We start from the raw sequence: 49,000 nt of genomic DNA, 5'->3' as shown, positions 1-49,000 counted from the left end.
CGGTGTATTTGTGACAGGGGGAGCCGCGTCCGCCGATGACCCACCGTTCGACGCGGGTGTCGCGCGCGCGTCCGGGTGCCGGCGGGCGCCCTGTGCCGGGGCTGCGGGCGTCTGCCCGGCCGGTCAGGCCTTGCTCGCCCGCGTCGTCTTCTTCGCGGCCGGCTTGGTGGTCTTGGCCGCCTTCGCGGTCTTCGCCGCGGTGGCGCCCACCTTCTTGGTGGCCGTCTTCCTGGCGGTGGACTTGGCCGCCACCGTCTTCGCCGCCTTGCGCGTGGCCTGCGCCGGGATGGCGTCGCTGACCCGGTCGGCGCCGAGGATGTCCCTCAGGAACTTGCCGGTGTGGCTGGCCGGTACGCCGGCGATCTGCTCCGGCGTGCCCTCGGCGACCACCAGGCCGCCGCCCGCGCCGCCCTCGGGGCCCATGTCGACGACCCAGTCGGCGGTCTTGATCACGTCGAGGTTGTGCTCGATGACGATGACCGTGTTGCCCTTCTCGACCAGGCCCGACAGGACCGTCAGCAGCTTGCTGATGTCCTCGAAGTGCAGACCGGTGGTCGGCTCGTCCAGGACGTATACCGTGCGGCCGGTGGAGCGGCGCTGCAGCTCGCTGGCGAGCTTCACGCGCTGTGCCTCACCGCCGGACAGGGTGGTCGCGGACTGGCCGAGCCGGACGTAGCCGAGGCCGACGTCCTTGAGTGTCTTCATGTGCCGGGCGATCGCGGGGACCGCCTCGAAGAAGTCGGTCGCCTCCTCGATCGGCATGTTCAGGACGTCGGCGATGGACTTGCCCTTGTAGTGGACCTCCAGGGTCTCGCGGTTGTACCGGGCACCGTGGCAGACCTCGCACGGGACGTAGACGTCCGGGAGGAAGTTCATCTCGATCTTGATCGTGCCGTCGCCCGCGCAGTTCTCGCAGCGGCCGCCCTTGACGTTGAAGGAGAACCGGCCGGGCATGTAGCCGCGGACCTTCGCCTCGGTCGTCTCGGCGAACAGCTTGCGGATGTGGTCGAAGACGCCGGTGTACGTCGCCGGGTTCGACCGCGGGGTGCGGCCGATGGGCGACTGGTCGACGTGGACGACCTTGTCGACGAGGTCGTCGCCGTCCACGCGCGTGTGCCGTCCGGGCACGCTGCGGGCACCGTTCAGCTCCCGCGCGAGGTGCGTGTAGAGGATGTCGTTGACCAGCGTGGACTTGCCGGAACCGGAGACGCCGGTGACGGCGGTGAACAGGCCGAGCGGGAAGGACACGTCGATGTCCTGCAGGTTGTTCTCCCGGGCCCCGTGCACGGTGAGCCTGCGGGACGGGTCCTGCGGACGCCGGACCTCGGGCAGCGGGATGGCCTTCTTGCCCGACAGGTACAGGCCGGTCTGCGACTCGGCGTTGTCCAGCAACTCCTTCACGGAGCCGCTGTGCACGACCTTGCCGCCGTGCTCACCGGCGCCGGGGCCGATGTCGACGATCCAGTCGGCGACCTTGATGGTGTCCTCGTCGTGCTCGACGACGATCAGCGTGTTGCCCATGTCGCGGAGCCGGACGAGGGTCTCGATCAGCCGGTGGTTGTCGCGCTGGTGCAGGCCGATGGACGGCTCGTCGAGGACGTACAGCACGCCGACGAGGCCGGAGCCGATCTGGGTGGCCAGGCGGATGCGCTGGGCCTCGCCGCCGGAGAGCGTGCCGGCCGCCCGGTTCAGCGACAGGTAGTCCAGGCCGACGTCGACCAGGAAGCGCAGCCGCTCGTTGACCTCCTTCAGCACGCGCTCGGCGATCTTCTTGTCCCGGGCGCTGAGCTTCAGCCGGCCCAGGAAGTCGGCGCAGTCGCTGATGGACATCGCCGCGACCTCGGCGATCGACTTGTCCATGACGGTGACCGCGAGGACGAGCGGCTTGAGGCGGGTGCCCTCACAGGTGGGGCAGGGCACCTCGCGCATGTAGCCCTCGAAGCGCTCGCGGCTGGCGTCGCTCTCGGACTCGCTGTGCCGGCGCTTGACGAAGGGGACGGCACCCTCGAACGCCGTGGTGTACCGGCGCTCGCGCCCGTAGCGGTTGCGGTAGCGGACCTCGACCTGCGTCCTGTGCCCGTGCAGCAGGGCCTTGCGGGCACGCAGCGGCAGCCCGGCGAAGGGGATGTCCGTACGGAATCCCAGTGCGTCCGCGAGGGCCCCGATCAGGCGGGCGAAGTAGTCCTTGGTGTGGCCGTGCGACCAGGGGTGGATGGCGCCCTCGTCCAGGGACTTGTCCGGGTCCGGGACGATCAGCTCGGGGTCGACCTCCATGCGCGTGCCGATGCCCGAGCAGTCGGGGCAGGCGCCGAAGGGCGAGTTGAAGGAGAAGGAGCGGGGCTCCAGCTCCTCGAAGGACAGGTCGTCGTACGGGCAGTACAGGTGCTCCGAGTACATGCGCTCGCGCTCGGGGTCGTCCTCGGGGAGGTCGACGAAGTCGAGCACGACCATGCCGCCCGACAGGCCGAGCGCGGTCTCGACGGAGTCGGTGAGGCGGCGCTTCGCCGAGTCCTTCACCGTGAGGCGGTCGACGACCACCTCGATGGTGTGCTTCTCCTGCTTCTTCAGCGTGGGCGGCTGGGAGAGCTGGACGGTCTCGCCGTCGACACGCGCGCGGGAGTAGCCCTTGGTCTGGAGGTCCGAGAAGAGGTCGACGAACTCGCCCTTGCGCTCGCGCACCAGCGGCGACAGCACCTGGAAGCGGCTGCCCTCGGGCAGCTCCAGCACCTTGTCGACGATGGCCTGCGGCGACTGGCGCGAGATGGGCCGGGAGCACTCGGGACAGTGCGGCTTGCCGATGCGGGCGAAGAGCAGGCGCAGGTAGTCGTAGACCTCGGTGATGGTGCCGACCGTGGAGCGCGGGTTGCGCGAGGTCGACTTCTGGTCGATGGAGACCGCCGGGGAGAGGCCCTCGATGAAGTCGACGTCCGGCTTGTCCATCTGGCCGAGGAACTGCCGGGCGTACGAGGAGAGCGACTCCACGTAGCGCCGCTGGCCCTCGGCGAAGATCGTGTCGAAGGCCAGGGAGGACTTGCCCGACCCGGACAGGCCCGTGAAGACGATGAGCGAGTCGCGAGGCAGGTCGAGCGAGACGTTCTTCAGATTGTGCTCGCGCGCGCCACGGACGATGAGACGGTCGGCCACGCCGGTCCGCACCTTTCTTGAGAGAAGTGACAGGGGCGGGGCCCCCGTCTTTCTCAGACTAGGGGGAGCCACTGACAACGCCGGTCGGATTCACCGGTTGTCAACAAACCCCGACTCCCCAGCATGCCCGACGCCGCACCCGACCATATAGCACGTGCATTCGATTTGCGGGCGTCGTCCGCCGCCTTCACCCGAACGTGTGGTGCCGTCTAGGGTCGACGGCATGATTGATCACGCGCGTGACCTGGCGTCTGTACACGACGCCACCGAGCGGCTGCTGAGCGCGGTCGGCAAACTGGACAACGCGGGCGTGACGGACCAGTCACGGCTACCCGGCTGGACCCGCGGCCATGTCCTCGCCCATCTCGCCCGCAACGCGGACGCCCTCGTGAACGTTCTGGAGGGCCGCCCCATGTACGTCTCCGCCGAGGCCCGCGACGCCGACATCGAACGGGACGCCCCGCGCCCGCTCGACGCCCAGCTCGCCGACGTGCGCGAGAGCGCGGCCCGATTCCAGGAGGCGGGTGCCGTCCCCGCCGACTGGTCGCGCACGGTCGCGCTGCGCAACGGCGTCACGGACTCGGCGTCCCGGGTGCCCTTCCGGCGGTGGGCCGAGGTGGAGCTGCACCATGTGGACCTAGGGATCGGCTACGAGCTGGAGGACCTGCCGGAGGAGTTCACCGAGCGGGAGACCGCCTTCCTGGCCGCCCGCTTCACGGGACACCCGGACGTGCCGTCCACGCGCCTCACGGACGGCACGCGCGCGTGGAGCACGGGCCGCGAGGAGGACGCGCGGACCATCACCGTCACCGGGACCCCCGCCGACCTGCTGGGCTGGCTCGCCGGGCGGCGCGAGGGAACCGCGCTGACCGTGGAGGGGGGCGCGCTGCCCGCGCTGCCGCCAAACCAACAACCAGCCCCCCGCCCCGCCCGCCCCCCCCCCCCGGCGCCGGGGTCCGGCGTTCGGGCCGTGCCGCAGGAGACGGGCGGCGCCTTGCCTCTCCCGCGTCTGCGGCGTGACGCGAACGACAGGCCCTAGGCTGGCGGTCATGACCTACAGCGGAGAGGTGCGGGTCGGCGGCCCCGCCCAGGTGCACGAGCTCAAAGATCTGATGATCACCAAGATCGCGGTCGGCCCGATGGACAACAACGCCTATCTGCTGCGCTGCCGGGCCACCGACGAACAGCTGCTGATCGACGCCGCGAACGACGCGCACACGCTGCTCGGCTCGATCGGTGACGACGGCATCGCCTCCGTCGTCACCACCCACCGCCACGGCGACCACTGGCAGGCGCTGGCCGAGGTCGTCGCGGCCACCGGCGCCCGCACGTACGCGGGCCGGCACGACGCCGAGGGCATTCCCGTGCCCACCGACGTGCCGGTCGACGACGGCGACGTCATCCGGGTGGGCCAGGTGGAGCTCACCGCCCGCCACCTCGTCGGACACACCCCGGGCTCGATCGTCCTCGTCTACGACGACCCGCACGGGCACCCGCACGTGTTCACGGGGGACTGTCTCTTCCCGGGCGGCGTGGGCAACACCTTCAAGGACCCGGAGGCGTTCGCGCGTCTGATCCGCGATGTCGAGACCAAGGTCTTCGACGTCCTCCCGGACGAGACGTGGGTCTACCCGGGGCACGGCGACGACACCTCGCTGGGCGCGGAACGCCCGCACCTGCCGGAGTGGCACGCGCGCGGGTGGTGAACGCCCTCCGTTCGCACCCCGTGTGATCCGTTCACCGGCGCCGCCCCTCCGCGCGCGCTGCCGGACCGGGCGGAGGGGCGGTCGACTGGTGGCAGCCCCGCGCAGGACGACGGCTCCTGGGCGGCGTGGGCCGCCGGTCCCCCCTTTCCCGCCCTCGGCCGGCGGCCCCGGCTCCTCAGGTGTCGGCCCGGCCCGTCCCCGCCAGCGCCGCGATCCGCTCCACACCGAACGCGTACCCCTGCACACCGCACCCGGCGATGACTCCGTCGGCTCGCTGCGACACGTAGGAGTGGTGCCGGAACGGCTCGCGCTGGTGGATGTTGGAGATGTGGACCTCCACCACCGGCAGCCCGTCGCAGGTGTTGAGCGCGTCCAGGATCGCGACGGACGTGTGCGAGTAGGCGGCGGGGTTGATCACGATCCCGCAGTGGTGCAGCCGTGCCTCGTGGATCCAGTCGACCAGTTCGCCCTCGTGGTTGGACTGGCGGAAGTCCACCGTGCCGCCGTGTGCCGCGGCGGCCTTGACGCACAGGGCCTCGACGTCGGCGAGCGTGTCGGAGCCGTAGATCTCCGGCTGGCGCTGGCCGAGCAGGTTCAGGTTGGGCCCGTTGAGGATCATGATCGGGGCGTTGGCCAGGGTGCGGGGCACGGTTCCTCCGGTCCGTTCGAGATGCGGCGGTCCTTGGCCGGCCGCCCGCTGGCCCCCGGTTTATCACGGTGCGCCTCCGCCGCGGCCGGCCCTACCCTCGCCGCATGACGACGATCATGTACCCGCCCAAGCCGTCGCCCGGAGACCGCGTCGCGGTGATATCCCCCGCGTCGGGACTTCCCGGGCTGTTCCCGCTGCCCTACGAGTTGGGACTGGAGCGGCTGCGTACCGAGTACGGCCTGGAACCGGTCGAGTATCCGGCCACCCGCAAGACGGGGGCGACGCCGCGGGAACGGGCCGACGACATCCACGCGGCCTTCGCCGACCCGGACATCAGGGCCGTGTTCGCGTCGATCGGCGGCGACGACCAGATCACCGTCCTGCCGCACCTGGACCGGGAGTTGCTGCGAGCCGACCCGAAGCCGTTCTTCGGGTGGAGCGACAACACGAACCTGCTCGCCTTCCTTCGCAACACGGGCATCGTCGCGTACCACGGCGCGAGCGTGATGTGCGAGCTGGGCCGGTCCGGTGCCATGCATCCGCAGACCGCCGATTCCCTGCGGGCGGCGCTGTTCACCTCGGGGCCCTACGACCTGCGGCCCGCCGAGCGCTGGAACGACGTCGACCGGGACTGGGCCGACCCCGCGGCGCTCGGGACGGAACCGGGGTCCCGGCCCGGTTCCGGCTGGTCGTGGGTCAACGGCGACCGGGTGGTCGAGGGCCGCAGCTGGGGCGGCTGCCTGGAGATCGTCGGCCAGCTGCTGATGGCGGACCGCGAGATCGCGCGCGATCCGGGCGAGTACGACGGGGGCGTGCTGTTCCTGGAGACCTCGGAGGAGCTGCCGAGCGCCGCGGAGGTCTTCCGGACGCTGCGCGCCATGGGCGAGCGCGGCCTGCTCCGGCGATTCTCCGCCCTGCTGATGGGCCGCCCGAAGACGTGGTCCTTCGAGCACCCCAACAGCCCCGGGGAAGGCGCCCGCTACGCGGCGGAGCAGCGGGAGGCCGTGCTGCGGGCGATGCGGACCTACGCCCCCGACGCGACGATCGTGTTCGACGTGGACCTCGGCCACACCGATCCGCAGGTCGTCGTCCCCTACGGCGGACTGGTCCGCGTCGACGGGCCCGCCCGGCAAATCGTCGTCACGTACTGATCCACGTACTGATCCACCTGCTGGTCCGCGTACCGGTCGCGTACGGTCGCGTACCGGCCCGGGCGGCCCGGCGCGGTGCCGGCTACGGGTTGATCGCGAGTTCCAGGTACGCGGCGAACAGCACCAGGTGGACGCCTCCCTGCAGGGGTGTGGCCCGCCCCGGCACGACCGTCAGCGAGGCCACCACCACGGTCAGCGCGAGCAGGATGATGTGGGTGGGACCGAGGCCCAGGACCAGTGGCCCGGAGAGCCAGACGGAGGCCAGGGCGACCGCCGGGATGGTCAGTCCGATGCTGGCCATCGCGGATCCGAGGGCGAGGTTCAGACTGGTCTGCACCCGGTCGCGGCGGGCGGTGCGCAGGGCGGCGATGGTCTCGGGGAGGAGTACCAGCAGGGCGATGATCACGCCGACGACGGCGTGATGGAGTCCCGCGGCCTCCACTCCGTCCTCGATGGTGGGCGAGACCCCTTTCGCCAGTCCGACCACGCCGATCAGCGCCAGGGCCAGCAGCCCCAGGCTGATCAGTGCGGTACGGGCGGACGGCGCGTGGGCGTGGTCCTCGACGGTGATCACCTCGCCCTGCCGGGTGATCGGGAGGAAGTAGTCGCGGTGGCGCACGGTCAGGGTCGTGATGAACAGCCCGTAGAGGACCAGTGAGGAGAGCGCCGCGAAGGTCAGCTGGACGGTGGAGAACTCAGGGCCCTGCGCGCTGGTCGTGAACGTGGGCAGCACCAGGCTGAGGGTGGCCAGGGTCGCCACCGTGGCGAGTGCGGCGCCGGTGCCCTCCGGGTTGAACACCGCCGTGCCGTGGCGCAGGGAGGCGACGAGCAGGCTGAGCCCGACCACACCGTTGCAGGTGATCATCACGGCCGCGAAGACGGTGTCCCTGGCGAGGGTCGCGCTCTTGTCACCGCCGTCCGCCATCAGGGTCACGATGAGGGCGACCTCGATGACGGTGACGGCGATGGCGAGGACGAGGGAGCCGAAGGGCTCACCGACCCGGTGGGCGACCACCTCCGCGTGGTGCACGGCGGCCAGGACGGACAGGGCGAGGACGATGGTCAGCACCGCCACGACCACGCCGGGCAGGCCGCGGCCCCAGGTGAGGATCAGCAGCACGACCGCGATCACGGGCGTGACGGTCGTCCACTGTGCGAGGAGCGCCCTGGGCCGAGTGATCATGCAGCGATCGTCGCAGAGGCGAACGTCCCCCGCACTCCCGGTCACACGGACGAGGACCGCGCTCGGCCGGCAGCGGCGCGCCGGGCGCCTCTCTCACGAGAGGCGCCCGGCGGGCAGTCGTGCGCGGGTCAGGCCTCGACGTCGTGCTTCTCCGCCTCCCGGGCGTCCGCTTCCGCCTGCTTCCGGGAGGCCCGGAGGCTGGTGATCGTGGTGACGATCAGGACCGAGCAGATCACGCCGAGCGAGACCGGGATGCTGATCTCGGGCACGTGGACACCGGACTCGTGCAGGGCGTGCAGCACCAGCTTCACGCCGATGAACCCCAGGATGATCGACAGGCCGTACGAGAGGTGGACCAGCTTCCTCAGCAGACCGCCGATGAGGAAGTACAGCTGACGCAGACCCATCAGGGCGAAGGCGTTGGCCGTGAACACGATGTACGGGTCCTGGGTCAGGCCGAAGATCGCCGGGATGGAGTCGAGCGCGAACAGGACGTCGGTGGTGCCGATCGCGAGCATCACGACCAGCATCGGGGTCATGACGCGCTTGCCGTTCTCCTCGATCCACAGCTTGGTGCCGTGGTACCGGTCGGCGACGCCGAACCTGCGCTCGGCGGCCTTGAGCAGCTTGTTCTCCTCGAACTCCTCGTCCTCCTCCTCGGCCCGGGCCTCCTGGATGAGCTTCCAGGCGGTCCAGATCAGGAAGGCTCCGAAGAGGTAGAAGACCCACGAGAAGCTGGCGAGGATCGCGGCGCCGGCGGCGATGAAGATCGCCCTGAGGACCAGGGCGATGAGGACACCCACGAGGAGCACTCGCTGCTGGTACTGCGAGGGCACCGCGAACTTCGCCATGATCAGGACGAAGACGAACAGGTTGTCGACGCTCAAGGACTTCTCGGTGATGAAGCCCGCGAAGAACTCGCCGGCGGGCTGGCCGCCGCCGAAGACGAGGAGCCCCAGTCCGAAGAGCCCGGCGAGTGCGATCCAGACGACCGTCCAGATCCCGGCTTCCTTGATCGACACGTCGTGCGGCTTGCGGCCGATGAAGAAATCGACCGCGATGAGGGCGGCGAGGCCCACGATGGTCAGGACCCAAAGGGTCACGGAAACTTCCACTTACGCCTCCGGCAGTACGTCACACGGCAGATGTCAGCGTCGTCGCTGCCGGAGGTCTCTTCCACCCCGGGCGTCCGGTGCGCGAGGCGCGTCCGGAGCCCACGGGCCGACGCCCCGGGATCTGGCCTGATCCGTATTGACGGGTACGCCGCAGTTGGCAGGGAGTACTCCCCTCCGTACGGAAAACAGTACCCGAATCACCAAGGAAAGGTAAAGAGGTAGGTAAAGGAACAGCCAAAACACCAGTTCAGGGTGGCTTTACGAGGACTTGGCGCGAGCCTTGGCTCACCGGTTCCACGAGCGACGGGCCGCGGCCACCGCGGTGAGCACCTGCCCAAGGACCTGGCTGCCGGGCGGCACGAGCGAGGGCTCGTACGTCCAGGCGTGGCCCACCCACGGGTCGGCCAGATGGTCGTCGGCCACCGGGGTCAGACGGAGCAGGGAACGCCACAGCGGGTCGAGCAGCGGTCCGTATCCCGCGGACTCCTCACGGTCGGCGACCAGCATCAGGTGCACACCCACGGCCGGGCCCTCGTCCGCGAGGTAGCGCAGCTGGTTCACCGCCCGGTCGTCGAAGCCGTGCGGGAAGTCGTTGACGATCAGGAGCTGCTGGGACGTGTCGAGACCGGGCGGCAGCGCGTCGGCGGCGCCTCCGCGCAGCGCCATCTGCACCAGGTCGACGCGCTGGGTGAGCCGGGCCAGCACGTCCGCCGTCCCCGCGGCGCCCTGGGCCGGCGGGGCGGCGAGCACTCCGCTCTGCACCAGCGGTGCCAGTCCCTGTGCCCCCGCTCCGGCCGGGTCGACGACGTGGACGGTGAACTCGCCCGCCGGGTAGACGGCGAGCAGCCGGGCCGCGTGCGCGACCGCCGACTCCAGCGCCAGGCGTCCCCTCTCGTGGGAGTCGGCGAACGAGCCGTCGAGGGAGCCGCCGGAGCGCCCGCTGTCGATCCACAGGCCTCGTTCGAGCGGCAGCCGGACGAGCATCGGTATGCGTATCCGGTCGGCCTCGGGCAGCCGGAGGTCGCCCAGGCGCACGGCCATGGGGATCTCCATGGGCACGCGGTAGGCGTGCCAGACGGGGTTGTCCCAGCGGGCGTAGGCGGCCGGCAGGGCGGGCTCGACGACCTCGGCCTCGGCGGCCAGCTGGGCGAGGTCCCGGTCGAGGGCTTCCCTGGCCTGCGCGACGAGCCGGCCGTACCGGGCGCGGGCGGCCTCGCGGGCGGCGTCGCCCTGCCCGCCGATCCGGCTGCGCGGATCGGCCAGGGCCTGGTCGATCTCCTTGTCCCTGCGCGACTCGGCGAAGTCGACGGCGCTGCGGTACGCGGCCGCGGTGCGGGCGAGGTCCTCGAACATGCCCCACACCTGGTTGTACAGCCGCTCGTCCATGGACCAGCCGGTGGCGTCGCCCGCGACGGGCCGGGCGGGCTGCCCGGGTGCGGCCGGGGGCGCGGTCGGGGCGGGCGCGGGCGGAGCCGCGTGCCGGCGGCGCGGGTGGCTGTAGTCGATGGGGCCGCCGCCCGCGGGGGCCGGCGGCGGGGTGACGCCGGAGGAGTCCCCCACCGCGGCGCCGCCCGGGTACGGCGGCTGCGGTGTGGACCGGCCCGGGCCGGCCGGTGTCTGCGGGCCGCCGGCGGCCTGGGGGTCGTACGGGGAGGCCGCCGGGGCGGAGCCGGGCGTGCCCTGGGGCGCGGCCGCCCCGTGGTCCGGGCCGGGCGCCGGGGCGGCCGGCTGCCGGGCGCGGTCGCCGTCCGCCGGGCGCGGCGCGGGCACCGAGCGGGCCAGGCCGCCGGCCACCGCCTCCTGGACCTGTCCGGCGAGCTGCCGGGCCTGCGGCAGGCCCTGGTCGGCGAGGAGCTCGGCGAGACCGCCCGCGTAGCCCTGGCCGACGGCCCGCACCTTCCAGGCGCCCTGCCGGCGGTAGAGCTCCAGGGCGACGACGGCCGACTCGGCCTCCAGGCCGGTGAGGGTGTAGCTGGCGACCTCGGTGCCGTCGAGGCCGGTGACGGCGACGAAGGGGGCGGCGACGGCGCCGAAGCGGGACGGGCCCGCCCCGCCGGCCGCGGCCAGGGCGAGCAGCACACTGACCCGGTGCACGGCGTCCGGCACGGCGTCCAGGTCCACCGCGAGCCGGTGGTCGGCGGCCGCCTGCCGGGAGACCTCCAGTCCGGGCAGCGTGGGCGAGCCCGGGTGGGCCACCCACTCGACGCCGTGGACCGTGCCGTTCTCGTCGCCGAGCGTGGCCGCGGCCACCACCGGCGTGCCGGCCGAGACCCGGACCTCCAGACGGGCCTCGGGAAGCGGGTGGTTCTGCCCCCGCACCAGCTCGGCCGTCATCGCCTTCCCCCCCTGTGTCACTCGTTGCGACTCGTGTGGTGTGCCGCGCCGGCCGCCCGTCCCCCGACGGGACGGCCCGGCGTCCGGCCCTACAGGACCGGCAGGATCGCCGGCATCAGGTCCTGGAAGGTGCGGCCGTTGGCCGGGGAGCCGAGGGCGGTCATCGCCCAGCCCTGTCCCGCCCGGTGCACCTTGGCCATGATCTGGGCCGTGAAGGCGCCGCCGCCGGCCAGCGTGTACCGGGCGAGCTCCTGGCCGTTGGTCTCGTCCACCAGGCGGCAGAACGCGTTCTGCACCTCCTGGAACGTCTGTCCCGTGAAGGAGTTCACGGTGAAGACGATCTGGTCGATGTGGACCGGGACGCGCTGCAGGTCGACGAGGATCGCCTCGTCGTCGCCGCCCTGGCCGACACCGCCGACCAGGTTGTCCCCGGTGTGACGCACCGAGCCGTCGTCGCTCACCAGGTGACGGAAGAAGACCACGTCGACCGGCTGCTTGTCCGCGAACAGCACGGCGGAGGCGTCGAGGTCGATCTCCCGGGTGCGCGAGCCGAACAGGCCGCGCCGGGGAGCCGCCTGCCAGCCGAGACCCATGCGCACCGACGTCAGGCTGCCGCCGTCGTTCTTCTGCAGACTGATGGCCTGACCCTTGGTCATGTTGACGGTCACGCGCTGATTCCCCTCTACGAACTGTCCCCTGTTGCCGCGGCGCCCGCGGTTGACCAGAACCCTACGCAGAGCCACCGACAGTGCCGTACCCAGGTCCGCACTTTGTGTCGGTCTTGCAACACACCGCGTGCCGGACGGGCCGTCAGGCCAGACCGGCCTCCTTCATCTGGCGCAGCTCCTTCTTCATCTCGGAGACCTCGTCGCGCAGACGGGCCGCGATCTCGAACTGGAGGTCCGCGGCGGCGGCCCGCATGCGGGTGGTGAGGTCCTCGATCTGCTCGGCGAGCTCCGCCGCGGGGCGGTCGGTGGGCGCCGCCTCGGTCTTCCTGCCCTTGGCCGCCTTGGCGCCGGCCGCCGCCTTGCCGCCGAGGGCGGGCACGGGGGCCTTGGCGGCCTTGCCGTCCTTCGACTGGCGGTAGCCCGAGCCGAGGAGCTGCTCGGTGTCGACGTCCTCGCGGGCGATCTGCGCCACGATGTCGTTGATCTTCTTGCGGAGGGGCTGCGGATCGATGCCGTTCGCCGTGTTGTAGGCGATCTGCTTCTCCCGGCGGCGGTTGGTCTCGTCGATGGCCTTCTCCATCGCCGGGGTGATCTTGTCGGCGTACATGTGGACCTGGCCGGAGACGTTGCGCGCCGCGCGGCCGATGGTCTGGATCAGGGAGGTGCCTGAGCGCAGGAAGCCCTCCTTGTCGGCGTCGAGGATGGCCACCAGGGAGACCTCGGGCAGGTCGAGGCCCTCGCGCAGGAGGTTGATGCCGACCAGGACGTCGTACTCGCCGGCGCGCAGCTCGCGCAGCAGCTCCACGCGGCGCAGCGTGTCGACGTCGCTGTGCAGGTAGCGGACCTGGATGCCGAGCTCCAGGAAGTAGTCGGTGAGGTCCTCGGCCATCTTCTTGGTGAGCGTGGTGACAAGGACGCGCTCGTCCTTCTCGGTCCGCTGACGGATCTCGTGCACCAGGTCGTCGATCTGGCCCTCGGTGGGCTTGACGACGACCTCGGGGTCGATGAGTCCGGTGGGGCGGATGATCTGCTCGACGGCGCCGTCCGAGCGGGAGAGCTCGTAGGTGCCGGGGGTCGCCGACAGGTACACCGTCTGCCCGATGCGCCCCTGGAACTCCTCCCACTTCAGCGGGCGGTTGTCGAGGGCGGAGGGCAGTCGGAACCCGTGGTCGACCAGGGTCCGCTTGCGGGAGGCGTCGCCCTCGTACATGGCGCCGATCTGCGGCACCGTGACGTGCGACTCGTCGATGACGAGCAGGAAGTCGTCCGGGAAGTAGTCCAGCAGGGTGTTGGGCGGCGAGCCGGGCAAGCGGCCGTCGAAGTGCATCGAGTAGTTCTCGACGCCGGAGCAGCTGCCGATCTGGCGGAGCATCTCGAGGTCGTACGTCGTGCGCATCCGCAGACGCTGGGCCTCCAGGAGCTTGCCCTGCTTCTCCAGCTCGGTCAGGCGCTCGGCCAGCTCCTTCTCGATGTCGTTGACCGCGCGCTCCATGCGCTCGGGGCCCGCGACGTAGTGCGAGGCCGGGAACACGTACAGCTGCTGGTCGTCGCTGATGATCTCGCCGGTGACCGGGTGCAGCGTGGACAGGGCCTCGATCTCGTCGCCGAACATCTCGATGCGGACGGCGAGCTCCTCGTAGACCGGGAAGATCTCGATGGTGTCGCCGCGGACACGGAAGGTGCCGCGGGCGAAGGCCATGTCGTTGCGCGTGTACTGGATGTCCACGAAGCGGCGCAGCAGCTCGTCCCGGTCGTGCTCGTCGCCGACGCGGAGGGGGACCATGCGGTCGACGTACTCCTGCGGGGTGCCGAGACCGTAGATGCAGGAGACCGAGGCGACCACGACGACGTCGCGGCGGGTGAGCAGCGAGTTGGTCGCGGAGTGGCGCAGCCGCTCCACCTCCTCGTTGATCGAGGAGTCCTTCTCGATGTACGTGTCCGACTGCGGGACGTAGGCCTCGGGCTGGTAGTAGTCGTAGTACGAGACGAAGTACTCGACGGCGTTGTTCGGCAGGAGCTCCCGGAACTCGTTCGCCAGCTGGGCGGCCAGTGTCTTGTTCGGCGCCATCACGAGGGTGGGGCGCTGGAGCTTCTCGATCATCCACGCGGTGGTGGCGGACTTGCCGGTGCCGGTCGCGCCGAGCAGCACGACGTCCTTCTCGCCTGCTTCGATGCGCCGGGCGAGGTCGGCGATGGCCGTCGGCTGGTCGCCGCTCGGCTGGTAGGGACTGACGACCTCGAAGGGCGCCACCGTGCGTTCGATCTGAGAAACGGGCCGCATGGGATCCACCGTACGACCCCGCACTGACAACCGGTCCGGATCAGCGGTTCTGCGGGGTGCGGGGGCGCCGGTGGGCGAGGTGGCGGCGGGTGTGGTGCGCGGGGTGGTGCGCCGGGCGGTGGGCCCGGGGCGGGAACTCGGGGTGGGCGGGGATGCCCGGCTTGTGCTCGAGGGGCACCCCGGCCGGCCGCCCCATGATCATCAGCGGGTCGAGGAGCACCACGACGCCGGCGAGGAGGAGGAAGGCGAGGGGCCCGATCAGCATGGGGGCGAGCAGCTCGGCCGGTGAGCCGCCGGAGGAGGGGACGGCCGTGCCGTGCAGGTGCACGTCGAGCGCGGCCATGCCGGTGTAGTGCATGCCGGTGACTGCGAGGCCCATCACGAGGCTGGCGCCCACGCTCCAGAGGAATCCCCGGACCTGCCCGGCCGCCCACAGGGCCGCGGTGGCGGCGGCCATGGCGATGGCGACGGACGCGGACACGGTGAGCGTGTTGTACTCCAGCTGCCCGTCCAGCCGCATACCGGCCATTCCCAGGTAGTGCATCGAGGCGATCCCCAGGCCGGTGATCGTGCCCCCGGTGAACAGGGCCGTCCCCCGCGCGCCCCGGTAGCCGACGATGAAGACGCCCACGCCCACCATGAGGATGGCGACGGCGAGGCTCGCGAACGTCATCGTCCAGTCGTAGCGGATCGGCGTGTGCTCGATCGTGAACCCCATCATCGCGATGAAGTGCATGGTCCATATCCCGGAGCCGATCGCCGCCGAGCCGAGGGCCAGCCATGCCGGACGCCACGATCGGGTGACAAGTATCGATCTGGTGGTGCAGCGCAGACCGAGGGCGCCGCCCAGGCAGGCCATGAGGTAAGCCACCAGCGGTGTGACGAGTCCGTAGCTGAAGCCGTCGACCGTGTCGTGCATGTGCGGCTGCCCTTCCGCCCTTTTGTGTCCCGGAATGCCCTGATTGCGCGCCCTTCCCAGGACCGTACAAACGGTCAGGGCCGAGGCAGAGAGTATGACTCCCACCGGAACGGACGAACGATTCTCCGGCAAAGAATCACGGCCTTGCCCCAGTTGTGCCGCCCCGGTGAGCGGAGTTGAGCAACTCCCATTCAGCCTGTGGCCATTCTGCACCCATCTCTCGTTGACGCTCTGCTGTCACAGTGGTGCTGTCCGTGAACGCTCGACGCGAGGAGTACGCATGCACGCGCGCGCAGTTGCCGTCCTGACCACCGCGCTCGTGGGGGTCGTCCTCATGGCTCCCAGTTCCCACGCAGACACGCCGGACAGCGGCGACGCGCCGACGGTCGTCGCCCACCGGGGCGCCTCCGCCTACGCGCCGGAGAACACGCTGGCCGCCGTCGACAAGGCGGCCGAGCTCGGCATCCGCTGGGTGGAGAACGACGTCCAGCGCACCAAGGACGGCGAACTCGTCGTCATCCACGACGACAGCCTGCAGCGCACCACCGACGTCGAGGAGGTCTTCCCCGACCGCGCACCCTGGAAGGTGAAGGACTTCACCGCCGCCGAGATCGCCCGTCTGGACGCCGGAAGCTGGTTCGGCCCCGCGTACGCGGGCGCGCGCGTGCCGACGCTGGAGCAGTACGTGCGACGCGTGGAGCTCCACCACCAGAAGCTGCTGCTGGAACTCAAGAGCCCGGGGCTCTACCCGGGGATCGAGCGCCAGACCCTGAAGGCTCTCGCCAACGAGGGGTGGCTCGACCGGCGGCACGTGGCGGGCCGGCTGGTCGTCCAGAGCTTCGACGCGGACAGCATCCGGACCGTCCACGGCCTCAAGCCCGCCGTCAAGACCGGGTTCCTCGGCACCCCGGCCGTGGCGGACCTGCCCGAGTACGCGAAGTTCACCGACCAGATCAACCCCTCCTACGGCTCGATCTCCCAGAGCTACGTCGCCACCGTCCACACCTTCACCGGGCCGCACGGCAGGGTCATGGAGGTCTTCACCTGGACGGTCGACGACGCGGACACCGCCCGGCGGGTGGCCGGCTACGAGGTGGACGGCGTCATCACCAACAAGCCCGACGTGGTGCGGGACGCGGTGGGCGAGGCGGCGGACTCCGCCGGGCTGTGATCCCACGACGCTCGGGGCGGGCGTCCGCGTCCGCGCCCCGGGCGTTGTCGGTGGCGGGCCGTACGGTGGGCGCATGGACAGCCATGGGCAGGACGAGCAGCAGGTGGTGTGGACCGTCGTCGGCACCGGCATCGGTCCGCTGCTGCTGGCCGCGAGCCGGACGGGACTGGTCAACGTCGTGTTCCACGCCACGGACGCCGTGCGCGACCGGGCGCTGGAGCGGCTCGCGTCCCGGCTGGGCACCCGGCCCGTCGAGGCGCCCGGTTCCCCGCTGCTGGCCGAGGCGGCGCGGCAGGTGGAGGCGTACTTCGCGGGCGAGCGGCACGACTTCGAGCTGCCCCTGGACTGGTCGCTGATATCGGGCTTCAACCGGCAGGTGCTGCGGGAGCTGGCGTCCGGCGTGCCGTACGGCTCGGTCGTGGGCTACGGCGATCTGGCCGGGCGTGTGGGACAGCCCGGGGCCGCCCAGGCGGTGGGCGCGGCGATGGGGGCCAATCCGCTGCCGGTCGTCGTGCCGTGCCACCGGGTCGTGGGGAGCGACGGCGGCATCGGCGGGTTCGGCGGCGGCGTGGACACCAAGCGGCGGTTGCTCGCGCTGGAGGGTGTGCTCCCCGAGCCGCTGTTCTGAGCCGGGCCGCCGTTCCCCTGGTTTGACCCGGTGCCCCGCCCGCCAGGGATGAGGGAGAACCGACGGACTGGGGAGGCAGGCGCGTGGTGCTGGTGGTGTCGGAAGAGGTACGGGAGGCGATCGCCGGGCGTCGCCCCGTGGTGGCCCTGGAGTCCACGATCATCGCGCACGGGCTGCCGCGCCCGCGGAATCTGCTGGTGGCCCGGGAGCTGGAGGCCGCCGTGCGGCAGGAGGGCGGCGTACCGGCGACGATCGCCGTGCTGGACGGGCGGCCCCATGTCGGCCTGGACGAGGAGCGGCTGGAGCGGGTCGCGACCGAGGACGGCATCCGCAAGCTGGGCCACCGCGATCTGCCGCTCGCGCTGGCCGCCGGGGCGAGCGGCGCGACCACGGTGTCGGCGACCGCGCTGCTGGCCGCCCGGGCGGGGGTGCGCGTCTTCGCGACCGGCGGGCTCGGCGGGGTGCACCGGGAGTGGACCGTGACACAGGACGAGTCGGCCGACCTCGGTCTGCTGGCGCGCACCCGGATCACGGTGGTGTGCGCGGGCGTGAAGTCCATCCTCGACGTGCCGGCGACCCTGCAGCGGCTGGAGACGCTGGGCGTCGCGGTGGCCGGGTACGGCACGGACCGCTTCCCCGGCTTCTATCTGTCCGACTCGGGGCATCCGGTGGACTGGACGCTGCGCACCCCGGAGCAGGTGGCGGCGGTGATGCGGGCGCAGGACGCGCTCGGCGGGCCGGAGTCGGCGCTCGTCGTCGCCAATCCCGTCGCCCCGGAGGAGCAGCTCGACCCCGCGCTGCACGCGCGCGTGCTCGCCGACGCGCTGCGCGCGTGCGCGCAGGAGAGCGTCACGGGCCAGGCGGTCACGCCGTTCCTGCTGGACCACCTGGTGCGGCACACGGACGGCGCGTCGCTGAGCGCCAACCTGGCGGCGGTGCGCGGCAACGTTCGGCTGGCGGCACGGGTCGCGGCGGCGTGGACCGGGGCGTGACCGCCGCGGCGGGCGGCGGGCTGCTGGTCGTCGGGGACGTCGTCACCGATGTCGTCGCCCGGCACCGGGGGCCGCTCGCCGCCGGGACGGACACGGCCGCGTCGATCCGGCGGCTGCCCGGCGGTGCGGGGGCCAACGTGGCCTGCTGGGCCGCGTACGAGGGGTGCGGGGACGTGCGGCTGCTGGGGCGGGTCGGCGCGGACTCCTCGGACTGGCACGAGCGGGAGCTGCTGGCGCACGGGGTGCGGCCCCTCCTGGTCGTCGACCGGTCGGCGCCGACGGGGACGGTCGTCTGCCTGGTCGACACGGGTGCCTCGGCCGAACGGACGTTCCTCACCGACAGCGGGGCGTCGCTGCGGGCGCAGCCCGGTGACTGGTCGGACACGCTGCTCGACGGCGTCGCGCGTCTGCACCTGTCGGGTTACCTCCTCTTCTCGGAGCCGAGCCGCGCCCTGGTGGCGGTAGCGCTGGCCGCGGCACATGCGCGGGGGGTGCCGGTGAGCCTGGATCCGGCGTCGGCGGGCTTCCTGACGGCCCTGGGCGCCGGCCGTTTCCTGGGGCTGGTCGAGGGGGTCGACGTCCTGCTGCCCAGCCGGGACGAGGCGTGCCTGCTCACCGGGATGCCGGACGCCGCGGACGCCGCTGCCGAGCTGAGCCGGCACGTTCCGCTGGTGATCGTCAAGCAGGGCGCAGAGGGGGCCCTGGTGGCCCGGTCCGGTGCCGTGTGCGCGCGGCTCCCGGCCGTCCCGGCGTCTCCGCGGGACAGTACTGGCGCCGGTGACGCCTTCACGGGCGCGTTCCTCGCCGCGCTGGTCGCGGGTGCGTCGCCCGAGGAGGCGGTGGCGCAGGGGTGCCGGGCGGGAGCGGCGGCGGTCGAGCGGGTGGGCGGGAGACCTCCGCGAGCCGGGTTCGACGCCTGACCGACGGCCCGCCGCGTCGGGCGCCCGGGCGCCCGGGACGCCGTTCGCTCGGACCCGGCAGACTGGCCCCGGGGACGGCGGCACGACGGCCGGCGGAACTCGGGGATGCCGTCCGGTCAGCCGTTCCACGCCGGGTGGCGCGGGTCGTCGGCGCGCACCAGCACGTCGGCGGTGGCGGCGGGGTCGGCCTCCTCCGCGTAGCGGTCGAAGGCCGGGAGGGTCCAGTGCTCGGTCTCGGGCGTGCGGCGGCGCAGGGCGCCCGGGGTGAGGACGAGGTGGACGCTGAGATCGAGGGGGAACCAGTGACGCAGCAGGAAGGGCCCGTGCAACAGCAGCACGCCGCCCGCCGGGAGGTGGACGTAGGGACTGCGGGTGGCCCGGTCGGTCACCGGGTCCCACAGGTCGGGCAGCACCCGCCCGTCCCCGCCGGGACCGAGGGGGTCGAAGACCTCACGCCACAGGGCGCCGGTGTCGTGCCAGCCGTTGTAGTAGGTCTCGACGTCCTGCCGTCCGTACTCCAGGCGGACGGAGGCGGGACGCAGGAAGCCCTCCGTCCCGACGGTGAGGGAGGGGCGGCCGCGCAGGCGCAGCGCCTCGCCGACCCGTTCGGCGAGGTCGCCGGGGCGGGCGGCGGGCGCGCCGTCGAAGGCGACGCGCTGCCAGGGGCTGCCGTCGGCCGGCTCCAGGTCGAGCAGGCGCTCGGCGAGCCGGTCGCCGAGCCGGTCCCAGGTGATCGCTTCCAGTCGCACGTGCCCATGATGCGCCGTCGGCCGTCCGGCACGCGTGGCGGCCCGTCCGGACGCCCCCGCGTGATCCCGCGCCGTCCGGCCGTGGTCACCGTGCTCGTGCGGGAGTTGACTGGGGGCGATCGACGACAGCCGGTGCCGGCGGGGCACCGGTCCGACGGGTGGGAGTGGACGCGACATGATCGACGGGCCGTACTTCGTGCTGGCGGTACTGGGGGTGCTCGGGACCGGTCTGGCGGCCGGGGTCTTCTGCGCCTTCTCGACGTTCGTCATGCGGGGTCTCGCCGCGCTGCCGCCCGCCCAGGGCGTCGCGGCGATGAACGCGATCAACAGGGCCGCGGTGCGCCCGGCGTTCATGCTCGTGTTCCTCGGCACGACGGTGCTGTCCGCGGTGATCGCGGTGGTGACGTTCGTGCGGTGGCCGGACGAGGGCGCGGTGGAGCTGCTGCTGGGCAGCGCGCTGTACCTGATCGGGTCGTTCGGGGTCACCGTGGCCGCGAACGTACCGCGCAACGAGGCGCTGCTCCGCCTGGAACCGGCCTCGGCGGAGGCGGCCGGCCGGTGGCCCGGCTACGTGCGCGAGTGGACCGCGTGGAACCACGTCCGTACGGGCACCTCCGCCGCCGCGGCGGTGGCGTACGTGCTGGCCCTCGCCTGAGCGCGAGCCGCCGCCGGGCCCGCGGCGGCTGCGCGCGGAGGACGGACGGGCGGTCGCCGCAGGGCCGGGGAAGAGGCCCGTGCGGTGCCCTGCGGGCGGCTGCGGCCGGACGTAGGGTGACGGCGAGAGCGTTGTTCGGCGACGCCCGGCCTGCCAGCCCGCACGCAAGGAAGACGGCCATGGCCGACCCCAAGGGATTCCTGACCACGCCCCGCGAGGACTGGCCCCGCAGGCCCGCCGGGGAACGCGTGCGGGACTGGGACGAGGTGTACGTCCCGGGCGCGCTGCTCCCCCTGATCGGTCCGCAGGCCAACCGGTGCATGGACTGCGGTGTGCCCTTCTGCCACGAGGCCTGCCCGCTCGGCAACCTGATCCCGGAGTGGAACGAGCTGGTCGCGCGCTCGGACTGGCGGGCGGCGAGCGACCGGTTGCACGCCACGAACAACTTCCCCGAGTTCACGGGCCGGTTGTGCCCGGCGCCGTGCGAGGCGGGGTGTGTGCTCGCCATCAACCAGCCGGCGGTCACCATCAAGAACGTCGAGTGCGCCATCGCCGACCGGGCCTGGGAGGAGGGCTTCACCTCCCCGCGCCCGCCGGACCGGCTGTCCGGGCGGACGGTGGCGGTGATCGGGTCGGGACCCGCCGGTCTCGCGGCCGCCCAGCAGCTGACCCGGGCCGGGCACACGGTCGCCGTCTACGAGCGGGCCGACCGGATCGGCGGGCTCATGCGGTACGGCATCCCCGCGTTCAAGATGGAAAAGCGTCATCTGGAGCGGCGCATCGACCAGATGCGGGCCGAGGGGACGAAGTTCCGTACGTCGGCGGCGGTCGGGCGGGACCCCGACGCCGCCGAGCTGCGGACCCGCTACGACGCGCTCGTGATCGCCGTCGGGGCGACCGCCTGGCGCGAACTGCCCGTGCCGGGCCGGGAGCTGGCCGGGGTGCACCAGGCGATGGAGTACCTGCCGCTGGCCAACCGCGTGTGCGAGGGGGACCTGGAGGCCTCCCCGCTGTCCGCCGCCGGCCGGCACGTCGTCATCGTCGGCGGGGGCGACACGGGCGCGGACTGCCTCGGCACGGCGGTGCGGGAAGGGGCCGCGTCCGTGACCCAGCTGGACATCTACGCCCAGCCGGGCGCGGCACGCGACGAGGAGGCCGAGCCCTGGCCGACGTACCCGAAGCTCTACCGGCTGTCGGTCGCGCACGAGGAGGCACGTCATCTGCGGTCGGCGCCGGCCGCCGACGCGGACGCGCGGCTGTTCGCGGCGTCCACGCTCCGCCTCACCGGCGACGCGGAGGGGCACGTGCGACGGCTGCACCTGGTCGGGGTGGACGCCGGGCGGCGTCCGCTGCCCGGTACCGAGCGGGCGCTCCCCGCCGACCTGGTGCTGCTCGCCCTCGGCTTCGCCGGGCCGGACCGGACGGACGGGCTCGTCGACGGACTGGGGCTGGAGCTGGCGCCCCGGGGCACGATCGTCCGGGACCGGGACTTCGCCACCAACGTTCCCGGGGTGTTCGCCGCCGGGGACGCCGCCCGCGGGCAGTCGCTCATCGTGTGGGCGATAGCCGAGGGGCGGGCGGTGGCGGCCGCCGTCGACCGCCACCTGTCGGGCGGCAGCACGCGTCTGCCGGCGCCCATCGGGCCGTACGACCGGCCGATGACGGCCTGAAACCGGCCGCCCCCGCACTCGGGCGGGCCGCCCTGCCCCCGGTCACGGCTTGCGGGCCACCGCCCCGTATCCCGGGATGACCCCGTCGTCCTGCCCGGCGACCGGCTCGCCCAGCTCCGGGTGCCACAGGTGGGGCACCTCGACGCCCGGTTCGACCAGGTCGAGGCCCTCGAAGAAGCGGGCGAACTCCTCGCGCGAGCGCAGGGCCAGGGTGACGCCGGCGGCCCTGAGCTTCTCGGTGGCCGCCCGCGACTCCTCGGGCGTGAAGTCGGCCGTGGCGTGGGTCATCACCAGATGACTGCCGGAGGGCAGCGCCGCCAGCAGCCGGCCGACCAGGTCGTGGGCGCCGTCCTCGTCGGAGACGAAGTGCAGCAGCGCGACCAGCGACAGCGCCACGGGCTCGTCCAAGTCCAGGATCTTCCTGGCGCCGTCCAGGACGGCGTCGGGGTCCCGCACGTCGGCCGCGAGGTACTCGGTCGCCCCCTCGGGCGTGCCGCGCAGCAGGGCCGCCGCGTGGGCCAGCACGATCGGGTCGTTGTCGCAGTAGACGACGCGGGCGTCGGGCACGGTCTCCTGGGCGACCTGGTGGAGGTTGGGCTCGGTGGGGATGCCGGTGCCGACGTCCAGGAACTGCCGTACGCCGTGGCGGGCCAGCCAGCGCGTGGCCCGGTGCATGAAGGCGCGGTTGACCCGTGCCATCACCGGCACCCTCGGGTCCAGGGCGAGCATCTGCCGGCCCATCTCCTCGTCGACCGGGTAGTTGTCCTTGCCGCCGAGATACCAGTCGTACATCCGCGCGGGATGCGGCCTGCTCGTGTCGATGCCGGCAGGGGGCTGCCCGGTCATGGCGCGCTCCAAGGTGTGAAGTTTTCGCAGCAATCGGTGATCGACTCAGTGCCAAACAGCTTAAGAACAAGCAACAACAGGGCCGTGCGATTCAGGACAGCAGGAAGTCCGCCTCTCCCGCCTTCGCTCCCTCGATGAAGGCCGTCATCTCGGCGGAGGTGTAGATCAGCGCCGGTCCGTCGGGATCGGTGGACTGCCGTACGGCGATCCGGCCGTCGGCGAGCTTCATCGCCTCCAGGCAGTTGCCGCCGTTGCCGCCGCTCCACGGCTTGTGCCAGCCCTCGCTGCCCAGTTCGCGGGCGGGCATGCCGTTGTAGATCCGCTCGGCGCGGCCGCGTGGCGATGGCTGGGACTTGATGCGGTTCATTCACAACTCCTTGCGGAGATCCCGGAGGATCTCCTTCGTGCGATGTGCCGTGGCGGCCTGCGCCGCCATGCGGTCCATGACCTCGAGGTGGGTCGCCACCTCGGTGCGCGCGTCGAGGTAGACGGCGCCGGTCAGGTACTCGCTGTAGACCATGTCGGGAAGTTCCGGCACGGCGAATCGGAACAGCACGAAGGGCCCGTACGTGCCGGGGTGCGGCCCGTTGGCGAACGGGGCGATCTGCAGCGTCACGTGGGGCAGCTTCGTGGCGTCGAGCAGCTTGTCGATCTGGCCGCGCATCACCTCCGGGCCGCCGACCGGGCGGCGCAGCGCGGTCTCGTCCATGACGACCCACAGCCGGGGCGCGTCCTCACGGGTGAGGAGGTCCTGGCGTTGCATGCGCAGGGCGACGTGGCGCTCGATGTCCTCGGGCCGGGTCTGGCCGATGGCGCCCGACCGGAGCACGCCGCGCGCGTAGTCCTCGGTCTGCAGCAGCCCCGGGACGAAGTGGGGTTCGTAGGAGCGGATCAGCGCGGCCGCGCCCTCCAGACTGACGTACATGGAGAACCAGCCCGGCAGGATGTCGTGGAAGCGCTGCCACCATCCGGGCTTGTTGGCGTCCTCGGCCAGCTGGACGAAGACCTCGGCCTCCTCGTCCCCGATGCCGTAGGCCTTCAGCAGCAGCTGGAGGTACGGGATCTTGAGGCCGACCTCGGCCATCTCCATGCGGCGGACCGTCGCGGGGGCCACGCGCAGGATGCGGGCGGCCTCCTCGCGCTTGAGCCCCGCGCGTTCGCGCAGGTCCAGCAGGCGCCGGCCGAGGACGACCTGGCCGACCGTCGGCGCCGACCGCGGCTCGCTCACCGCCCCACCTCCACGCTGATTCCTGAACCGTTCCGTGCACGGGTGATCCCCGGACCCGGCGATCCCGTGATCGTCGACGAGGCGGGCCGCCGTGTGTGCGGACAGCCCGGCGGCGCCATTCGAAGACCTTTTCGAAAGTCCGGGCAGACCTTCGGTGATCTGAAGTGGCGCCGCTCGACGTGCTGTTGCGAAGCAGTGTGCCACGGCCGTCCAGACCGTCACACAGCACTCTGCACTTTTCAGAGTGACACTTGCCAAGTGTTCACGGCGGGGCGATAGTGGCAAGCGTGATTCCGTCCGCGCCCTTAGGAACAGACGCCGTCGCGGCCCCCCGGGGCCTCGGCGCCGCCATGGGAGCCGGCCCCGCGGGGGCCGCCGCTGCCGAGCGCCGGTTCCGTTTCGAGCTGGCCGCACACCCGGGTTCTCCCGCGCAGGCCAGACGCCTGACACGGGCCCGGCTGAACGGCTGGTCGGTGTGCGAGGACACCTGTGACACCGCGGCCCTGGTGGTCTCCGAGCTGGTGACCAACGCGATCGTGCACACCGCGAGCCGGTACGTCGTGTGCGAGCTGCACGACGGCGACGAGCTGGTGCGCATAGCCGTGCGCGACGAAGGATGCGCGCCCGGCCAGCCGCACCCGTCGGACGGCCGGCGGCCCGACGACGAGCACGGCCGGGGACTCCTCCTCGTCGACGCCCTGTGCGACGCCTGGGGCGCCCACGAGCACGGGCCCGGCCTGCTGGTCTGGGCCGAACTGCCGCGCGGCACCAGCGCACCGCACGACCCCGCCGAACCCCGCGACGACCTGGGCTGGGGCGCCCGCCCGAAGCCCGGGCCCGCCGACGGCACCGGCGACGAGGACGAGGCGGAAGCACACCACCCAGAGGCACGCCGTGGAACGGGGACCGCATGGCTATGAGGGCTTCGTCCGGCGTCCGCCCGCTCGGACTGGACACCCTGGTCCGTCTGCAGCGCGCGCTGCTCGAGCCCGGGAGCCCCCGGCGACTGCCCGTGCCCGACGGCATGACGGCCCCGCTGGGCTGCGACGCCGTGACGGTGCCGGCGCGGCTCGGCCCGCTGGTGCTGCCCCGGCTGCCCCGCGTGGGATGCGTCTACGCCGACGACGCCCACTGGTGGTGGATCGTCCCGTCGGACTCCGACTACGCCCTGGAGTGGCCCGCCCCGGCGCGGTACGCCACCGGCGCGGTCGTCCCCGACACCCCCGGCACCCCCGGTTTTCCCGGCCTGATCCACCGGCCGGACGGCACGGTCCCCTACACCCCGCCCATCCCGCTCTACCTGGCGCTGTGCCGCCTCACGGACACGACGCCGACGTGGTCGCGGGTGAGCGCGTAGCCGCCGGGACGCTCCGCGCCGTCCCCCCGCCCGCCGCCCGGGCCCTCGTGCTCCGCGCGCGCCTCCGCGCCCTCCCGCGCACGGCTCCCGCCCGGTCCCGTCCTTCCGCGCCCTCACGCGCCGCCGGCCCCCGTGCCGTCGCTCCGCGCTCCCTTCCGAGCCTCCCACTCCCCCTCGTGCGTCCCGGCACGCCCCCGACCGCTCCGGCCGGTCCGGCATGCGCCCGCGCGCTCCGGTCTCCCCCGCTCGCGCCCTGCCCGCGGTGAGCCCGCCCCCGCGATAGTGGCCCTTCGTCCACGAACGGGGGCTCACGGTGGGGAAGAGGGGCGGCGCGGAGCCGGCCGGGGTGTCGGAGTCGGAGCGGCTGCTCTTCGGCGGGCCCCTGCGCTACGACATGGGCTGGAGCCAGCACGCGGACGCGTTCCTGGAGCTGGGGTTCCGGGCCATGGTGACCCGGTTGCCGTCCCTGCTGCTGTCCAGTCTGCGGCTCGCCCGGCAGGCCGATCCGCAGGCGGCGCGGACCGTGCTGGCGGCCGAGGTGGGCCGGGGCATGGCCCAGGCGGTCAGCCTCCTCGCCGTCAACAGCGCGCTGGCCGGGCTGATGGCCGCCGGCCCGATCGGGGAGCGACTGCGCGGAACCGTCCCCGCACTGGTCACCGTGGCCGCCGTGATGCTGGTCGCGGCGCTGCTGCGGGCGGCCTCGACGTACGCGACCGGGCGGCTGGAACCCAAGGTGGAGCGGGTGGCCACCGAACGCTATCTGGAGCGGGCGGCGGCCGTGGAGCTGGCCGCCATCGAGGACCACGCCTTCCACAAGCTGCTGGACACCGCCCAGTACGGCGCGGCCTCCGCACGACGCATGATCATGTACGGCACGCGCGTGGTGAACGCGATGATCTCGCTCGTCGCCGCGGCCGGTGTGCTGACCGTGCTGCACCCGGCGCTGCTGCCGCTGCTGGTGACGATGACGCTGCCGAGCGCCTGGAGCGCACTGACCCTGGCCCGCCGCCGGTACGAGTCCTTCCACGCCTGGGTGCAGCACGAGCGGGCGGGACGGCTGCTGGCCGGCCTGCTCATCGAACCGGCGGCGGCCCCCGAGATCCGGGTGCACGGCGTCGGCCCCTTCCTGCTGCGGCACTTCCGCGCGATGTCGGAGACCGCCGAGGCGGAGCAGGCCCGGCTGGCCCGGCTGGCGGCCCGTACGGGACTGATCGCGGCGGCGTGGACCGGCCTGGCGACGGCCGCGACGTACGCGACCCTCGGCGGGCTGCTGCTGGGCGGCGCGATGGCCCTGTCGGTGGCGGGTACGGCCGTCATCGCGATCCGCACGGGCTCGCAGAGCCTCGGCACGCTCGTCGTGGAGCTGAACGCGCTGCACGAGGAGGCCCTGTTCGTCGGCGACCTGGAGCGGCTGCACGTGGAGGCGGCCGGCCGGGCCATCCCCGTCGGCGGCACCGCGCTGCCGGAGGACGCGAAGGAGGTCCGGTTCGAGAACGTCACGTTCCGCTACCCGGGTGACGCCACCCGCCCCGCGCTCGACGACGTCACGCTCTCGCTGCCGCTGGGCCGGATCATCGCGCTGGTCGGCGAGAACGGCTCGGGCAAGTCGACCCTGGTCAAACTGCTCGCCGGGCTGTACACCCCGGACGGTGGCCGCATCACGTGGGACGGCGTCGACGCGGCGACCGCGGACCGGCACGCGCTCGCCGAACGCGTCGCGATGGTCGCCCAGGACTTCAAGCGCTGGCCGTTCACCGCCCGGGTGAACGTCGCGGTGGGCCGCTCCTCCGTACCGCTGGGCGACGACCGCGTGGCCGACGCGGTCGCCGAGGCCGGGGCCGAGGAGGTGGTCGCGGACCTGCCCCGCGGCCTGGACACCCTGCTGGCCCGCAACTTCAGCGGCGGCCACGAGCTGTCCGGCGGACAGTGGCAGCGGATCGGGATCGCCCGGGCCGCGTACCGGCGCGGCCGGATCCTCATCGTGGACGAGCCGACGGCCGCCCTGGACGCCCGGGCCGAACTGGAGGTCTTCGAGAAGATCCGCGCCCTGGCCGGCAGTGGACAGACGGTCGTCCTGATCACCCACCGGCTGGCGTCCGTGCGCCACGCGGACCTGGTGCACGTCCTCGACCAGGGCAGGCTGGTGGAGTCCGGGACACCGGACGAGCTGCTCGCCACGGGCGGGGTCTACGCCGAGCTGTACTCGCTCCAGGCGGAGCAGTTCACGCAGGCGCCGGTGCCCGCACCCGGGGCGGGCTGATCCCGCCGTTCACCCGGTGTGCCGGCCGTCCGCCGTCACGCGGCCGCGTCACCGGTGGTCCCGCCGCCGCGGACGACGACCAGGAACATGTCCGAGGCGAGGTCCATGACGACCTCGGCGGGCAGGCCCTCCAGACGCCGCGCGTGCGCGAACTCCTCCGCCGGCCAGGAACCGCGCGGCCCGCCGGCGGGAAAGCGCTCGAGCACCGTTCGCCCGTTCACCCTGCACCTCCATGTAGCGCTGTACTCGTAGAGTTAAACGCCAACCATGGAGCGAACACCTCGTGAAGTGATGGTACTGAGACTAAGTTGACACTCGTTCACCGCAAAGTGTGAGCGCCGTCTCGTCCGTCCGGGCCCCTTCGCGACGCTGCGTGTCAGTCGTCGTACTCGTCGTGGTAGCGGATCCGGTCGCTGCCCGCGGGCGCCCCGAGAGCCGACGCGCGCCCCTCCGGCCGCTCCCACCGCTCCTGCCGGCCGAGCGCGGTCAGGTCGAGGAGACTGGTGGTCGAGCCGAGCCCGTCGAGGCCGCGTTCGTACGTCGAGTAGGTGTGGAAGACCCGGTCCCGGTCCCGCAGGAAGCAGCTGAGGCCCGGCCGCTCGCCGAGTTCCCCCTCGTGCTCCAGGGTCGCCTCGAAGTCGGTGTTGAAGTCGCTGAGGTACGACGAGTACCAGGGCAGGGTCCAGCCCATCCGCGCCTTGAAGGGCAGGATCCTCGGGTACGGCGCGCGGGACACCGCCGCGAAGGACGTGCCGCGTGCCCTCAGGTGCGCCAGGTGCCCGATCTGGTCGAGGAACGCCGAGCAACTTCGGCACCCGGCGTTCCACTCGGGCGCGAACATGAAGTGGTGGACGATGAGCTGGGCGCGCCCCTCGAAGAGGTCGAGCAGGGTGGCCTTGCCGTCGCCGCCCTCGAAGACGTACTCCTTGTCGATCTCCACCATGGGCAGTGAGCGCCGCTCGGCGTTGAGCGCGTCCCGCGCTCGGGTGGCCGCCTTCTCCTGGGCCAGTAAGGCCGCGCGCGCCGCGCGCCAGTCCTCGCGCGAGACGATCTCGGGAAGCGACATGGGCTCCAGCTCCTCCTGTGCAACGGTCCGTCGGGGGTGCTGACCGGTGGGAGGCGCGGAACTCATCGCGGTGCGGTGGGATTTCTTTCCGGACCGGCGCTCCGGTGCGGCGGCTGCCCGGCGACCGGCAGCTCCGGCAGGCGCAGCCCCGCGCGTTCGCGCCGTTCGGCCAGTTCGTCGCGCAGCTCGGCGAGCCGCTCGGCGAGCCGGGGTGTGAGGCGGCCGCTGTCGTCGAGGTGCACGGCACACGCGGTGGTGGTGTCGACGAGCCGTTCCAGGACGGCGGCGACCTCGTCCGCGCCCGCGGAGTGCCGGGCGAGCGCCGGCAGCTCGGCGGCGGCGAGGGCGACGGCGGTGCGGGCCTCGGCGAGCGTGCGGTAGGCCTCCCGGCGCAGCCTCCACCGGGCGGCGCGGTCGTCGGACTCGCTCAGTACGTGGGCGAGGTAGGCGTGTGCGGCGCCGCCCGCCGCCTCGAGCCGGGCGCGGACCGTGCCGCCGCGCTGCCCCGGCATCGGCAGATGCCCGACGATCAGGACGATCGCGCAGGCCAGCAGGGTCTCCGCGATGCGGCTGAGCGCGGCCTGGGGTTCGCCGCCGGTCATCACCAGGGCGAGGACGAGGACGGTGACGACGGCGGTCTGGGCGGCGAAGTGCCGGGCGGCGACGGGCACGAGCGCCCCGCTGAGGACGACGAGCGCGACCAACCCCTCCGGCCGGGGCAGCACGGCGGCGAACGCGGCGAAGACGAGCGCCCCGAGGACGGTGCCGGCCACCCGGCACAGCACGCGGGACACCAGCGGGCCCAGGTCGGGCTTGACCAGGAAGACGACGGTGGCGGGCAGCCAGTACCAGTGCTGGTGCGACCCGTACCAGTGCCCCTGGTGCAGGACCTGGCCGACGGCGGCGCCGGCCCCGAAGCACAGACCGGCGCGCAGTCCGTACTCCCGGCCGGCGGCGCCGAGGACGGTGCGCGCAACGGAGGTGAGCGGCCGGCTGCGGGTGTGCAGGTCCCGGCCGCTGCCCCGGTCGAAGGCCTCGGCCGCGTGCAGGAGGGCGTCGTCGAGGGCCCGCAGGGCGGGTTCGGTGCGGGCGGGGGCGGGCAGCGGCCCGGTGGGGGTGTTGCCGCGGACGGCCGCTGCGAGCCGCCGGGGGCCTTCGGCGGCCCGGGCGGGCACGGGGTGCTCCGACCAGGCGAGCGCGGTCGCGGCCTCGCCGAGGGGCAGCGCGGCGGCGTACTGCGCGTGCAGCCGGCGTTCGGCCGAGGAGGAGGGGTGGCGCCGCAGCCTGGGCCCGGCGAGCGCGTCCTGCGCCTGGTCGAGGGCGGCGGTGAGCGCCGCCCGACGGGCACCGGCGTGTTCGGTGCCCGCCGCCTCCAGCAGCGCGGCGACGGCGTCGTACGCGTCGGCGACGGCCGCGCGCTCCCCGTCGAAGCGGAAGTCGAGGCGCGCGTCGCGGGCGAAGGAGCCGGGTGTGGGCAGGATCAGCCGCAGCGTGAGCAGCCATCCGGCGCCGGCGAGGAAGGCGAGGACGCTCTGCCACCCGGGGTCGGGCATCGGCATGCCGGCGCCCACGGCGGTGGTGACCATCACCTGCGTCCCGGTCCCGGACGCGACGGTTCCGGCGGCGCTGACGCCTCCGGCGACCACTCCGAGCGCGGTCAGCGCCAGGGTCAGCGGGACGGGCCCGAGGTGCTGCCCCGCGAAGGTGCCGCCCAGCAGCCCGGCCGCCCCCGCGAGCGCCGGGACGCCGATCCGCCTGACGGACGTACGGCGACTGCCCGGCCGGTCGTTGATGCCGGCGAGCAGGGCGGCGATGGCGGCGACGACGCCGAGGGAGGTCCGCCCGGCGAGGAGGGCGGCGAGCAGCAGCGGCCCGCCGGCCAGTGCGCCCCGTGTGACCGCGCTCCAGGGCACGGGCCCGCGCTGGGCGTTCAGGGCGTGGGCGAGCCAGGGCGGGAGCGCGAGGACGGCGGGGCGGGCGGTGCGGGGCACGGGGCGCGGGGCTCCTGTCGTCGGGGCGAGGGCGGAGGTGAGCCTTCGGGCGACGGTGGCCGGGCTGTGGCGTGCGCTGTCAAGAGTACGGGCGGTTCGTGAGGGGGCGGAAACGGGCGCGTTTCCGCGAGGTGACGGACGCCGGCCCGCCGCCGGGAGCCGGGGCTCCGCGGCGGCGCGCGGTGGCGGCGCTCACCGCGTACGGACGTCGTAGGCCGTGCCGTCGGCGACGGCCTGGAGTTTGTCCGGGTTGGCCACGTTGTGGATGGCGGTGATACGGCCGTCGGGGCCGAAGTCGAAGGTGACGGTGGCGATCACGCGATCCGGTCCGCTGAACACCACGCCCGGCCCGCCGTTGATCCCGACGAGTTCGGCCTTCATGTCGGCGGGCTCGACGCCCTGGTAGGTGACGGTGCCGATGGCCGCGAACCAGGCGGCCACCGTGGCCGCGCCCACCACCGGGCGCAGGGCCTGGCGGACCTTGCCGCCGCCGTCGGTCCACAGGGTGACGTCCGGGGAGAGCAGTTCCATCAGGGCGTTGACGTCCCCGCCGGTCGCGGCGGCGAAGAACCGCTCCGTGGCATCGCGCTGACGCGAGCGGTCGGCGGCGAAGCGCGGGCGCCGGGCCCGCACGTGCTCGCGGGCGCGGTGCGCGGCCTGCCGCACCGCGACCTCGGAACGCTCCACCGCCTCGGCGATCTCGGCGTGGCTGAAGTCGAAGACCTCCTTCAGCACGAACACCGCGCGTTCCAGCGGGCTGAGCGTCTCCAGCACCACCAGCATGGCCATCGACACCGACTCGGCGTCCATGACGGCCTCGGAGGCGTCCCCGCCGGTGAGGATGGGCTCCGGCAGCCACGGCCCCACGTAGGTCTCCCGCTTGTGCCGGGTGGAACGCAGCCGTTCCAGCGCCAGGTTGGAGACGATCCGGGTCAGGTACGCCTTGGGGTCGGCCACCTGCGACCGGTCCGCGGCGGACCACTTGATCCAGGCGTCCTGGACCGTGTCCTCGGCGTCCGCCGCGCTGCCGAGGAGGCGGTAGGCCACGGAGAACAGCAGTCGCCGGTGCTGGTGGAAGACCTGCTGGCCGGGGTCGGCGGAGAGGCCGGTCACCTGCCCTCCCCGCTCCGGGTGAAGCGGCCCCCGCGGGGCCAGAACGCGCCCGAGGCGGGCATCTTCTTCATGCGGCCGTAGGTCGGCCAGGGCGAGGCGGTCACGGTCTCCTTGTACCGGACGGCCATGCGCCCGGTCAGGCAGAACCGGCGCGGACTGTCGTCGGGCCGTGTGAACTGCACCACGGCGTCGCCGCGTCCCAGGCTCACCGGCGTGTGGTAGTAGCCGAAGCGGAACGGCTTGGGCTGCCTGCCCCTGAGCACCCGGTCGATCGACAGCGCGGCGTGCACCCCGGTCGGCATGCCGCCCTGGCAGGTGCCGTGCATGACGCCGTAGCCCTGGCGGATCGCGGCCGCGTCGCCGATCGCGTACACGTCGGGGTGGGACACCGACCGCAGCGCGGCGTCGGTGACGATGCGTCCGTGAGCGTCGACGGTCAGCCCGGCGGCGGCCGCGAGCGGCTGGGCCCGCGTGCCGCTCGTCCACAGGACCGCGTCGGCCGCGACGCTCTCCCCGCCCGCCAGCTCGACCGCGTCGGGCAGCACCTTCACCACCTCGACGCCGGCGCGCACCCGGACGCCCAGCCGGTCGAGCGCGGCGTGCACATACGCCTTCGCCCTCGGGGTCATGGCCGCGCCGGGCTCCTCCCTGCCGAGCAGCACGACCTTCGACTCCGGGTGCCGCTCGGCGATCTCCGCGGCCGACTCGATGCCGGTCAGCCCGCTGCCCGCGACCACCACCGTGCCGTGGCCGAGCCGTGCCAGCCGGTCGGCCAGCAGCTCGGCGTCCTGTGCGCCGCCCAGCGTGTACGCGTGGTCCTCGGCCCCCGGCACGGCGGCGGTGTCGGCGACGCCGCCCAGCGCGTACACCAGCGTGTCGTAGGGCAGGACCCGGTCGTCGTCGATCCGCACGGTCCTCGCGTCCGCGTCCACCGCCGTCACCCAGCCGCGCACGAACTGCGTGCCCGTGCCCTCCAGCAGCTCCGGGACGTCCAGCTCGGCGAGCCGCTGCCCGGTCGCCGCCATGTGCAGCCGCATGCGCTCGGTGAAGCGCTCCCGCGAGTTCACCACGGTCACCCGCACGTCCTCGCGTCGCTTCGTCCGGGCCGCGAGCTGGATGGCCGCGGCCATGCCCGCGTATCCCGCCCCCAGGATCACCACGCGGTGCGCGGTCGCCGTGCCGGTCCCCTGTCGTGCGCTCATCGTTCGTCCTCCTTGGCCAACTTGCCGACACCCACCGGATGGAAGCAGGCGGCCCGAACGTGACACGGCCGGGATGTGACGCGCGCCACAGGTCGGAGGCCGGGCGGAATCTGCCGTCACGCAGACGTCGTCGGCACACCGTGCCGGGCCGCCTCCATGGCTTCGCCCAGCAGTTCCCCGGCCCGCGTGACCGCCCCGGTCAGGGACCGCGGGTCCTCCGTCAGCCGCGTCAGCAGGACGTCGAGGCCGCCCAGTCCCGCCCGCGCGACCATCCCCTTCTCGTTCGTGACCCACTCCCCCCGAGCCGCCAGCACCGCGTGCGCCGTCTGAGTCGCGGCCAGGGCGATCGCTCCGGCCACCTGGGTCACCGCTCCCTTCGGGGCGTGGCCCGCCCCGGCGTAGGCGAGGGTGGCCGTGGCCGTCCCGTACCAGTGCTCCGGGGCGGTGGCGCGGAGGGCCGCCGGGTAGGCGGGGCGGGGCAGTTCACCGCGCAGCACCTCGTTGACGGCCAGCTCCGCGACCACCAGGTACGTCGGGATGCCCGCCAGGTGGAACATCAGCGGCTCCACGCCGAAGCGGCCCGCCTCCGCCTCCGCCACCTCGTGCTCGACCGCGTCGAGGTCGCGGTAGTGCACGTCGACCCGGCGTTCGTCGATCGTCAGCCAGGCGCCGCCGTTGAAGACGCCGCCGCCCCACGCGCCGATGCCGGACACCTCCCCCGGCCAGCCGAGGGCACGGAGGTCGTCCGGGTCGAACGCGCCCCGGTAGTAGACCGCCAGGTCCCAGTCGCTGTCGGGCCGGTGGGTGCCCCGGGCCCGGGAGCCGCCGAGGGCGACGGCCCGGACGGTGGGCAGGGCGGCGAGCCGGTCGGCGGTCGTGTCGAGGAATGCCTGGTCCGTGAGGGAGGGCACGGCTGCGAGCTCCTGGTGGAGGGGACAGGGGGTGGAATGGCGGCCGGTCAGGCCGCGGCGCGGGCGTACTTGTCCGTCGCCGCCACGAGCGCGTCGTCCCCGACCGCTCCGGCGTCGTGTCCCGCCTCGTCCACGACCACCAGTTCGCTGTCCGGCCAGGCGTGGTGGAGCCGCCAGACGATGCCGAGCAGGTTGCCGAAGTCGAGGCTGCCCTGCACCAGGGTGCCGGGGATGCCCTTCAGCAGGTGCGCGTCCCGCAGGACCACGCCTTCGTCGTTGCCGTCGCCGAGGAAGTGGTCGTTGCCCCAGTAGTGCGTGACGGTGCGGGCGAAGCCCATCCGGAACACCGGGTCCTGGAAGCGCGCGATCGAGCCGGGCGGTGCGGGGACGATGGCCGTCTCCCAGTCCGTCCAGGCCCGCGCGGCCCGCTCCCGGACGTCCGGATCGGGGGACTCCAGCAGCCGGTTGCAGGCGGCGGCCAGGTTGCCGTCGCGCTCGCCGGCCGGCAGGGCGGCGAGGAACCGCTCGTGGGCCTCCGGGAAGATGGTGCCCAGCCCCCGGGTGAGCAGGTCCACCTCGGCGTTGGAGCCGGTCGCGACCCCGGTCAGGACCAGCTCGGTCACCACACCCGGGTGGGTCTGCGCGTACCGCAGCCCCAGGACCGACCCCCACGACACGCCCCACACCAGCCACCGCTCGATCCCCAGGTGGGCGCGCAGCCGCTCCAGGTCCGCCATGAGGTGGCCGGTGGTGTTCACGCTCATGTCGGTGGTGGGGTCGCTCGCCGGGGGCACGGAGCGTCCGGCGCCGCGCTGGTCGAGCAGCACGATGCGGTACGCGGCGGGATCGAAGTAGCGCCTGAGGTTCGGGCTCGTGCGGGACCCGGGCCCGCCGTGCAGCACCAGCGCGGGCTTGCCGTGCGGGTTGCCCGCGGTCTCCCAGTGGACGTGGTTGCCGTCGCCCACGTCGAGCATGCCGTGGTCGTACGGTTCGATCTTCGGATACAGGCCCATCGGGGCACCGTAGCGCCGGCGGGCGCGGCCGTTCATCCCCTTTCCGCCGTGGGCAGTCCCGCCGACCCGGCCGCGGTGCGGAGCACCTCCCGCAGCATCCCGGGGGTGAGCCGGCCGGTGAAGGTGTTGCGCTGGCTGACGTGGTAGCAGCCGAAGAGGTGCAGGTCGGGGGTGTCCGGGCCGTGCAGCGTGACGTGGGCGCCGTGGGCGAAGGCGGGGCGGGGCCGGGGCAGGGTCCAGCCGGCCCCGGCGAACGCCGGCAGCGCGGCCTGCCAGCCGAAGGCACCGAGGACCACCACGGCGCGCAACGTCGGCCGCAGCAGGCCCAGTTCCTGGACGAGCCACGGGCGGCAGGTGTCGCGCTCCGCGGGGGTGGGTTTGTTGGCGGGCGGGGCGCAGTGCACCGGGGAGGTGACGCGGACGCCGTGGAGCTCCAGGCCGTCGTCGGCGGTGACGGCGGTGGGCCGGGACGCGAGCCCCACGTCGTACAGCGCGCGGTACAGCACGTCACCGGAGCGGTCGCCGGTGAACATCCGGCCGGTCCGGTTGCCGCCGTGGGCCGCGGGGGCGAGCCCGACGATCAGCAGGCGCGCGTCCGGCGGGCCGAAGCCGGGCACCGGGCGTCCCCAGTACGTCCAGTCGGCGAAGGCCGCCCGCTTGGTGCGGGCCACCTCCTCCCGCCAGGCGACCAGCCTCGGGCAGGCCCGGCACCCCGCGATCCGCTGATCGAGTCCGGCGAGGCCGCTGGTGTCCATGCCCCCCACCGTAGAACCACCGGGCCACCGCTCGGCCACGCCCCCCGGGGGGGCGTCCCGCCGCCTGCCGCGCCGGCACGGCACGGCACGGCACCCGATGGTCCCGGCGCCCCGGGCCCCGCCTCCCGGCCCCGCCGATATCCGGTCCCCCGCACGGGGCCGGGCGGCTAAGGTCGGGGCATGGCTTCCGAGCATGACGAAGGCACCGGCGGCGAGGCGAAGGCCGCCGAGCAGGCCCCCGACCCGAAGACCGCCGCCGCGGTCGCCGCCGCCGAGGCCGCCGGGCCGCAGCCCGGCGAGAGTGTCCGGGTCGACAGCTGGATCTGGGCCGTCCGCCTGATCAAGACCCGTTCCCTCGGCGCGACCGCCTGCCGGGGCGGTCACGTCCGGGTGAACGGTGAGCGCGTGAAGCCCGCGCACTCCCTGCGCGTCGGCGACGAAGTGCGCCTGCGGCACGAGGGCAGGGAACGGGTCGTCGTCGTGAAGCGGCTGATCCGCAAGCGGGTCGGAGCCCCGATCGCCGCCCAGTGCTACCTCGACAACTCCCCGCCGCCCCCGCCCCGCGAGGCCGTCGCCCCGGCCGGCATCCGCGACCGGGGCGCCGGACGCCCGACCAAGCGGGACCGGCGCGAGCTGGAACGCCTGCGCGGTCTGGAGGGCCCGGGCCGCCCGGAAGGCCCGGCGAGGTAGCCGGCTCGTCCCCTCACCCCCGGGACGCGGGAACCGCCCGCACCCATGTCCCGTCCTCGGTGAGACAACGGTCCACCCTCAGCCCCGCCGCTGCCAGCGCCTCCTCGAACTGCTCCTCGGTCAGCGGCCGGGCGCGGAAGGTCTGTGTCCAGACCGCGTCCGGGAACTCGTACTCCACGTGGACCGAGTTGACACCCTCCCCGACCGGCTCCGCCGACACGATCCGCACGGTGAAGCCGCTCGGGTCCACCCGCTCGCGCGGCACGTTCGTGTGGTAGTCCGCGCCCTCCCGCTGGATCAGCACGCAGCCGCTCTCCGAGACGTGCCGGACGCAGGCGTCCAGCAGGCCTCTTCTCACCTCGACGTCCCCGGCGTGGACGAGGAACGACGCGAGCATCACGACGTCGAACGTCTCGCCGAGGTCGAGGTGTTCGATCGGGCTGCACACGGTGCGTGCCCCGCACACCTGCTCCAGCATCTCGGCGGACTCGTCGACCGCCGTCACGTCGAAGCCGCGCTCCAGCAACGGCCGGGTCATGCGGCCCACTCCGCAGCCCAGCTCCAGGATGCGCGCGCCCGCGGGCACGGCGGCGGCCACGATGTCCGGCTCGGTCCCGACGGGCAGCCGTGAGTAGAGCTCGACCGCGCAGCCGTCCGGGGTGATCGCCCCTGGCCCCGTCCCCTGGTGTCCCTCTCGCATTTTCAGCTCCATGCCCGTCCAACGGGCCGCGCCCGCACAGCCGTTCCACTCCGCGGCCGGTTCACCCGACCGAGTGAACGCCCGGCCGTCGCCGGTTCAGAGCGGCAGCCAGCAGCAGCCGCGTCGCCCCGGGGTCCCGCGTCACCGACCCGTGCAGTGCGATCAGGGGGTTGACGTCCTCGTACGGCACGGCGGGATCGAGCAGCACGTCGGGCAGGTCGTCGGCGTCGTGCAGCACGGCTCGGTCCGGGGCACGGCCCGGTTTCCTCCTCGGCGTTCCGGGAGTACGTTTTTCGACAGGAGTGGTCATCCCCATGCGTACGGGAAGTGAGCCGACAACCGCGCGCAGTGCCCTGCGGGCGCGGTTCTGGCTGAGCCTGTGGGGAGTGGTCTGGTCGATCTTCGGGACGGCCGTCTTCGCGCTCACCGGGCGGCCCGGCTGGGCCGTGGCGTTCGGGGTCCTGTGGCTGATCATCACGGTCGACCTGGCCGTGATCCTGCGGCACATCCGCCAGGGCCCGCACTACCAGCCCGGCCCGGACGTCCCGCCGTACCGGCCACCGGAGCACCGCACACGGGACGGTCCCCCGGGGCCGCCCCCCGGTAAGCCCGGGTCACCCGGAAGCCCGTGACCCGCACCGGCCGCCCCGTCGGGATCAGGAGTCGAACCGCGCCTGTTGCAGGTACTCCGGGTTCGGGTCGAGGGCCGCGGCCAGCCGGAAGTGGCGTCTGGCCTGGTCCGGGCAGCCCCGGCGCTCGAAGGTGCGGGCCAGCGCGAAGTGCGCGAAGGCGTTGTCCGGCTCGCGTTCCAGGACGATGGTGAACTCCAGCTCGGCGGGTCGGAGCTGCGCCGCCGCGAAGAAGGCCCGGGCGCGCAGCAGCCGTGCCGCGGTGTTCTCCGGGTGCGTGGCGATGACTCCGTCGAGGAGCTTCACCGCGCCCCGCGGGTCCCGCGCGGCGAGCAGTTGCTCGGCGGCGCGGAAGTCGATGACGTCCGTCTCCGGAGTCCGTCCGGTCGAACCGCTGGTCTCGGGCACGGCACAGTCCTTCCCTCGCTGGAAGGGCTCAACGCTCCCGCGGGGGCCGCTATTCCTGCGCCGGCCGCGTCGGCGGCGCACTCGCCGGGGGCTGCGCCGCGTGGGCCCTGCGGGTCAGCTCCGCCCACACCTCCGCCACGCGGTGCCGCAACCGCTCCAGCGGCACGTCGTTGTCGATGACGACGTCGGCGATCTCCCGACGCTGTTCCCGGGTCGCCTGGGCGGCCATGCGGGCACGTGCGTCCTGCTCGGTCATGCCGCGCAGCCGCACCAGCCGGTCCAGCTGGGTGGCCGGGTCGGCGTCGACGACGACCACGACGTCGTACAGCGGCGCCAGGCCGTTCTCGGTGAGCAGCGGGACGTCGTGGACGACGACGGCGTCCTCGGCCGCGGACCTCTCGAGTTCCCGGGAGCGGGCACCGACCAGGGGATGCACGATCGCGTTGAGCGCGGCCAGCTTCTCCGGGTCGGCGAACACGATCGAGCCCAGCCGGGGCCGGTCGAGGCTGCCGTCACCGGCGAGCACCTCCGCGCCGAACGCCTCCACGACCGCCGCGAGCCCCGGGGTCCCCGGCGCGACGACCTCGCGGGCGATGCGGTCCGCGTCGACCAGTACCGCCCCGCACTCGACGAGCAGCCGGGACACCTCGCTCTTGCCGGCGCCGATCCCGCCGGTCAGGCCCACACTCAGCATGAGCGGAAGCTTAGGGCCTGCCGGTGACGGCACCTCGTACGGGGCGCCGCCGGACGTCAGCCGTCGCCCTCCCGCTCCGCCAGGAAGCGTTCGAACTCGAGGCCGATCTCGTCGGCCGACGGGATCTCGACCGGCTCGGCGAGCATGTTGCCCCGGGTCTGAGCGCCCGCGGCGGCGTCGTACTGGTGCTCCAGGCCCTGGACGAGCGCGGTCAGCTCCTCGTCGCCCTCCTGGATCTGCCGGTCGATCTCGGTCTGGGTCCGGTGGGCCTCCGTGCGCAGGGCGTGCGCGACGCCGGGCAGGACCAGTCCCGTCGCCGCCGTGATGGCCTCCAGGACGGTCAGCGCGGCGTCCGGATAGGCGGACCGGGCGATGTAGTGCGGCACGTGCGCGGCGACGCCCAGGGCGTCGTGACCGGCCTGCATGAGCCGGTACTCGACGAGCGCCTCGGCGCTGCCGGGGACCTGCGCCTCCTCGAAGGGGCTGCGGTGGCCCGGAACGAGGTCGGTGCGGTTGCCGTGCGGGGTGATCCCGACGGGACGGGTGTGCGGGACGCCCATGGGGATGCCGTGGAAGTTGACCGAGAGGCGGACACCGAGCCGCTCGACGATCTGCCGCACGGCGGCGGCGAACCGCTCCCACTCGACGTCCGGTTCGGGGCCGGACAGCAGCAGGAAGGGCGCTCCGGTGGCGTCCTGGACGAGACGTACCTCGAGGGTGGGTTCCTCGTAGTCGGTCCAGGTGTCGCGCTTGAAGGTCAGCAGCGGGCGACGGGCCCGGTAGTCCACGAGCCGGTCGTGGTCGAAGCGGGCGACGACCTGGTGGGGCAGCGAGTCGAGCACCTGGTCGACGATCTGGTCACCGGTCTCACCGGCGTCGATGTATCCGTCGAAGTGGTAGAGCATGACCAGCCCGGCCGACTCCTGGGCGAGTGCCATGTCGACCACGGCCAGGCCCTTCGGCTCCCACGCGTACAAATCCTGCGGATCAAGCACAGTGACCGCTCCCCTCCTGGTGTCCGTGCGTCATAACGCCGGTGCGGGGGCGGGCATTCCCGGATCGGCGCGCGGTGATCTTCACAGCGGCGGGGCAACGCGAAGGGGCCGCACCTCGAAAGGTACGGCCCCTCGGTGTCAACGACCGGGCCTCAGCGGCCGGCGTTCACGGTGTTCAGCTCTGGCCGCCGGCCAGCTTCTCGCGCAGCGCGGCCAGCGCCTCGTCCGACGCCAGGGCGCCGGAGTTGTCGCCACCCTCGGAGGAGTACGAACCGCCACCGGACGCGGCCGGAGCCGCACCCGCGGTGTCGCCACCCTCGGCAGCGGCCTTCTCGTCCGCCTCGCGGGACTTGATGACCTGCGCCTGGTGCTGCTCGAAGCGCTGCTGCGCCTCGGCGTACTGGGTCTCCCAGGCCTCGCGCTGGGTCTCGTAGCCCTCGAGCCAGTCGTTGGTCTCGGGGTCGAAGCCCTCGGGGTAGATGTAGTTGCCCTGGTCGTCGTAGGACGCGGCCATGCCGTACAGGGTCGGGTCGAACTCGACCGCCGACGGGTCGGCACCGAAGGCCTCGTTGGCCTGCTTCAGCGAGAGGCTGATGCGGCGACGCTCGAGGTCGATGTCGATGACCTTGACGAAGATCTCGTCGTTGACCTGGACGACCTGCTCCGGGATCTCCACGTGGCGCTCGGCCAGCTCGGAGATGTGGACCAGACCCTCGATGCCCTCGTCCACGCGGACGAACGCACCGAACGGAACCAGCTTCGTGACCTTGCCGGGCACGACCTGGCCGATCTGGTGGGTGCGGGCGAACTGCTGCCACGGGTCTTCCTGGGTCGCCTTCAGCGACAGGGAGACACGCTCGCGGTCCATGTCGACGTCGAGGACCTCGACGGTGACTTCCTGGCCGACCTCGACAACCTCGGACGGGTGGTCGATGTGCTTCCAGGAGAGCTCGGAGACGTGGACCAGACCGTCGACGCCACCCAGGTCCACGAAGGCACCGAAGTTGACGATCGAGGAGACGACGCCGGAACGGACCTGACCCTTCTGGAGGGTGGTGAGGAACGTCTGGCGCACCTCGGACTGGGTCTGCTCCAGCCAGGCACGGCGGGACAGGACCACGTTGTTGCGGTTCTTGTCCAGCTCGATGATCTTCGCCTCGAGCTCCTTGCCCACGTAGGGCTGGAGGTCGCGGACGCGGCGCATCTCGACCAGGGAGGCCGGGAGGAAGCCACGGAGGCCGATGTCGAGGATGAGACCACCCTTGACGACCTCGATGACGGTACCGGTAACGATGCCGTCCTCTTCCTTGATCTTCTCGATGGTGCCCCAGGCACGCTCGTACTGGGCGCGCTTCTTCGAGAGGATCAGGCGGCCTTCCTTGTCCTCCTTCTGGAGAACAAGGGCCTCGATCTCGTCACCGACGGCGACGACCTCGTTGGGGTCGACGTCGTGCTTGATCGAGAGCTCGCGGCTCGGGATGACACCTTCGGTCTTGTAACCGATGTCGAGCAGGACCTCGTCCCGGTCGACCTTCACGATGACGCCGTCGACGATGTCGCCGTCGTTGAAGTACTTGATCGTCTCGTCGATCGCGGCGAGGAAGGCTTCCTCGTTACCGATGTCGTTGACCGCAACCTGCGGGGTGGTGGCGGTGGTCTCGGTGCTGCTCGTCATGTGGGAAAGGGCTCCGGTACGGACATTGAAGTCGTAGGTACTGCTTACGCCGGGAGCCCGTTTCGCTCTGCAGAAGCCGGACAGCCAAGTAAGCGTCACCGAAAAACAGTGGCGACGCCTCGAGAACCGAGGGGACATACAACAGATGCGAGCGCGACCTGCTACGTCTGAGGTGCGCAGGCCCGCAGCGCAACTTGTAGCATACGGGGGCGGCCGGGCATGGTCAATGCGCGAAGCCGCCCACCCGGGGCGGATCGCCGCATACCCGGCACAGAAGCCGTCTCCGGAGGCCGCGCGGAACCCGTCGAGTCCCGTGCCCGGGGCCCCGGACGGCCTGGCCGGAAGAGCCGCAGACTAGTACGAGGGAGCCGGTCATCCAAGAGCCCGTAACGTCCGAAGCCGGAGAGACGGAACCCGAGGCCACCCGGCGCGCCGCCGGTGTCACGGAGAGTGCCCGCGCCAACCGCGGCTGGTGGGACCGGAACGCGGACGAGTACCAGGTCGAGCACGGCACCTTCCTCGGCGACGACCGCTTCGTGTGGTGCCCCGAGGGCCTGGACGAGGTCGAGGCCGAGCTGCTCGGCCCGACGGAGGAGCTGAAGGGCAAGGACGTCCTGGAGATCGGCGCCGGCGCCGCCCAGTGCGCGCGCTGGCTGGCCGGCCAGGGCGCGCGTCCGGTGGCCCTGGACCTCTCCCACCGCCAGCTCCAGCACGCGCTGCGCATCGGCGCCGGCTTCCCGCTGGTGCAGGCGGACGCGGCCGTGCTGCCCTTCGCGGACGGCTCCTTCGACCTGGCGTGCTCGGCCTACGGGGCGCTGCCCTTCGTCGCCGACCCCCGACTGGTGCTGCGGGAGGTGCGCCGGGTGCTGCGGCCCGGAGGGCGCTTCGTCTTCTCCGTCACGCACCCGCTGCGCTGGGCGTTCCCGGACGAGCCGGGCCCCGAGGGGCTGTCGGTGTCCGCCTCCTACTTCGACCGCACGCCGTACGTCGAGCAGGACGACGAGGGCCGGGCGGTGTACGTCGAGCACCACAGGACGGTGGGAGACCGCGTCCGGGACGTCGTGACGTCGGGGTTCCGGCTGGTGGACCTGGTGGAGCCGGAGTGGCCGGACTGGAACACCTCCGAGTGGGGCGGCTGGTCCCCACTGCGCGGCCATCTGATCCCCGGGACGGCGATCTTCGTGTGCGAGCGCGACTGACCGGCCTCCGCCCTCCACGCGCGCGTGGAGGGCGGTTCCGCCGGCGTACGACACTGGGGGCGTGATCCGTTACGACGCCCTGGACGCGCTGCCCGTGCGCGGTGCCCTGCCCGCTCTGCACGACGCCCTGGAGGGCCACGGCACCGCGGTGCTGGTCGCGCCGCCCGGCACCGGCAAGACGACGCTGGTGCCGCTCGCGCTGGCGGGCCTGCTCGGCGAGGGGCCCGCGCGGCGCGTGGTCGTGGCCGAGCCCCGACGGATCGCGGCGCGGGCCGCGGCCCGGCGGATGGCGTGGCTGCTGGGCGAGAAGCCCGGCGGCAGCGTGGGGTACACCGTGCGCGGCGAGCGGCTGGCCGGGCGGCACACGCGCGTGGAGGTCGTCACGACCGGCGTGCTCCTGCAGCGGCTCCAGCGGGACCAGGAGCTGACCGGTGTCGACACGGTCGTGCTCGACGAGTGCCACGAACGGCACCTGGACGCGGACACGACGGCGGCGTTCCTGTGGGACGTGCGGCAGGCGCTGCGGCCTGAGCTGCGGCTGGTGGCCGCGTCGGCGACGACCGACGCGGAGGGCTGGGCCCGGCTCCTGGGCGGGGCGCCGGTCGTCGAGGCGCGGGGCGTGTCGTACCCGGTGGAGACGGTGTGGGCGCCGCCCGCCCGGCCGGTCCGGCCGCCGCACGGGATGCGGGTCGACCCGGCCCTGCTCGCCCACGTGGCGTCGGTGGTGCGGCGCGCGCTGGCCGAACGGGACGGGGACGTGCTCTGCTTCCTGCCGGGCGTCGGCGAGATCGCCCGGGTCGCGGGGCAGTTGTCCGGGCTCGGGGACGTGGAGGTGCTCCAGGTGCACGGGCGGGCGCCGGCTGCCGTGCAGGACGCGGTGCTGTCCCCCGGGGCGCGGCGCCGGGTGGTGCTGGCGACCTCGGTGGCGGAGTCGTCGCTGACGGTGCCCGGGGTGCGGGTGGTGGTGGACGCGGGGCTGGCCCGGGAGCCGCGGGTCGACCACGGGCGCGGGCTGAGCGCGCTGACGACGGTGCGGGCCTCGCGGGCGGCGGCACGGCAGCGGGCCGGGCGGGCGGGGCGTGAGGCGCCGGGCACGGTGTACCGCTGCTGGGCGGAGGCGGAGGACGCCCGGCTGCCCGGCTTCCCGAATCCGGAGATCAGGGTGGCCGACCTGACGGCGTTCGCCCTCCAGGCGGCGTGCTGGGGCGATCCGGAGGCGTCCGGGCTGGCGCTGCTGGACCGGCCGCCGGGCGGCGCGATGGCGGCGGCGCGGTCGGTGCTGACGGCCGTGGGCGCGGTGGACGCGGCCGGCCGGGCCACGGAGCGCGGCGTACGGCTGTCGCGGCTGGGGGTGCATCCCCGCCTGGGGCGGGCGCTGCTCGACGCGGGCGCCTCGGGCACGGTGGCGGAGGTGGTCGCGCTGCTCGGCGAGGAGCCGCCGCGGGAGTACGGGGACGACCTGGCGTCCGTGCTGCGGGCTGCCCGGCGCGGGGGCGACGCCTACGGGGCCCGGTGGCGGACGGAGGTGCGGCGCCTGCGGGCCGCCGCGGCACAGCCCGACGAGGTACCCGCCGGTGCGGCGGGGGGCGCCGCTGGTGAGGTGTCCTCGGGCGCGGCGGAGGGGGCCGGGGAGGACGGGATCGTCGGGCTCGTGGCCGCGCTGGCGTATCCCGAGCGGGTGGCCAGGAAGGACGGCGGTTCCTATCTGATGGCGTCCGGGACGCGGGCGGAGCTGCCGGAGGGGTCCGGGCTGCGCGGGGCGCCGTGGATCGCCGTCGCCGCGGCCGACCGGCCGGTGGGCAGGGGGCACGCGCGGGTGCGGCTCGGCGCGGTCGTGGACGAGGCGACGGCGCGGCTGGCGGCGGGCGCCCTGCTGACGGAGCGGGACGAGGTCCACTGGGCCGGCGGTGACGTGGTGGCGCGGCGGGTCGAACGGCTCGGGGCCGTTGAGCTGTCGGTGGGCCCGCCGGCCGACGCCGCCCCCGGCCTCGTCCGGGACGCGCTGCTGGAGGGGCTGCGGCGGGAGGGGTTCGGGCTGCTGCGCTGGTCCGCCGACGCGCGGGTGCTGCGGCAGCGGCTCGCGTTCCTGCGGCAGCGCCTGGGCGAGCCGTGGCCGGACGTCTCGGACGACGCGCTGCACGCACGCGTGGACGAGTGGCTGGAGCCGGAGCTCGGACGGGCCCGGCGGCGGGCCGACCTGGCCCGTGTCGACGCCGGGCAGGCGCTGACGCGGCTGCTGCCCTGGGCGTCGGGCGAGGCGGCGCGGCTGGACGAGCTCGCGCCGGAGCGGATCACCGTGCCCAGCGGGTCCGGGATCCGGGTCGACTACGGCGATCCCGGGCAGCCCGTTCTCGCGGTGAAGCTGCAGGAGATGTTCGGTCTGGAGCGGTCGCCGGAGATCGCCGGGGTGCCGCTCCTCGTCCACCTCCTGTCCCCGGCCGGCCGGCCGGCGGCGGTCACGGCCGACCTGGCCTCCTTCTGGAAGGACGGCTACAAGGGCGTACGGGCGGAGCTGCGCGGCCGGTACCCGAAGCATCCGTGGCCCGAGGACCCGGCCACGGCGCAGCCGACACGGCACACGAAGGCGCGGCTCGGGCGCGAGTCCGCGTCCGGGACCTGACGGCTCCCGCCGTCGCGCGGCGGACGGCCCGAGGGCGCCCCCTGCGCCGCGGTGGTGGGGGCGCCCTCGATGCCGGTCCGGCGGATGCCTACGCGGTGGGTTCGGCCGAAGGGTCCGCCGACGGGTCCGCGGAGGGGCTCGGCGAGGCGTCGGGGGACGCCCCGGTGGACGGGTCCGGCGACGGCTCGGCCTCGGCCTTCGCCACCTTCAGCGGGACGTCGAGGGTGGCGCCGCCCGCGGTGGTGAGGCGCAGTACGAACGTGCCCTCGGTGTCGTCCGCGTACAGCTTCGGCAGCGTCAGCAGGCCCTGGGCGTCGGTCGTCAGGCCGCTCAGGGCGCGGACGGCCTTGCCGTCCGCGTCCTTGAAGTAGGGGCCCTTGTCGTTCACGGCCGGGTCGGTCGCCGACGTGACGAGCGTGGCGGTGACGGCGACCTTGTCCGCGACGGCGCCCTTGTACGTCGCCTTCACCGCGACGCGGTCCGCGAACTCGCCGCCCGCGGTGCAGGTGAGCGCCGCGTCGCCGGTGCGGGCGAGGGCGTCGGCGACGCGCTCGGTGACGGTGGCCCGGTAGTCGAGGCCGGCGACGGTACGGCCGACGACGGTGGCGCGGACGGTGAACGCGCCGGTCTTCTCGCCCGCCCGGAGTGCGGGTGCCGCGGCCACGCCGGCGCTGCCGGTGACGACGGTGGCGACGTTCTCGCCGCCGGCGAAGGTGGCGTCCGTGTCCCCGACGATCGTGAAGCGGATGCGGACCTTGGCGACGGCCTCGCCGCTCCTGGTCTCGGCCCGGGTGCTGATCCTCCCGGCGAACGTGTCGCCCGCGGTGGCGGTGAGGCCGGAGGTGCCGGCGTTCTCCAGGTGGTGCACCGTGTCGGTGGGGGTGGGGGTCGTCGTCGGCGGGGTCGAGGGGGTGGGGTCCGGTGAACCGGTGCCGGGCGGCGAGGGCTCGGCGGGGGCGGTCGGACCGGTGGAGCCGCCGGCGCCGCCCGGGGACGGCGTCGACGTGCCCGGGGTCACGGGCACGGTGGGCAGGCCGGGGGTGCCGGTGATTCCGGGCGACGGGCTCGGCCCGGTCACGGCGCCGTCGTCGCTGCGGCCGACCGGCAGCGCGCCGGAGCCGTCCGGGACCTCGTGGGTGCCCTTGCGGTAGTACTCCAGCCAGGACAGGACCGTGTTCAGGTAGTCCTGCGAGTTGTTGTAGCTGAGGATCGCGCGGTTGAGGTCGGCCTGGACGGCCAGGTCCCAGCCGTTGCGGCACAGGTAGTGACCGGCGGCGAGGGCGGCGTCGTAGACGTTGTTGGGGTCCTTCAGGCCGTCACCGTTGCCGTCGCGGCCCGCCCACGCCCAGGTGGACGGGATGAACTGCATGGGGCCGACGGCGTTGTCGTAGCTGCTGTTGCCGTCGTAGACGCCGTTGTCGGTGTCCTTGATGAGCGCGAAGCCGTTGCCGTCGAGCTGCGGGCCGATGATGCGGCCGGTGGTGGTGCCGTTCGCGTCGACCCGGCCGCCGCGGGCCTGACCGGACTCCACCTTGCCGATGGCGGCGAGGAGTTGCCACGGCAGGTTGCAGCCGGGCTTGGCCTGGCGCAGCTCCGACTCGGCCTTCTTGTACGCGTCGAGGACGGTCGCGGGGATACCCGCTTCGGCGGGGCCCCGGGACACGGGGGTGCCGACGGTGGGCGCGGGGCTCGGGGTGTTGAGCGGCGGCAGGTCCGTGTAGTAGGGCGAGTTGCCGGTGGCGCTGTCGCCGGAGGCCGCGGAGGGTGACGGCGTGCTGTCGGCGGTGGTCCGTCTGCCGTTGCCGTCCGCGGTCACGTCGGGAGCCTGGGACGCGGAGAGGGCCGCGACCGCGACCGCCGCGACGGTGGTGGTGACCGCCGCCTTGCGGAGTCTCCTGTCGAACTGCGCCGCCATAGAGTGACCCCTCCCGTGGACGCCCGCGCGTCCGTCTCCGTCGTCCGTCCGTCTTCGGCTGTGGTGCTCGCGCCGTACCCGTCCCCGTGGGGACGAGCGGCCCGAGCCGGAGGTTGCGCCGCAACTTTCCGAGCGCGACGGTCGTCTGTTCGACCAGTACGGCGCCGCAGGCGACCCTACGACAACTTGCTTTGCGTGGGCACCCGTTCGTGCCCGATATTCACCAGTTGGCCATATGAGGAGCCGGGTTGCCTTTCACCCTCAGTCATGCGGCGGCCGTGCTGCCCGCCGTGCGCGGCGACGGTTCCGGGCGGGGCCGCCTGGTGCCGGCCGTGCTGGTCGCGGGGTCGTTCTCGCCCGACATGACCTACTACGCGGCGAGTCTCGTGTCCGGAGCGATGGAGTTCGGGGACGTGACGCACTCCTTCGCCGGGGTCTTCTCGGTCGACGTGCTCATCGCCTGGGCGCTGGTGGGGCTGTGGCTGCTGATGCGCGAGCCGGTGGTGGCGCTGCTGCCGCGGGCCCGGCAGGGGCGCGCCGCCGCCCTGCTGCGCTGCGGGGCGCCACGGGCGCGGGTGCGGCCGTCCCTGGTGGTGCGGTGGTACGTGTCGGCGGCGCTGGGTGCGCTGACGCACGTGGTGTGGGACGCGTTCACGCATCTCGACCGGTGGGGGATGCGGGTGCTGCCCGTGCTGGGGCGGGAGATCGCGGGCTCGCCGCTGTACTGGTACCTGCAGTACGGCGGTTCCGCGGTGGCGGCGGTGGTGATCGTCGTGTTCGTGGCGCGGGCGCTGCGCCGGCGGCCCCCGGCCGAGCCGCTGGGCGTCCCCGCGCTGTCGGCACGGGACCGGTGGTGGGCCGGGGCGGTGCTCGGCGGCTGTGCGCTGGCCGGGGTGGTGCAGCGGACGGCCCGGTGGTGGGAGCACGGGGCGTCCGGGGCGAAGCCCTGGGAGGTCGTCCCGACGGTGTGCTTCGGGGCGGGCGCGGGGCTGGTCCCGGGTCTGCTGCTGTGTGCCGTGGGGATCAGGGTGTGGCGTCCGGTCCCGGTCCCCGCCGCCCCGGGAGGCGTCGGTGCGGAGCCGGCCCGCCGGGTGGCGCGCTGAGGGTGTCGGCGGGCGCGACGAACACGGTGGGAGTGCGCGCGGGGCGCGACCGGGGCAGCAGGGTGAGGGCGAGCGCCAGGTAGCCGCGGGCCAGGTCGGCCCAGAGGCGCCGGGCGGGGACCTCGCGTGGAGCCGCGGCGGCCCGGCCCCGGCGGGTCACTCGGCGGCGGAGGCCCTCCCCGGTACGACGCAGGGCCGTCATGACCGTGGCCGGGATGCGGCCGGTGCTCGCGCCCGGCGCGAAGTCCGGGACCGTCCGGAGTGGCACGCGGGCGGGTCGGTCCGTGCTTGCCCGTGCCGGTGTCGTCCGGTGGTGGAGCATGCGTATACCCATGCCCGCATCCTGGGGGGAGGAAGGGGGCGGGGGCTTTCCCGCGGGGGCCACCTGAGTGACGGGTCCTCCGGGGGCGGCGGAAGGGGTGCGTCGGGATGCCTGCGGGGCCGGGCTCGTGGCGGGGGAACGCGGTGAACCGCCGGGTCCGCGGCCCTGCGGCACGGCGTCGCCGCGGGCGCTGGGCCTCGGGGGGCTGGACGCGCGGGAGCCGGGGCAGGTGTCCGTCCTGCTCCCGGCTCCCGCGGCGTCGGCGTGGGGGGGGGAAGCGCCGCCCCGTGCCCCGCCGCCCCCCCCCCGCCCCCCCACCCCCCCGGGGCCCGGAGGTGCCCCCCGGGGGCCCACGACAGGCGGGGCCGGGGCA

General features: G+C 73.5%; 43 protein-coding genes and 1 pseudogene. 17 read left to right on the top strand and 27 right to left on the bottom strand.

The features are described 5' to 3' along the window. Positions 1-123 precede the first annotated feature (123 nt). Positions 124-3,144, bottom strand: coding sequence for an excinuclease ABC subunit UvrA (gene uvrA, locus ACFWJB_RS30750; RefSeq protein ID WP_386926286.1), 3,021 nt, complete (start codon positions 3,142-3,144; stop codon positions 124-126). Positions 3,145-3,367: 223 nt separating this feature from the next. Here uvrA and ACFWJB_RS30745 point away from each other — a divergent pair. Both ACFWJB_RS30745 and ACFWJB_RS30740 read left to right on the top strand, forming a co-directional pair. Further along, positions 3,368-4,048: pseudogene (locus tag ACFWJB_RS30745) on the top strand (maleylpyruvate isomerase family mycothiol-dependent enzyme); the annotation flags it as partial. A 145-nt stretch (positions 4,049-4,193) separates the two neighbouring features. Continuing rightward, the gene (locus tag ACFWJB_RS30740) at positions 4,194-4,850 is read left to right on the top strand and encodes an MBL fold metallo-hydrolase (RefSeq protein WP_385463844.1); all 657 of its coding nucleotides are present in this window, start codon (positions 4,194-4,196) and stop codon (positions 4,848-4,850) included. A 175-nt stretch (positions 4,851-5,025) separates the two neighbouring features. Here the strand turns inward: ACFWJB_RS30740 and aroQ are convergent, their stop codons facing one another. After that, a complete protein-coding gene (gene aroQ / locus ACFWJB_RS30735) occupies positions 5,026-5,499 on the bottom strand; it encodes a type II 3-dehydroquinate dehydratase (protein ID WP_385463847.1) in 474 nt (157 codons plus the stop codon). A 104-nt stretch (positions 5,500-5,603) separates the two neighbouring features. Here aroQ and ACFWJB_RS30730 point away from each other — a divergent pair, with 104 nt between their 5' ends. After that, the gene (locus ACFWJB_RS30730; protein WP_385463848.1) at positions 5,604-6,650 is read left to right on the top strand and encodes a S66 peptidase family protein; all 1,047 of its coding nucleotides are present in this window, start codon (positions 5,604-5,606) and stop codon (positions 6,648-6,650) included. A gap of 82 nt (positions 6,651-6,732) precedes the next feature. On the opposite strand, the gene ACFWJB_RS30725 is transcribed toward ACFWJB_RS30730, so the two are convergent. From ACFWJB_RS30725 to ACFWJB_RS30700, 6 genes are all read right to left on the bottom strand, one after another. Beyond that, positions 6,733-7,833, bottom strand: coding sequence for a calcium:proton antiporter (locus ACFWJB_RS30725; RefSeq protein ID WP_385463851.1), 1,101 nt, complete (start codon positions 7,831-7,833; stop codon positions 6,733-6,735). A gap of 128 nt (positions 7,834-7,961) precedes the next feature. Next, on the bottom strand, positions 7,962-8,948 hold the full coding sequence (locus ACFWJB_RS30720; RefSeq protein ID WP_385463854.1) for a TerC/Alx family metal homeostasis membrane protein: 987 nt from the start codon (positions 8,946-8,948) through the stop codon (positions 7,962-7,964). Positions 8,949-9,233: 285 nt separating this feature from the next. Next, complete coding sequence (locus tag ACFWJB_RS30715; protein ID WP_386926282.1) at positions 9,234-11,282, bottom strand: TerD family protein; 2,049 nt, start codon at positions 11,280-11,282, stop codon at positions 9,234-9,236. A gap of 89 nt (positions 11,283-11,371) precedes the next feature. Continuing rightward, complete coding sequence (locus ACFWJB_RS30710; protein WP_385463860.1) at positions 11,372-11,950, bottom strand: TerD family protein; 579 nt, start codon at positions 11,948-11,950, stop codon at positions 11,372-11,374. A gap of 142 nt (positions 11,951-12,092) precedes the next feature. Continuing rightward, positions 12,093-14,231 (bottom strand): excinuclease ABC subunit UvrB, encoded by a 2,139-nt coding sequence (uvrB, locus tag ACFWJB_RS30705; protein ID WP_385463863.1) that lies wholly within the window; start codon positions 14,229-14,231, stop codon positions 12,093-12,095. A gap of 40 nt (positions 14,232-14,271) precedes the next feature. Beyond that, entirely contained in the window at positions 14,272-15,150 is an 879-nt protein-coding gene (locus tag ACFWJB_RS30700; RefSeq protein ID WP_385463866.1) for an MHYT domain-containing protein, read from the bottom strand. A 280-nt stretch (positions 15,151-15,430) separates the two neighbouring features. Here ACFWJB_RS30700 and ACFWJB_RS30695 point away from each other — a divergent pair, with 280 nt between their 5' ends. From ACFWJB_RS30695 to ACFWJB_RS30680, 4 genes are all read left to right on the top strand, one after another. Then, a complete protein-coding gene (locus ACFWJB_RS30695) occupies positions 15,431-16,321 on the top strand; it encodes a glycerophosphodiester phosphodiesterase (RefSeq protein ID WP_385463868.1) in 891 nt (296 codons plus the stop codon). Between the two features lie 73 nt (positions 16,322-16,394). Then, a complete protein-coding gene (locus tag ACFWJB_RS30690) occupies positions 16,395-16,949 on the top strand; it encodes a methylated-DNA--[protein]-cysteine S-methyltransferase (RefSeq protein WP_385463871.1) in 555 nt (184 codons plus the stop codon). Between the two features lie 83 nt (positions 16,950-17,032). Next, positions 17,033-17,941, top strand: a complete 909-nt coding sequence (locus ACFWJB_RS30685) for a pseudouridine-5'-phosphate glycosidase (protein WP_386926278.1) — start codon at positions 17,033-17,035, stop codon at positions 17,939-17,941. Further along, positions 17,938-18,861, top strand: coding sequence for a carbohydrate kinase family protein (locus tag ACFWJB_RS30680; RefSeq protein WP_386926276.1), 924 nt, complete (start codon positions 17,938-17,940; stop codon positions 18,859-18,861). The genes ACFWJB_RS30685 and ACFWJB_RS30680 overlap by 4 nt, the downstream gene beginning before the upstream one ends. Positions 18,862-18,977: 116 nt before the next feature. Here ACFWJB_RS30680 and ACFWJB_RS30675 read toward each other — a convergent pair whose 3' ends face one another. Next, entirely contained in the window at positions 18,978-19,610 is a 633-nt protein-coding gene (locus tag ACFWJB_RS30675) for a uridine kinase (protein ID WP_385463879.1), read from the bottom strand. Positions 19,611-19,785: 175 nt separating this feature from the next. On the opposite strand from ACFWJB_RS30675, the gene ACFWJB_RS30670 reads away from it, so the two are divergent. Next, positions 19,786-20,265: a DUF1772 domain-containing protein gene (locus ACFWJB_RS30670; protein ID WP_386926274.1), complete on the top strand. Its 480-nt coding sequence runs from the start codon at positions 19,786-19,788 to the stop codon at positions 20,263-20,265. A gap of 179 nt (positions 20,266-20,444) precedes the next feature. Continuing rightward, entirely contained in the window at positions 20,445-21,935 is a 1,491-nt protein-coding gene (locus tag ACFWJB_RS30665; RefSeq protein ID WP_386926272.1) for a glutamate synthase subunit beta, read from the top strand. 42 nt (positions 21,936-21,977) lie between these two features. Here ACFWJB_RS30665 and ACFWJB_RS30660 read toward each other — a convergent pair whose 3' ends face one another. The 3 genes from ACFWJB_RS30660 to ACFWJB_RS30650 form a co-directional block, all read right to left on the bottom strand. Next, complete coding sequence (locus ACFWJB_RS30660) at positions 21,978-22,781, bottom strand: SAM-dependent methyltransferase (protein WP_386926270.1); 804 nt, start codon at positions 22,779-22,781, stop codon at positions 21,978-21,980. 91 nt (positions 22,782-22,872) lie between these two features. Further along, positions 22,873-23,148: a DUF397 domain-containing protein gene (locus tag ACFWJB_RS30655; protein ID WP_161168324.1), complete on the bottom strand. Its 276-nt coding sequence runs from the start codon at positions 23,146-23,148 to the stop codon at positions 22,873-22,875. Further along, positions 23,149-24,009 (bottom strand): helix-turn-helix transcriptional regulator, encoded by an 861-nt coding sequence (locus tag ACFWJB_RS30650; RefSeq protein ID WP_385463890.1) that lies wholly within the window; start codon positions 24,007-24,009, stop codon positions 23,149-23,151. Positions 24,010-24,287: 278 nt separating this feature from the next. On the opposite strand from ACFWJB_RS30650, the gene ACFWJB_RS30645 reads away from it, so the two are divergent. From ACFWJB_RS30645 to ACFWJB_RS30635, 3 genes are all read left to right on the top strand, one after another. After that, the gene (locus tag ACFWJB_RS30645; protein ID WP_386926267.1) at positions 24,288-24,929 is read left to right on the top strand and encodes an ATP-binding protein; all 642 of its coding nucleotides are present in this window, start codon (positions 24,288-24,290) and stop codon (positions 24,927-24,929) included. Then, a complete protein-coding gene (locus tag ACFWJB_RS30640) occupies positions 24,926-25,366 on the top strand; it encodes a hypothetical protein (RefSeq protein WP_385463948.1) in 441 nt (146 codons plus the stop codon). The genes ACFWJB_RS30645 and ACFWJB_RS30640 overlap by 4 nt, the downstream gene beginning before the upstream one ends. A 394-nt stretch (positions 25,367-25,760) precedes the next feature. Beyond that, complete coding sequence (locus tag ACFWJB_RS30635) at positions 25,761-27,626, top strand: ABC transporter ATP-binding protein (RefSeq protein WP_385463951.1); 1,866 nt, start codon at positions 25,761-25,763, stop codon at positions 27,624-27,626. Between the two features lie 35 nt (positions 27,627-27,661). On the opposite strand, the gene ACFWJB_RS30630 is transcribed toward ACFWJB_RS30635, so the two are convergent. The 8 genes from ACFWJB_RS30630 to ACFWJB_RS30595 all read right to left on the bottom strand — a co-directional run bounded on the left by ACFWJB_RS30630 (position 27,662) and on the right by ACFWJB_RS30595 (position 35,677). After that, on the bottom strand, positions 27,662-27,847 hold the full coding sequence (locus ACFWJB_RS30630) for a hypothetical protein (protein ID WP_385463895.1): 186 nt from the start codon (positions 27,845-27,847) through the stop codon (positions 27,662-27,664). A gap of 155 nt (positions 27,848-28,002) precedes the next feature. After that, positions 28,003-28,692, bottom strand: coding sequence for a DUF899 domain-containing protein (locus ACFWJB_RS30625; RefSeq protein WP_386926265.1), 690 nt, complete (start codon positions 28,690-28,692; stop codon positions 28,003-28,005). 62 nt (positions 28,693-28,754) lie between these two features. Then, the gene (locus tag ACFWJB_RS30620) at positions 28,755-30,683 is read right to left on the bottom strand and encodes an FUSC family protein (protein WP_386926263.1); all 1,929 of its coding nucleotides are present in this window, start codon (positions 30,681-30,683) and stop codon (positions 28,755-28,757) included. A 192-nt stretch (positions 30,684-30,875) separates the two neighbouring features. Further along, positions 30,876-31,796 carry an RNA polymerase sigma-70 factor gene (locus ACFWJB_RS30615; protein WP_386926261.1) on the bottom strand — a complete coding sequence of 307 codons (921 nt, stop codon included), beginning with the start codon at positions 31,794-31,796 and terminating at the stop codon, positions 30,876-30,878. Beyond that, positions 31,793-32,998, bottom strand: coding sequence for an NAD(P)/FAD-dependent oxidoreductase (locus ACFWJB_RS30610; RefSeq protein ID WP_386926259.1), 1,206 nt, complete (start codon positions 32,996-32,998; stop codon positions 31,793-31,795). The genes ACFWJB_RS30615 and ACFWJB_RS30610 overlap by 4 nt, the downstream gene beginning before the upstream one ends. A 116-nt stretch (positions 32,999-33,114) precedes the next feature. Continuing rightward, positions 33,115-33,909, bottom strand: a complete 795-nt coding sequence (locus ACFWJB_RS30605; protein WP_386926257.1) for a nucleotidyltransferase domain-containing protein — start codon at positions 33,907-33,909, stop codon at positions 33,115-33,117. A gap of 47 nt (positions 33,910-33,956) precedes the next feature. Beyond that, complete coding sequence (gene pip, locus ACFWJB_RS30600; RefSeq protein WP_385463912.1) at positions 33,957-34,922, bottom strand: prolyl aminopeptidase; 966 nt, start codon at positions 34,920-34,922, stop codon at positions 33,957-33,959. Positions 34,923-34,954: 32 nt separating this feature from the next. Then, positions 34,955-35,677 (bottom strand): uracil-DNA glycosylase, encoded by a 723-nt coding sequence (locus tag ACFWJB_RS30595; RefSeq protein ID WP_385463915.1) that lies wholly within the window; start codon positions 35,675-35,677, stop codon positions 34,955-34,957. Positions 35,678-35,857: 180 nt separating this feature from the next. Between ACFWJB_RS30595 and ACFWJB_RS30590 the strand changes: the two genes are divergently transcribed. Then, entirely contained in the window at positions 35,858-36,367 is a 510-nt protein-coding gene (locus ACFWJB_RS30590; protein ID WP_385463918.1) for an RNA-binding S4 domain-containing protein, read from the top strand. A 13-nt stretch (positions 36,368-36,380) separates the two neighbouring features. On the opposite strand, the gene ACFWJB_RS30585 is transcribed toward ACFWJB_RS30590, so the two are convergent. Beyond that, positions 36,381-37,067: a class I SAM-dependent methyltransferase gene (locus ACFWJB_RS30585; RefSeq protein ID WP_385463921.1), complete on the bottom strand. Its 687-nt coding sequence runs from the start codon at positions 37,065-37,067 to the stop codon at positions 36,381-36,383. 61 nt (positions 37,068-37,128) lie between these two features. Then, positions 37,129-37,305 (bottom strand): hypothetical protein, encoded by a 177-nt coding sequence (locus tag ACFWJB_RS30580; protein WP_385463924.1) that lies wholly within the window; start codon positions 37,303-37,305, stop codon positions 37,129-37,131. 76 nt (positions 37,306-37,381) lie between these two features. Between ACFWJB_RS30580 and ACFWJB_RS30575 the strand changes: the two genes are divergently transcribed. Beyond that, positions 37,382-37,699 (top strand): DUF6343 family protein, encoded by a 318-nt coding sequence (locus tag ACFWJB_RS30575; RefSeq protein ID WP_385463927.1) that lies wholly within the window; start codon positions 37,382-37,384, stop codon positions 37,697-37,699. A gap of 24 nt (positions 37,700-37,723) precedes the next feature. Here ACFWJB_RS30575 and ACFWJB_RS30570 read toward each other — a convergent pair whose 3' ends face one another. From ACFWJB_RS30570 to rpsA, 4 genes are all read right to left on the bottom strand, one after another. Continuing rightward, positions 37,724-38,104: a tetratricopeptide repeat protein gene (locus ACFWJB_RS30570; protein WP_385463929.1), complete on the bottom strand. Its 381-nt coding sequence runs from the start codon at positions 38,102-38,104 to the stop codon at positions 37,724-37,726. 49 nt (positions 38,105-38,153) lie between these two features. Beyond that, positions 38,154-38,798: a dephospho-CoA kinase gene (gene coaE, locus ACFWJB_RS30565; RefSeq protein WP_385463932.1), complete on the bottom strand. Its 645-nt coding sequence runs from the start codon at positions 38,796-38,798 to the stop codon at positions 38,154-38,156. Between the two features lie 56 nt (positions 38,799-38,854). Further along, a complete protein-coding gene (locus ACFWJB_RS30560) occupies positions 38,855-39,793 on the bottom strand; it encodes a PAC2 family protein (protein WP_385463935.1) in 939 nt (312 codons plus the stop codon). Positions 39,794-39,968: 175 nt separating this feature from the next. Then, positions 39,969-41,468, bottom strand: coding sequence for a 30S ribosomal protein S1 (gene rpsA, locus ACFWJB_RS30555; RefSeq protein WP_225634200.1), 1,500 nt, complete (start codon positions 41,466-41,468; stop codon positions 39,969-39,971). A gap of 374 nt (positions 41,469-41,842) precedes the next feature. Here rpsA and ACFWJB_RS30550 point away from each other — a divergent pair, with 374 nt between their 5' ends. Further along, positions 41,843-42,667 (top strand): class I SAM-dependent methyltransferase, encoded by an 825-nt coding sequence (locus tag ACFWJB_RS30550; protein WP_386926288.1) that lies wholly within the window; start codon positions 41,843-41,845, stop codon positions 42,665-42,667. 61 nt (positions 42,668-42,728) lie between these two features. Next, a complete protein-coding gene (gene hrpB, locus ACFWJB_RS30545) occupies positions 42,729-45,287 on the top strand; it encodes an ATP-dependent helicase HrpB (protein ID WP_386926252.1) in 2,559 nt (852 codons plus the stop codon). Positions 45,288-45,375: 88 nt separating this feature from the next. Here the strand turns inward: hrpB and ACFWJB_RS30540 are convergent, their stop codons facing one another. After that, the gene (locus ACFWJB_RS30540; RefSeq protein WP_386926250.1) at positions 45,376-47,202 is read right to left on the bottom strand and encodes a lytic transglycosylase domain-containing protein; all 1,827 of its coding nucleotides are present in this window, start codon (positions 47,200-47,202) and stop codon (positions 45,376-45,378) included. Positions 47,203-47,450: 248 nt separating this feature from the next. Here ACFWJB_RS30540 and ACFWJB_RS30535 point away from each other — a divergent pair, with 248 nt between their 5' ends. Next, a complete protein-coding gene (locus ACFWJB_RS30535) occupies positions 47,451-48,305 on the top strand; it encodes a DUF4184 family protein (RefSeq protein WP_386926248.1) in 855 nt (284 codons plus the stop codon). The last annotated feature ends 695 nt before the right edge of the window (positions 48,306-49,000 follow it).

Origin of the sequence: Streptomyces sp. NPDC127100, assembly GCF_042724095.1 — a bacterium.
GTDB lineage: Bacteria > Actinomycetota > Actinomycetes > Streptomycetales > Streptomycetaceae > Streptomyces.
The sequence above is the reverse complement of the archived record's forward strand: the minus strand, read 5'-3'. Positions and strand labels throughout refer to the sequence as shown.

Excerpts from the sequence above, each read along its gene's own strand:
- ACFWJB_RS30740 (WP_385463844.1), top strand. The coding sequence starts at position 4,194 with ATGACCTACAGCGGAGAGGTGCGGGTCGGCGGCCCCGCCCAGGTGCAC.
- ACFWJB_RS30730 (WP_385463848.1), top strand. The coding sequence starts at position 5,604 with ATGACGACGATCATGTACCCGCCCAAGCCGTCGCCCGGAGACCGCGTC.
- ACFWJB_RS30725 (WP_385463851.1), bottom strand. The coding sequence starts at position 7,833 with ATGATCACTCGGCCCAGGGCGCTCCTCGCACAGTGGACGACCGTCACG.
- ACFWJB_RS30715 (WP_386926282.1), bottom strand. The coding sequence starts at position 11,282 with ATGACGGCCGAGCTGGTGCGGGGGCAGAACCACCCGCTTCCCGAGGCC.
- uvrB (WP_385463863.1), bottom strand. The coding sequence starts at position 14,231 with ATGCGGCCCGTTTCTCAGATCGAACGCACGGTGGCGCCCTTCGAGGTC.
- ACFWJB_RS30700 (WP_385463866.1), bottom strand. The coding sequence starts at position 15,150 with ATGCACGACACGGTCGACGGCTTCAGCTACGGACTCGTCACACCGCTG.
- ACFWJB_RS30695 (WP_385463868.1), top strand. The coding sequence starts at position 15,431 with ATGCACGCGCGCGCAGTTGCCGTCCTGACCACCGCGCTCGTGGGGGTC.
- ACFWJB_RS30690 (WP_385463871.1), top strand. The coding sequence starts at position 16,395 with ATGGACAGCCATGGGCAGGACGAGCAGCAGGTGGTGTGGACCGTCGTC.
- ACFWJB_RS30670 (WP_386926274.1), top strand. The coding sequence starts at position 19,786 with ATGATCGACGGGCCGTACTTCGTGCTGGCGGTACTGGGGGTGCTCGGG.
- ACFWJB_RS30665 (WP_386926272.1), top strand. The coding sequence starts at position 20,445 with ATGGCCGACCCCAAGGGATTCCTGACCACGCCCCGCGAGGACTGGCCC.
- ACFWJB_RS30660 (WP_386926270.1), bottom strand. The coding sequence starts at position 22,781 with ATGACCGGGCAGCCCCCTGCCGGCATCGACACGAGCAGGCCGCATCCC.
- ACFWJB_RS30655 (WP_161168324.1), bottom strand. The coding sequence starts at position 23,148 with ATGAACCGCATCAAGTCCCAGCCATCGCCACGCGGCCGCGCCGAGCGG.
- ACFWJB_RS30640 (WP_385463948.1), top strand. The coding sequence starts at position 24,926 with ATGAGGGCTTCGTCCGGCGTCCGCCCGCTCGGACTGGACACCCTGGTC.
- ACFWJB_RS30635 (WP_385463951.1), top strand. The coding sequence starts at position 25,761 with ATGGGCTGGAGCCAGCACGCGGACGCGTTCCTGGAGCTGGGGTTCCGG.
- ACFWJB_RS30625 (WP_386926265.1), bottom strand. The coding sequence starts at position 28,692 with ATGTCGCTTCCCGAGATCGTCTCGCGCGAGGACTGGCGCGCGGCGCGC.
- ACFWJB_RS30610 (WP_386926259.1), bottom strand. The coding sequence starts at position 32,998 with ATGAGCGCACGACAGGGGACCGGCACGGCGACCGCGCACCGCGTGGTG.
- pip (WP_385463912.1), bottom strand. The coding sequence starts at position 34,922 with ATGGGCCTGTATCCGAAGATCGAACCGTACGACCACGGCATGCTCGAC.
- ACFWJB_RS30595 (WP_385463915.1), bottom strand. The coding sequence starts at position 35,677 with ATGGACACCAGCGGCCTCGCCGGACTCGATCAGCGGATCGCGGGGTGC.
- ACFWJB_RS30590 (WP_385463918.1), top strand. The coding sequence starts at position 35,858 with ATGGCTTCCGAGCATGACGAAGGCACCGGCGGCGAGGCGAAGGCCGCC.
- ACFWJB_RS30585 (WP_385463921.1), bottom strand. The coding sequence starts at position 37,067 with ATGCGAGAGGGACACCAGGGGACGGGGCCAGGGGCGATCACCCCGGAC.
- ACFWJB_RS30575 (WP_385463927.1), top strand. The coding sequence starts at position 37,382 with ATGCGTACGGGAAGTGAGCCGACAACCGCGCGCAGTGCCCTGCGGGCG.
- coaE (WP_385463932.1), bottom strand. The coding sequence starts at position 38,798 with ATGCTGAGTGTGGGCCTGACCGGCGGGATCGGCGCCGGCAAGAGCGAG.
- rpsA (WP_225634200.1), bottom strand. The coding sequence starts at position 41,468 with ATGACGAGCAGCACCGAGACCACCGCCACCACCCCGCAGGTTGCGGTC.
- ACFWJB_RS30540 (WP_386926250.1), bottom strand. The coding sequence starts at position 47,202 with ATGGCGGCGCAGTTCGACAGGAGACTCCGCAAGGCGGCGGTCACCACC.